The sequence below is a fragment of the Nonomuraea sp. NPDC049480 genome, assembly GCF_044465905.1.
Lineage (GTDB): Bacteria > Actinomycetota > Actinomycetes > Streptosporangiales > Streptosporangiaceae > Nonomuraea.
In genome coordinates, this window is record NZ_JBITMD010000004.1 from 1 (window position 1) to 55987 (window position 55987).

Annotated in this window: 50 protein-coding genes (1 of these 50 cut by a window edge); 26 read left to right on the forward strand and 24 right to left on the reverse strand. The window is 70.3% G+C overall.

The window, feature by feature from the left end:
• Positions 1-210: 210 nt before the first annotated feature.
• The 3 genes from ACIBX3_RS13230 to ddaH (ACIBX3_RS13240) form a co-directional block, all read right to left on the reverse strand.
• Positions 211-1542, reverse strand: a complete 1332-nt coding sequence (locus ACIBX3_RS13230) for a glycosyl hydrolase family 28-related protein (protein WP_397116399.1) — start codon at positions 1540-1542, stop codon at positions 211-213.
• 290 nt (positions 1543-1832) lie between these two features.
• The gene (gene leuA, locus ACIBX3_RS13235) at positions 1833-3539 is read right to left on the reverse strand and encodes a 2-isopropylmalate synthase (protein ID WP_397116401.1); all 1707 of its coding nucleotides are present in this window, start codon (positions 3537-3539) and stop codon (positions 1833-1835) included.
• A 194-nt stretch (positions 3540-3733) separates the two neighbouring features.
• Positions 3734-4480 (reverse strand): dimethylargininase, encoded by a 747-nt coding sequence (ddaH, locus tag ACIBX3_RS13240; RefSeq protein WP_397116403.1) that lies wholly within the window; start codon positions 4478-4480, stop codon positions 3734-3736.
• Between the two features lie 38 nt (positions 4481-4518).
• Here ddaH (ACIBX3_RS13240) and ACIBX3_RS13245 point away from each other — a divergent pair, with 38 nt between their 5' ends.
• The 6 genes from ACIBX3_RS13245 (at position 4519) to ACIBX3_RS13270 (ending at position 12525) form a co-directional block, all read left to right on the forward strand.
• Entirely contained in the window at positions 4519-4764 is a 246-nt protein-coding gene (locus tag ACIBX3_RS13245; protein WP_397116405.1) for a DUF2630 family protein, read from the forward strand.
• Positions 4765-4805: 41 nt separating this feature from the next.
• A complete protein-coding gene (locus ACIBX3_RS13250) occupies positions 4806-5780 on the forward strand; it encodes a GNAT family N-acetyltransferase (RefSeq protein ID WP_397116407.1) in 975 nt (324 codons plus the stop codon).
• A 34-nt stretch (positions 5781-5814) separates the two neighbouring features.
• A complete protein-coding gene (locus ACIBX3_RS13255) occupies positions 5815-8052 on the forward strand; it encodes a glycoside hydrolase family 6 protein (RefSeq protein ID WP_397116409.1) in 2238 nt (745 codons plus the stop codon).
• A 135-nt stretch (positions 8053-8187) separates the two neighbouring features.
• The gene (locus tag ACIBX3_RS13260) at positions 8188-9567 is read left to right on the forward strand and encodes an MFS transporter (protein WP_397116411.1); all 1380 of its coding nucleotides are present in this window, start codon (positions 8188-8190) and stop codon (positions 9565-9567) included.
• The gene (locus tag ACIBX3_RS13265) at positions 9564-11924 is read left to right on the forward strand and encodes a PEP/pyruvate-binding domain-containing protein (RefSeq protein ID WP_397116413.1); all 2361 of its coding nucleotides are present in this window, start codon (positions 9564-9566) and stop codon (positions 11922-11924) included. Before ACIBX3_RS13260 ends, ACIBX3_RS13265 begins: the two co-directional genes overlap by 4 nt.
• 10 nt (positions 11925-11934) lie before the next feature.
• Positions 11935-12525 carry a TetR/AcrR family transcriptional regulator gene (locus ACIBX3_RS13270; RefSeq protein ID WP_397116415.1) on the forward strand — a complete coding sequence of 197 codons (591 nt, stop codon included), beginning with the start codon at positions 11935-11937 and terminating at the stop codon, positions 12523-12525.
• 7 nt (positions 12526-12532) lie between these two features.
• On the opposite strand, the gene ACIBX3_RS13275 is transcribed toward ACIBX3_RS13270, so the two are convergent.
• Genes ACIBX3_RS13275 through ACIBX3_RS13285 form a run of 3 tightly spaced genes read right to left on the reverse strand, consistent with a single transcriptional unit; the run spans position 12533 to position 14445 of the window.
• Positions 12533-13414 carry a hypothetical protein gene (locus ACIBX3_RS13275; protein ID WP_397116417.1) on the reverse strand — a complete coding sequence of 294 codons (882 nt, stop codon included), beginning with the start codon at positions 13412-13414 and terminating at the stop codon, positions 12533-12535.
• Entirely contained in the window at positions 13399-13722 is a 324-nt protein-coding gene (locus ACIBX3_RS13280; protein ID WP_397116419.1) for a PadR family transcriptional regulator, read from the reverse strand. The genes ACIBX3_RS13275 and ACIBX3_RS13280 overlap by 16 nt, the downstream gene beginning before the upstream one ends.
• A 24-nt stretch (positions 13723-13746) precedes the next feature.
• A complete protein-coding gene (locus ACIBX3_RS13285) occupies positions 13747-14445 on the reverse strand; it encodes a TetR/AcrR family transcriptional regulator (RefSeq protein WP_397116421.1) in 699 nt (232 codons plus the stop codon).
• A 117-nt stretch (positions 14446-14562) separates the two neighbouring features.
• Here ACIBX3_RS13285 and ACIBX3_RS13290 point away from each other — a divergent pair, with 117 nt between their 5' ends.
• The 3 genes from ACIBX3_RS13290 to ACIBX3_RS13300 are packed head-to-tail and all read left to right on the forward strand — an operon-like array spanning position 14563 to position 16714.
• The gene (locus tag ACIBX3_RS13290) at positions 14563-14916 is read left to right on the forward strand and encodes a YrdB family protein (protein WP_397116423.1); all 354 of its coding nucleotides are present in this window, start codon (positions 14563-14565) and stop codon (positions 14914-14916) included.
• Positions 14917-14918: 2 nt separating this feature from the next.
• On the forward strand, positions 14919-15830 hold the full coding sequence (locus tag ACIBX3_RS13295; RefSeq protein WP_397116425.1) for an NAD-dependent epimerase/dehydratase family protein: 912 nt from the start codon (positions 14919-14921) through the stop codon (positions 15828-15830).
• Positions 15827-16714: a Gfo/Idh/MocA family protein gene (locus ACIBX3_RS13300; protein WP_397116427.1), complete on the forward strand. Its 888-nt coding sequence runs from the start codon at positions 15827-15829 to the stop codon at positions 16712-16714. Before ACIBX3_RS13295 ends, ACIBX3_RS13300 begins: the two co-directional genes overlap by 4 nt.
• Here ACIBX3_RS13300 and ACIBX3_RS13305 read toward each other — a convergent pair.
• Positions 16698-17522: a trypsin-like serine peptidase gene (locus tag ACIBX3_RS13305; protein ID WP_397116429.1), complete on the reverse strand. Its 825-nt coding sequence runs from the start codon at positions 17520-17522 to the stop codon at positions 16698-16700. The two genes, ACIBX3_RS13300 and ACIBX3_RS13305, sit on opposite strands and share 17 nt — an antisense overlap.
• Before the next feature lie 235 nt (positions 17523-17757).
• Positions 17758-19035 (reverse strand): Glu/Leu/Phe/Val dehydrogenase, encoded by a 1278-nt coding sequence (locus ACIBX3_RS13310; protein WP_397116431.1) that lies wholly within the window; start codon positions 19033-19035, stop codon positions 17758-17760.
• A gap of 215 nt (positions 19036-19250) precedes the next feature.
• Between ACIBX3_RS13310 and ACIBX3_RS13315 the strand changes: the two genes are divergently transcribed.
• The 4 genes from ACIBX3_RS13315 (at position 19251) to ACIBX3_RS13330 (ending at position 23464) form a co-directional block, all read left to right on the forward strand.
• Positions 19251-20807, forward strand: coding sequence for an alkaline phosphatase D family protein (locus ACIBX3_RS13315; protein ID WP_397116433.1), 1557 nt, complete (start codon positions 19251-19253; stop codon positions 20805-20807).
• Between the two features lie 20 nt (positions 20808-20827).
• Positions 20828-21538 (forward strand): class I SAM-dependent methyltransferase, encoded by a 711-nt coding sequence (locus ACIBX3_RS13320; protein WP_397116435.1) that lies wholly within the window; start codon positions 20828-20830, stop codon positions 21536-21538.
• 65 nt (positions 21539-21603) lie between these two features.
• Complete coding sequence (locus ACIBX3_RS13325; protein ID WP_397116437.1) at positions 21604-22200, forward strand: RNA polymerase sigma factor; 597 nt, start codon at positions 21604-21606, stop codon at positions 22198-22200.
• On the forward strand, positions 22193-23464 hold the full coding sequence (locus ACIBX3_RS13330; RefSeq protein ID WP_397116439.1) for a CU044_5270 family protein: 1272 nt from the start codon (positions 22193-22195) through the stop codon (positions 23462-23464). Before ACIBX3_RS13325 ends, ACIBX3_RS13330 begins: the two co-directional genes overlap by 8 nt.
• A gap of 121 nt (positions 23465-23585) precedes the next feature.
• Here the strand turns inward: ACIBX3_RS13330 and rocD are convergent, their stop codons facing one another.
• From rocD to ACIBX3_RS13345, 3 genes are all read right to left on the reverse strand, one after another.
• Positions 23586-24806, reverse strand: a complete 1221-nt coding sequence (rocD, locus tag ACIBX3_RS13335) for an ornithine--oxo-acid transaminase (protein WP_397116441.1) — start codon at positions 24804-24806, stop codon at positions 23586-23588.
• Position 24807: 1 nt separating this feature from the next.
• Complete coding sequence (gene ddaH, locus ACIBX3_RS13340) at positions 24808-25605, reverse strand: dimethylargininase (protein ID WP_397116443.1); 798 nt, start codon at positions 25603-25605, stop codon at positions 24808-24810.
• A gap of 123 nt (positions 25606-25728) precedes the next feature.
• The gene (locus ACIBX3_RS13345; protein ID WP_397116445.1) at positions 25729-26202 is read right to left on the reverse strand and encodes an Lrp/AsnC family transcriptional regulator; all 474 of its coding nucleotides are present in this window, start codon (positions 26200-26202) and stop codon (positions 25729-25731) included.
• A 128-nt stretch (positions 26203-26330) separates the two neighbouring features.
• Here ACIBX3_RS13345 and ACIBX3_RS13350 point away from each other — a divergent pair, with 128 nt between their 5' ends.
• On the forward strand, positions 26331-28679 hold the full coding sequence (locus tag ACIBX3_RS13350; protein ID WP_397116447.1) for a GH1 family beta-glucosidase: 2349 nt from the start codon (positions 26331-26333) through the stop codon (positions 28677-28679).
• A 29-nt stretch (positions 28680-28708) separates the two neighbouring features.
• On the opposite strand, the gene ACIBX3_RS13355 is transcribed toward ACIBX3_RS13350, so the two are convergent.
• A complete protein-coding gene (locus tag ACIBX3_RS13355; protein WP_397116449.1) occupies positions 28709-29881 on the reverse strand; it encodes a hypothetical protein in 1173 nt (390 codons plus the stop codon).
• Between the two features lie 72 nt (positions 29882-29953).
• Between ACIBX3_RS13355 and ACIBX3_RS13360 the strand changes: the two genes are divergently transcribed.
• Complete coding sequence (locus tag ACIBX3_RS13360; protein WP_397116451.1) at positions 29954-30529, forward strand: 2OG-Fe(II) oxygenase family protein; 576 nt, start codon at positions 29954-29956, stop codon at positions 30527-30529.
• A gap of 270 nt (positions 30530-30799) precedes the next feature.
• Here ACIBX3_RS13360 and ACIBX3_RS13365 read toward each other — a convergent pair whose 3' ends face one another.
• The 5 genes from ACIBX3_RS13365 to ACIBX3_RS13385 all read right to left on the reverse strand — a co-directional run bounded on the left by ACIBX3_RS13365 (position 30800) and on the right by ACIBX3_RS13385 (position 36331).
• A complete protein-coding gene (locus ACIBX3_RS13365) occupies positions 30800-32182 on the reverse strand; it encodes a glycoside hydrolase family 16 protein (RefSeq protein ID WP_397116453.1) in 1383 nt (460 codons plus the stop codon).
• A 132-nt stretch (positions 32183-32314) separates the two neighbouring features.
• Entirely contained in the window at positions 32315-33091 is a 777-nt protein-coding gene (locus ACIBX3_RS13370) for a hypothetical protein (protein WP_397116455.1), read from the reverse strand.
• Entirely contained in the window at positions 33091-33897 is an 807-nt protein-coding gene (locus ACIBX3_RS13375; RefSeq protein ID WP_397116457.1) for a hypothetical protein, read from the reverse strand. Before ACIBX3_RS13375 ends, ACIBX3_RS13370 begins: the two co-directional genes overlap by 1 nt.
• A 197-nt stretch (positions 33898-34094) precedes the next feature.
• Positions 34095-34814 (reverse strand): DUF5941 domain-containing protein, encoded by a 720-nt coding sequence (locus tag ACIBX3_RS13380; protein WP_397116459.1) that lies wholly within the window; start codon positions 34812-34814, stop codon positions 34095-34097.
• Complete coding sequence (locus ACIBX3_RS13385) at positions 34811-36331, reverse strand: CDP-alcohol phosphatidyltransferase family protein (RefSeq protein ID WP_397116461.1); 1521 nt, start codon at positions 36329-36331, stop codon at positions 34811-34813. Before ACIBX3_RS13385 ends, ACIBX3_RS13380 begins: the two co-directional genes overlap by 4 nt.
• A gap of 151 nt (positions 36332-36482) precedes the next feature.
• Here ACIBX3_RS13385 and recO point away from each other — a divergent pair, with 151 nt between their 5' ends.
• The gene (gene recO, locus ACIBX3_RS13390; protein ID WP_397116463.1) at positions 36483-37217 is read left to right on the forward strand and encodes a DNA repair protein RecO; all 735 of its coding nucleotides are present in this window, start codon (positions 36483-36485) and stop codon (positions 37215-37217) included.
• Positions 37214-37987 (forward strand): isoprenyl transferase, encoded by a 774-nt coding sequence (locus tag ACIBX3_RS13395; protein ID WP_397116465.1) that lies wholly within the window; start codon positions 37214-37216, stop codon positions 37985-37987. The genes recO and ACIBX3_RS13395 overlap by 4 nt, the downstream gene beginning before the upstream one ends.
• 86 nt (positions 37988-38073) lie before the next feature.
• Here ACIBX3_RS13395 and ACIBX3_RS13400 read toward each other — a convergent pair whose 3' ends face one another.
• The gene (locus ACIBX3_RS13400; RefSeq protein ID WP_397116467.1) at positions 38074-40617 is read right to left on the reverse strand and encodes an ATP-binding protein; all 2544 of its coding nucleotides are present in this window, start codon (positions 40615-40617) and stop codon (positions 38074-38076) included.
• Between the two features lie 394 nt (positions 40618-41011).
• On the opposite strand from ACIBX3_RS13400, the gene ACIBX3_RS13405 reads away from it, so the two are divergent.
• Both ACIBX3_RS13405 and ACIBX3_RS13410 read left to right on the forward strand, forming a co-directional pair.
• Entirely contained in the window at positions 41012-41272 is a 261-nt protein-coding gene (locus ACIBX3_RS13405) for a dihydrofolate reductase family protein (RefSeq protein ID WP_397117386.1), read from the forward strand.
• A 132-nt stretch (positions 41273-41404) separates the two neighbouring features.
• Positions 41405-42214 (forward strand): alpha/beta fold hydrolase, encoded by an 810-nt coding sequence (locus tag ACIBX3_RS13410; RefSeq protein WP_397116469.1) that lies wholly within the window; start codon positions 41405-41407, stop codon positions 42212-42214.
• Between the two features lie 137 nt (positions 42215-42351).
• Here the strand turns inward: ACIBX3_RS13410 and ACIBX3_RS13415 are convergent, their stop codons facing one another.
• The gene (locus ACIBX3_RS13415) at positions 42352-42879 is read right to left on the reverse strand and encodes a CGNR zinc finger domain-containing protein (RefSeq protein WP_397117388.1); all 528 of its coding nucleotides are present in this window, start codon (positions 42877-42879) and stop codon (positions 42352-42354) included.
• Positions 42880-42992: 113 nt separating this feature from the next.
• On the opposite strand from ACIBX3_RS13415, the gene ACIBX3_RS13420 reads away from it, so the two are divergent.
• Complete coding sequence (locus ACIBX3_RS13420) at positions 42993-43892, forward strand: DMT family transporter (protein ID WP_397116471.1); 900 nt, start codon at positions 42993-42995, stop codon at positions 43890-43892.
• On the opposite strand, the gene ACIBX3_RS13425 is transcribed toward ACIBX3_RS13420, so the two are convergent.
• The 5 genes from ACIBX3_RS13425 to ACIBX3_RS13445 all read right to left on the reverse strand — a co-directional run bounded on the left by ACIBX3_RS13425 (position 43829) and on the right by ACIBX3_RS13445 (position 47991).
• Positions 43829-44221 (reverse strand): Fur family transcriptional regulator, encoded by a 393-nt coding sequence (locus ACIBX3_RS13425; RefSeq protein WP_397116472.1) that lies wholly within the window; start codon positions 44219-44221, stop codon positions 43829-43831. The two genes, ACIBX3_RS13420 and ACIBX3_RS13425, sit on opposite strands and share 64 nt — an antisense overlap.
• On the reverse strand, positions 44218-45084 hold the full coding sequence (locus ACIBX3_RS13430; RefSeq protein ID WP_397117390.1) for a metal ABC transporter permease: 867 nt from the start codon (positions 45082-45084) through the stop codon (positions 44218-44220). Before ACIBX3_RS13430 ends, ACIBX3_RS13425 begins: the two co-directional genes overlap by 4 nt.
• A complete protein-coding gene (locus tag ACIBX3_RS13435; RefSeq protein ID WP_397116473.1) occupies positions 45084-45863 on the reverse strand; it encodes a metal ABC transporter ATP-binding protein in 780 nt (259 codons plus the stop codon). Before ACIBX3_RS13435 ends, ACIBX3_RS13430 begins: the two co-directional genes overlap by 1 nt.
• Positions 45860-46810, reverse strand: a complete 951-nt coding sequence (locus tag ACIBX3_RS13440; protein WP_397116475.1) for a metal ABC transporter substrate-binding protein — start codon at positions 46808-46810, stop codon at positions 45860-45862. Before ACIBX3_RS13440 ends, ACIBX3_RS13435 begins: the two co-directional genes overlap by 4 nt.
• Before the next feature lie 203 nt (positions 46811-47013).
• On the reverse strand, positions 47014-47991 hold the full coding sequence (locus tag ACIBX3_RS13445; RefSeq protein ID WP_397116477.1) for a 2-dehydropantoate 2-reductase: 978 nt from the start codon (positions 47989-47991) through the stop codon (positions 47014-47016).
• A gap of 293 nt (positions 47992-48284) precedes the next feature.
• Between ACIBX3_RS13445 and ACIBX3_RS13450 the strand changes: the two genes are divergently transcribed.
• The 6 genes from ACIBX3_RS13450 to ACIBX3_RS13475 form a co-directional block, all read left to right on the forward strand.
• Entirely contained in the window at positions 48285-49955 is a 1671-nt protein-coding gene (locus ACIBX3_RS13450) for a thiamine pyrophosphate-binding protein (RefSeq protein ID WP_397116479.1), read from the forward strand.
• Between the two features lie 8 nt (positions 49956-49963).
• Positions 49964-51190: a formyl-CoA transferase gene (gene frc / locus ACIBX3_RS13455; protein ID WP_397117392.1), complete on the forward strand. Its 1227-nt coding sequence runs from the start codon at positions 49964-49966 to the stop codon at positions 51188-51190.
• A 69-nt stretch (positions 51191-51259) separates the two neighbouring features.
• A complete protein-coding gene (locus ACIBX3_RS13460) occupies positions 51260-53377 on the forward strand; it encodes an acetate--CoA ligase family protein (RefSeq protein ID WP_397117394.1) in 2118 nt (705 codons plus the stop codon).
• 168 nt (positions 53378-53545) lie between these two features.
• Positions 53546-54952: an Nramp family divalent metal transporter gene (locus ACIBX3_RS13465; protein WP_397116481.1), complete on the forward strand. Its 1407-nt coding sequence runs from the start codon at positions 53546-53548 to the stop codon at positions 54950-54952.
• Positions 54952-55440: a hypothetical protein gene (locus tag ACIBX3_RS13470; RefSeq protein ID WP_397116483.1), complete on the forward strand. Its 489-nt coding sequence runs from the start codon at positions 54952-54954 to the stop codon at positions 55438-55440. The genes ACIBX3_RS13465 and ACIBX3_RS13470 overlap by 1 nt, the downstream gene beginning before the upstream one ends.
• On the forward strand, positions 55437-55987 hold the 5' portion of the coding sequence (locus ACIBX3_RS13475) for a TerC family protein (protein ID WP_397116485.1). 424 nt of this gene lie beyond the right edge of the window; the window shows 551 of its 975 coding nt (coding positions 1-551); the start codon lies at positions 55437-55439; its stop codon lies beyond the right edge, outside the window. Before ACIBX3_RS13470 ends, ACIBX3_RS13475 begins: the two co-directional genes overlap by 4 nt.

Below are 55987 nucleotides of genomic sequence, written 5' to 3' on the forward strand. Positions count from 1 at the left end.
TGCGAGTAAGGGCCCTTACGTCGTGCCAACTACTGCTTCCTTCCGGTCACCCCAACCCTAGTTGGGGAGCTGTCCGGAAGATCTAGGGCACCTCACCCACGCCCCACAGCACTTGCCCGTTGATCTCGCACTCCAGGTAGGAGGCCGCCTTGGCGTCGCTGCCGCGATGCTCCACGTAGTCGAGCACCCACGCCCCTGGATGCGTGCCGATTAGCTCAGCGCCGTCGATCGCCATCTGCCGCCTACCCGTACATAGAGGCGGTTGTTGGTCGAGTCGACCGCGAGTGTCCCGTCGACCGGTGTGTGCGTGAACGAGGAGTCGCTGACCGGGCCCGCGACCAGGCGCAGCGGCGGGTTCGGATGGTACGTGGCCGGAATGGTGCCGCCGAACTGGCCTCCGATGTTCCCGTAGCAGTTCTCGACCCAGAAGTCGCCGGCGCTCGAGGCCTCGTAGTAGACGTGGACGCCGGTCGGCCTCGTCGTGTAGAGCCCCACGACGTTGCGCAGGACGGCGGTCGAGTCGGGACCTGAGTACAGGTCGACACCGGAATTGACCGTCGCGGTGGAGCTGTTGGCGATCAGGACGTTCTCCAGGGCGCTGGCGTTCCCCGCCCAGGTGATGATGTTCTGCGCGGTGGAATACCCGGAGGCGAATCCGCCCGCGTATGCGTAGATGTTGGTCGCGTAGACGTGCTTGCAGGAGGCGTCGACCTTCAGATGTGGGCCGCCCTGCATCCTGGAGGTCTCGAACTTGCAGTCCGTTATGTAGATCCCGTTGGGATTGTTGGTCTTCGCGGTGCCCTGTGTAATCCACAGCGCACCGGTGCCGAAGGCCTCCATGCGGCAGCCGATGAAATGGATCTGGTTGACGTTGTCGGCGCTGTATCCCCAGCCGCTCGCGGCGGAGGAGTTGCGGAGCCAGACGTTGGGCTGGGTGGTGCTGCCGGCCGTGCCGGTGCTCGATTCGATCACCAGGTTGTAGAAACGAGAGTCCCAGAACTCGACGGCGTCGATGCACGTGTCGTTATTGCTCGACATGAACACATCGCGGAAGTAGGAGTTGTCGTTGTAGTACAGCTCGAGCAGCAGGCCGGTCTTGCTGTTGCCGTTGAAGCCGAGGTTCTCGATCGAGCAGTAGCGGCGGTGCGTCGCCCCGGTGGGGTCCCCGGTGGGGTCGGCGGAGGCGCCGGACATGCTCAGCAGGATACCGTTCGCTCCCTTGACGAGCATGGACGCCTTGCTGCTCGCTCCAACCAGACGGATCCCGTTGCCGCCGACGGACAGGGCCGGGCTGTCGCTCGTCGGGATGACTTTGTACTTCCCCCCGGGGAAATATACGGTTCCGCCGCCCGCCGCGACCGCTGCGTTGATGGCAGCCTGGACTGCCGCAGTGTCGTCGGCGGATCCATCGCCCACCGCGCCGTGCGCCTTCACGTCGAACCAGTCCAATGAACCCGCGGCGGCCGCCGCGGGTTGTGCTCCGGCGAGCATGGCGACACCCGCCAGCCCCGCGGCGGTCCCCCACAACGCCCGACGGCTCACACCTGGGTCCTTCGGATCAATCACAGCAGTTCCTCTCAGTAGATTGATCTTTGGATCCAACCAGTTCGGCAGGGATTCGGGGGATATTTCGCCATTTGTGAGCGAGCTCTCGCCGTGGGGCAGTCGGGCCCGTGCCTACGTACGACCGCACTCCCGGCACGCAGAAACGACTCGACCGCGCCTCCCGTTGATCACGGGGCGCGGTCGAGTTGATCCGGCGTGGCCTTGTGGGCGCGTGCCGAGCGCCGGCCCCGCAGGTCATTGCGAGGCCCGGGCGTGGAATTTACGGGTCAGCGGGAAGCGCGATTGACGGCGGAGATGATGGCCTTCAGGGAGGCCGTGGTGGTGTTGGCGTCGATGCCCACGCCCCACAGCACCTGCCCGTTGATCTCGCACTCCAGGTAGGAGGCCGCCTTGGCGTCGGTTCCCGCGCTCATCGCGTGCTCCACGTAGTCGAGCACGCGCACCTGGATGCCGACCCCTGCTATGGCGTCGATGAACGCCGAGATCGGGCCGTTGCCCGAGCCCGCGATCTCGCGGATCTCCCCGTCGAGGCGGATGTCGGCGCCGATGCGGTCCTTCTCGTCCACCGTCGACTCGTGGCGGTGAGCCATGAGGCTCAGGCGGCCCCACCGGTTGGCCGGGTTGGGCAGGTATTCGTCACGGAAGATCTCGAACATGGCGGCCGGGCCGATCTCGCCGCCCTCGCTGTCCGTGCGGGCCTGTACGACCTTGGAGAACTCGATCTGCAGCCGGCGCGGCAGGTCGAGCTGATGGTCGGCCTTCATGATGTAGGCCACGCCGCCCTTGCCGGACTGGCTGTTGACCCGGATGACGGCCTCGTACGTGCGCCCGATGTCCTTCGGGTCGATGGGCAGGTAGGGCACCGCCCAGGTGAAGTCGTCCACGGGCACGCCCGCCGCGGCGGCGTCGCCCTCCATGTGCTCGAAGCCCTTCTTGATGGCGTCCTGGTGGGAGCCGGAGAAGGCGGTGTAGACCAGCTCGCCGCCCCACGGGTGGCGCGGGTGCACGGGCAGCTGGTTGCAGTATTCGGTGACCCGGCGGATCTCGTCGATGTCGCTGAAGTCGATCTCGGGGTCGACGCCCTGGGAGAACAGGTTCATGCCCAGCGTGACCAGGCAGACGTTGCCGGTGCGCTCGCCGTTGCCGAACAGGCAGCCCTCGATGCGGTCGGCGCCGGCCATGTAGCCCAGCTCGGCGGCGGCCACGGCGCTGCCGCGGTCGTTGTGCGGGTGCAGCGACAGCACGATCGAGTCGCGGTGCCTGAGGTTGCGGTGCATCCACTCGATCTGGTCGGCGTAGATGTTGGGGGTGGCCATCTCGACCGTGGCGGGCAGGTTGACGATGACCTTGCGGTCCGGGGTCGGCTGCCACACGTCGTTGACCGCGTCGCACACCTCGACGGCGTATTCGAGCTCGGTGCCGGTGAACGACTCCGGAGAGTACTGGAAGTAGACGTCCACGTCGGTGGCGTCGGCGAGCTTCTTGACCAGCTTGGCGCCCTCGACCGCGATGGCCGTGATGCCGTCCTTGTCCTGGCCGAACACGACGCGGCGCTGCAGGGTCGAGGTCGAGTTGTAGAGGTGGACGATGGCCTGCTTGGCGCCCTCGATCGACTCGAAGGTACGCTCGATCAGCTCCGGCCTGGCCTGGGTCAGCACCTGGATGACGACGTCGTCCGGGATGCGGTCCTCTTCGATGATCTGCCGGATGAAGTCGAAGTCGGTCTGCGAGGCGGCGGGGAAGCCTACTTCGATCTCCTTGTAGCCCATGCGTACCAGCAGCTCGAACATCTTGAGCTTGCGGTGGGCGTCCATCGGGTCGATCAGGGCCTGGTTGCCGTCGCGCAGGTCCACCGCGCACCAGCGGGGCGCCTTGGTGATGACCTTGTCGGGCCAGGTGCGATCGGTCAGCCGGACGGGCTGATAAGGCTCATAACGATGGATCGGCATAGAGCTGGGCTGCTGAGCGGGCATGTCAGATGCTCCTCGTCGGGCGTTCGAAAGGAAACGGCCGACGCGCACGACTGGCTCCGCGGCGAGGGAGCCGGCCTAGAGGCCCCCGCCGCGGCAGCTAAGAAGCAGTCCGCGCAGCATGCCAAGCACGCTACCAGACGTCTTGGGATGTGCCGTCCCGGATCTCATATCGTGAGAACGCCTGGAAGCCCGGATTACCCGTCGATCAGGACGCTGAGGCAGGTCACGCATCCTTCGATCTTCTCAAATTCTGAAATATCGACCTTCGTTACCTTAAGTCCGCGCCTCTCCAGCATCGTGGCGGTCTGCGGCGCCGAGGCGGCCATCAGGACCCGGTCGCCGCCCAGCGGGACCACGTGCGCGCCCGCCTCCTCCTGCGGCACCAGCAGATCGGGCAGGTCCACGTGGCGCGGGTCGCCTATGAGCGTCCCGTCAGGGAGGGCCGTGACCGCTGACTTCAGGTGCAGCACGCCGGTCATGGTCACGGGGACGACGCGGCGTTCCGGCAGCAGGGCGGCGAACTGGGCGATGCCGTCGTCGTTGGTGCGCGCCGAGCGGCCGACGTACACGATGGGGCCGGCCTGCAGCACGTCGCCCCCGTCGAGCGTGCCGGGCGGCGCGATCCTGACCGCCTTCAACCCGAGATCCCGTACGACCTGCGCCACGGACTCCACCTCCGGGCGCCGCTCGGCCGCGCCCGGCCTGGTCAGCACGGCCAGCCGCCCCGACACCACCACCGCGTCCTCCACGAACGGCGCGTCGGGCAGGTCGTCGGCGGGCTCGGCGTACGCGGGCCGCCACCCGTTGCCCGCCAGCGCGGCCACGTACGCGTCGTGCTGGACGAGAGCCCGCTCGTAGTCCACCGGCTCGCGCTCGATATGGGTGACGATGCCCTCGGCGATCCGGGGGCCAGGCTTTCTTACCAGCGCGATACCAGACATAGGGCGTGTTCTATCACGTGGTGACTAGAGTCTTGGGCATGCGTGACGACGAGATACTCATCAGGATCAGCGCTCTGGTCGACGAAGAGCACGAGCTGCGCGACAGGCTGGCGGACGGCGACGTGACGACGGACGAGGAGCACGCGCGGATCAAGCAACTGGAAACGGCCCTCGACCAGTGCTGGGACCTGCTCAGGCAGCGCCGCGCCAGGCGCAGCGCGGGCGAGAATCCCGACAACGCGAGCGTGCGCCCGGCCAACGAGGTGGAGAACTACCGGCAGTAAATCGTTCGCCCGGGCCGCTCGTCGTGCGCTTTGCTGGCCGTATGACGATCCAGCCCATCGACCTTGACCGGCCAGGAGATCTGATCGCGGGCCTGCACGACGTCTACGTGGCGGGCAACTCCCATGACCCCGGCCCCATGCCCTCCCTCCCTCACTTCCGCACCCAAGTGGGCATCGACAAACCCGGCTGGCGGCACGAGGTGTGGGTGGAGCTGGAGGACGGCAAGGTCGTCGGAGGCTACGGGCTGGGTCTGCCGCAGCTGGACAACATTCACGTGGGCAATTTGTATCCGCTCGTGGTCCGGCCCGAGCGGCGCGGTCGCGGACTCGGCACGGCGTTGTTCGAGCACGCCGTGGGGCGGTTGCGGGCGCACGGCAGGCGGCTGCTGATCACCGAAACCCCGGCCGCCGGCATCGGCGCCCACTTCGCGCGGGTTCGCGGCATGACCCCCGGCCTCGCGGAGGCCCGCCGCACCCTAGACCTGCGCATGGCCGACTGGGGCGCGCTCGAGCGCATGGTCCCCGAGGTCGACGGCTACTCCTTGGAGCGGTGGATCGGCCCGGCGCGGCCCGAGCTGCTGCCCGACGTCGCCACTTTGATGAACGGCATGAACGACGCCCCGCGCGCCCCCGGCGTCGAGGACCAGGACTTCAGCCTCGAACGCGTACGGGGCGACGAGGAGAGCATGCCCGCCGGCGCCATGACCGGCTACAGCACCATCGCCCGCCGCGACGCCGACGGCGCCCCCGCCGGCTTGACGCGCATCTACCTCAATGACGACCGCTCCGGCGGCTGGGGCGAGCAGGGGGACACGCTCGTACTGCGTGAACACCGGGGCCACCGCCTGGGCTTGCTGATCAAGCTCGCCAATCTGCTCTGGCTGCGAGAGCGGGAGCCCCGCATTGAGCGGGTCATCACGTGGAACGCCACCTCCAACACTCACATGCTGGCCATCAACGAGGCCATGGGCTTCGAGCTCCTCGACGAGTGGAACGAGTGGCAACTGACGGTGTAGTACGTCCGCGGCTTGACGGCTAACCTGACACGCTATGACCTTGGAGGCGTTGCGAGACGGGGATCCACGCCAGGTTGGGCCGTACGCCCTGCTCGGCCGGCTCGGCGAAGGCGGCATGGGCGTCGTCTACCTGGGGCAGGGGCCGGACGGCACGCGGGTGGCCGTCAAGCTGATCCACGCCAGGATGGATGCGGACGCCGGCTTCCGGCGGCGCTTCGCCCGGGAGGTGGCGGCCGCCAAGCGGGTCGCCAGGTTCTGCACCGCCCCCGTCCTGGACGCCGACGTCGAGGGCGACGTCGCCTATCTGGTCACCGAATACGTGGAGGGGCCGAGCCTGGGGGACGCCGTGCGCGCGACCGGGCCGTTGAAGGGCTCGGCGCTGGACGGGCTCGCCGCGTCCATGGCGATGGCCCTGCGCGCCATCCACGGGGCCGGGGTGGTGCATCGCGATCTCAAGCCGTCCAACGTGCTGCTCTCCCAGGTGGGGCCCAAGGTCATCGATTTCGGCATCGCGCAGCTCGCGGACGCCGAGATGAGCAGCGCGATGGTGGGGACGCCTTCGTACATGTCGCCGGAGCAGGTGTCGGGATCCTCCATCGGCCCCGCCTCGGACATCTTCTCGTGGGGCTGCACGGTCGCCTTCGCCGCGAGCGGCCAGCCGCCGTTCGGCTCCGGACCGGTCCCCACGATCTTGCTCCGCATCCTCAACAACCCCCCTGACTTACGGGGGCTCTCCGGTCCTCTGCGGGATCTGGTGGCGGCGTCCCTGGCCAAGAACCCGGCCGAACGCCCCACGGCCCAGGACCTGATGGACCGCCTCAGCACCTCCGGGCCGTTCTTGCCGGGCTCGGTGGCCGGTGCGCCGGGCTCGGTGGTCAGTGCGGGTCCTTCCACGGGAAGCACTCCGGCCGCGGCGGGCGGGCCTTTCGCGGAAGGTGGCGCCACGCATCCCGGTGGCGAGTCCGCCGATGCCACCGCGCCGGGCGCCGATGCGGTGACGCCCGCCCCGCCTCAGGTCGCCGCGGGGCATGGTGAGCCGGGGGCCATGGCGGCTGGAGGGCGACGTCAGCGGTTCACGGCGGCGGCCGCCGCCGTGGTCGTAGCCGTCGCCGGTGTGTCGGCGGCACTCATCTGGGGCAGACAGAGCGGGCCCGGCGGCGTCGAGGATCCGGCGGCGAAGGGGACATCGCGAACGACCGAGGCTGGAGCCGCCGACCAGTCCTCCGGCCGGCCGGCCAGCCGGGCCGTCTCCCCCCAGAACCCCCTGCGAGCCCGGGAGAACGTCGCCTTCTACGCCCCGCCCGAGCCGGCCGCCAGCCGCCAGGCCGCGCTCTGGGCCGAGGACCGCCCCAAGGACGCCGAGCTCATGCGCAATCTGGCCGATGTCCCCTACGCCGTCCGCCTGGGCGAGCCCGAGGTCAGATCGAAGGTCGAGAACACGATCGCGGAGGCCGAGCAGAAAGGCGGCGTCCCCGTGTTCCTGATCAACTACATGCCCGGCAGCGACTGCCGCCCCGTCGGCGACGTCGGCATGGCCGAGTACCACAAGTGGATCGAGGGCATAGCCGGCCAGATCGGCAGTGCCGAAGCCGTGGTCATCCTGGAGCCGTCCAGCTTGGTCAAGATCCCCGGCGCCGAGAACTGCGACCAGCCGGGCTCCCCCGAGCAGCGTTACAAAGACGTGCGCCAGGCGCTGCAGACCCTCAAGACCAATCCCAGCACCGCCGTCTACATCGACGGCAGCCAGGACCTCTGGCCGGGCGCCGAGATCATGGCCGAGCGGCTGGTCGAGGCGGGGATCGACAAGGCGGACGGGTTCTTCGTCAACGTCAACTCCTTCCACACCACGGCCAGGAGCGTCGCGTACGGCGAGAAGTTGTCGGCCTGCATCAGCATCCAGCTCGACACGGGCAGGAAGGGCTGTCCCGCGGACGTGAAGGTGGACCCGGCCAAGATGCCGCACTTCGTCATCGACACCAGCAGGAACGGCCGGGGGCCGTGGACCCCGCCCAAGAAGCGCTACACGGACCCGCAGGTCTGGTGCAATCCGCCGGGCAGGGGCCTCGGCGAGCAGCCGACCACCGATACGGACGAGGAACTGGTCGACGCCTACCTGTGGATCACCCGGGCGGGCACCTCCAGCGGCAGGTGCCGGCGTGGCACAGGCGGTGAGAAGGATCCGGAGCGCGGCGTCGTGTCGCCGGAGGCGGGCGAGTGGTGGGGGGACCTGGCGCTCGAACGGGTGAAATTGGCCAACCCGCCGTTGCGGTGAGGTTATGACCGTAATGCCCCGACGATGAGCGGACGTTGGATCTGCGCGTAACCGGCCTGTTAGTGAACGTTGCGTTTCTATGTGGTGAATCGTATGCTCCTTAGAGAACGTAACGTTCTCTAAGGAGTGGGTGGCATGGGTCTCGTGCTGTCGGGGCTGATACTGGCGATGCTGCTGGGCGCGCTCGACCAGACGATCATGGCCCCCGCCCTCCCGGCCGTGGCGGGCAGCCTCGGCGGGCTCGACCAGATGCCCGCCGTGGTCACCGCCTACCTCGTCGCCGCCACCGTCGTCATGCCCGTCTACGGCAAGCTCGGCGACCGTTACGGCCGCAAGCCCACCATGCAGGTCGCCATCGTCGTGTTCGTGACCGGCGCCGTGCTGTGCGGGCTGGCCACGTCGATGCCGCAGTTCATCGCCTTCCGCGCGATCCAGGGGCTGGGCGGCGGCGGGCTGATGATCGGCGCGCAGGCGATCATCGGGGAGATCGTGAGTCCGCGGGAGCGTGGGCGCTACCTGGGGTTCATCGGCGCCGCGTACGTCGTGGCCGCCGTGGGCGGCCCGCTGATCGGCGGGTTGTTCATCGACCGGCTCGGCTGGCGGTGGATCTTCGCCATCTATCCGCCGCTCGGTCTGCTGGCCTTTGTCGTGCTGAGCGCGACCCTGCGGCTGCCCACACCACGGGGACGGGCGCCGCTCGATGTGGCAGGGGCGCTCACGCTGGCCGTCGCCGTCGTGGGCGTGGTCATGGTGGGTCAGACCAGGAACCCGTTCTTCCTGCTGCTGGTGGCCGCCGGGGTGGTGGCGTGGCTGGTCAGCGCCCGTTTCGCCCAGGACCCCATCCTCCCGTTGCGGCTGTTCCGCGACAGGGCCTTCGCCGTGCCGGTGACGATCAGCCTGCTCATCGGGTTCACGCTGTTCGGGACGATCACGTACCTGCCGGCGTACCTGCAGATCGCGTTGCGCACCAGCGCGACGCAGGCGGGGCTGCTGGTGACCGCGCTCATGGGCGGCGTGCTCTTCACCACGGTCGTGTCCGGGCGGCTGATCACCCGGACCGGGGTCTACAAGCCGTACCCCATCGCCGGGACCGCCGCGGCCACCGCCGGGCTCGCGCTCATCGGCGTCGCGGGCGGCTCGCCGCTCGCGCTGGGCGGCGCGGTGCTGCTGACCGGGCTCGGGGTCGGGCTGGTCATGCAGGTCATGGTGCTGGCCGCGCAGAACGCCGTCGAGTACGCCGACCTCGGCACCGCCACCTCGTCGGTCACGTTCCTGCGCCAGATCGGGGCGTCGGCCGGGGTCGCGCTCGTCGGGGCACTGATCACCGCCAGGTCCGGAATCTCGGCCACCACCGCGCCGTCCGATCTGCCGGACAGCGTCCGCGACGCGTTCGCCGCCGCCGTGCCGCCGGTGTTCGCGGCCATGGCGCCGCTGCTCGCGGTGGCGTTCTTCCTCGCGCTGCTCCTGCCGGCGCGCCCGCTCCGCACCACCGCCTATGCCGAGGAGGCATCGTGAAACTCGTCGGACCCCTGAGCTCGTTCGGCCGCGGCGACCTGGCCATGGCCGGTGGCAAGGGCGCCAACCTGGGCGAGCTCGTCAGGAACGGCTTCCCCGTCCCCGGCGGCTTCGTCGTCACCACGCACGCCTACGACCTCGTCGCCCAGGGCCATGCCACGCGGGCGTACTTCGAGCAGGTCGAAATGCCCGACGAGTTGCGGCACGCGATCGTGGAGGCCTACGCCGCGCTCGGCGCGGGGCCGGTGGCCGTGCGGTCCAGCGCCACCGCCGAGGACCTGCCGGGCGCCGCGTTCGCCGGGCAGCAGGACACCTACCTCAACGTCGTCGGCGAGGAGGCCCTGCTCGACGCGGTACGCCGCTGCTGGGGCTCGCTCTTCACCGACCGCGCCGTCGCCTACCGCGCCAAGCTCTCCATCGACGACTCCGAGGTGAGCATCGCTGTGGTCGTGCAGCGCATGGTCGAGGCCGACACGGCGGGCGTCATGTTCACCGCGAACCCGGTCAGCGGCGACCGCGCCCAGCTCGTGATCGACGCCAGCAGCGGCCTCGGCGAGGCCGTCGTGTCCGGTCTGGTCACCCCCGACCACTATGTGGTGGATGCCGAGGGCGGGGTGGAGTTCACGCCGGGGCGCCGGGAGGTCGTCATCCGGGGCGCGGCCGGCGGCGGGGTCACCCGGGAGACCGGCACCTTCGAGGCGGAGCGGCTGCCCGACGCGGTGGTGCGGGAGCTGGCCGCGCTGGGCAGGCGGGTCGCCACGCATTTCGGGCGCCCGCAGGACATCGAGTGGGCCTGCGCGGACGACCGTGTTCGCCTGCTGCAGGCGCGGCCGATGACCGCGCTGCCGCCGCCTCCGGTCGGGAAGCTCAATCCGCTCCAGCGCCGCCTGGCCACCGTGTTCCTCGAATACATGCCCACGCGGCCGTACCCGATCGACGTGTCGACCTGGCTCCCGTACGGGCCGGCCGGGCTGATGGGCAAGGTGACCGGCGCTTTCGGGCTGCGCCGTGCGTTCGGGGACTTCCTGCGGGAGGAGGACGGCGTCGTCTACGCCTTCATCCCGCCCAAGCCGCAGCCCACCGCCGGGGTGCTCGCCGCGCCGTTCCGCGTCGTGGCCAAGGCCAGGCGGTACGACCCGGCACGCTGGACCGAGGACCGGCGCTTCCTCGACTACTGCGCGGCGGTCCGGCGGCTGGCCGCCCGCGACCTGGCGGCGATGTCGTGGCAGGAGCTCATCCGCGTGCCCAGGCAGGCGTTCGCCCTGGTGGCGCCGGTGGCCGGCCTGCGCATCGACTACCTGCCGGGCACCGGGCTCGCGCTGCTGCGGCTGCTGGTGGCGGTCAAGCTGCTGAGGCGCGGCAGGTTGTTCGGCGGCCTGCTGTCCGGCGCGGTCACGCGTACCACCGAGGCCAACCGGGCGCTGGAGCGGCTGGCGGAGCTGGCCAGGCGTACCGGCGCGCTCGACGCCGACCCGCCGCCCGCCGAGTTCCGGGCCGCGTTCGAGGAGTTCATGGCCGAGTACGGCCACCGTGAGACCGTCAGCCCCATCCTCGTCACCCCGCCCACGTGGGCGGACGACCCGGAGACCGTACTCGGCCTGGTCAGGGTGCTGGCCGCGGAGCCGCCTCCGCGCAAGGAAGGCGACGACGCGCTGGAACGCCTGCTCGCCCACCCGCTCCTGCGCTCCCCGCGCCGCCGCGCCAGGATACGCCGCTGGGTGGCCGCCGCCCGCGCGGGCACGGCCTTCCGCGAGGACAGTCACTTCTATTTCACGATGCCGCAGCCCATCCTGCGCAGGTCGCTGATCGAGCTGGGGCGGCGGCTGCGGGACGCGGGCGTGCTCGACCACCCCGAGGACGTCTTCCACCTGCGGCTGGAGGAGCTGGAGGCCGTCGGAGACGTGACCGCGCTGCCGGCCGCGGAACGCGACCGGCTGCGCGACGTCGCCCGGGCACGCGCGGTCAAGCGCGAGGAATTGGGCGGCGTGCGGCTCATCGACCACACCGCGGTGTTCCCCTCCCTGGCGACCGGTGACGCGCTCGTCGCCGGGTCGCCCGCGAGCGGCGGCATCGCGACCGGGCCCGTGAAGGTGATCAAAGAGCCGGCCGAGTTCGGCAAGCTGGAGGCCGGCGACGTGCTCGTCTGCCCCTACACGAACCCGTCGTGGACGCCGCTGTTCCAGCAGGCCGCGGCCGTGGTCGTGGACAGCGGCGGCGCCGCTTCGCACGCGGCGATCGTGGCCAGGGAGTACGGCATTCCGGCCGTCATGGGCACCGGCACGGGCACGTCCGTGCTCGAGGACGGCCGGCTGGTCACCGTCAACGGCGACACGGGCACGGTCACCGAGGGTGCCTAGGATTCATGCCATGGTGACCGATCATCGCAAGCTGCCGCGCCGCCGGGGCGAAGCGCTCAACGCCGCCATCTACCAGGCGACGCTCGATGAACTGGCCGAGAGCGGCTACGCCGGGCTGACCATGGAGCGGGTGGCCGAGCGCGCCAAGGCCAGCAAGGCCTCGCTCTACCGGCGCTGGCCGACCCGCATCGAGCTGGTCACGGAGGCGGTCCGCAACACGCTGCCCACCGTCGAGTCCGTGCCCGACACCGGCAGCCTGCGCGACGATCTGATCACCGCGCTGAGCCTCGCAGCGCACGCCATGTCGGGACCCGCAGGGGAGGCGCTGCGCGGACTGCTGGGCGAGGCGCTCAGCAGCGGTGCTCCGCTGAGCGCCATGCGCAGGACCTCGGGGGGCATGGGCAGGAAGATCATGGAGGAGATCGTCCGGCGTGCGATCGAGCGCGGCGAGGTCGAACCGGACACGGTCACCCCGCGCCGCCTCGACGCCGGTCACGCGCTGCTGCGTCACCACTTCCTCTTCATCGGCGCGCCCATCCCGGACGAGCTGGTCGTCCAGATCGTGGACGAGGTCCTCATCCCGCTGCTCACGAGCGACTGACAGGCGCTCACACCAGGGTGAGCAAGCCCGTGGCGGCGCGCCTCTGCTGGAGCGCCCTCCGCGCGACCACCGTCGCCATCGCGACGCTGAGCAGTGCGCTGGCCGCGACCGCCGTCACGAAGCCCTCCGACGCCTTCGGCAGTCCCAGGACCACGAGGGCCGCGACGAACAGCCAGCCCAATCCGGTGCAGATGGCGGCGACGGCGAGTGTGCTCGCGCTGGCGCGCACGCCGGCCGCCAGCCCGGGCGCGCTCGCCGCGAGCGTCAGCAGGGGCAGCACGAGCGCCATGGCGACCGGCACGAAGAAACCGCCCGTCATCGCGTCCCCCAACGGACCCACGGGATAGCCGGCCTGGGCGAAGGCGAGGGCGTAGAAGAACCAGACGAGGAGTCCCATGGGCACGGCGAGGACAAGGCCCGTCACGATCATCAACGATGCGAGGCCCCGCGCGATCGGCTCCCGGCTCCGCAGCGCGGCACACGAGGTGATCAGCATCATCGCCGCCGCGAGCACCGCTGACGCGGCCGCCGTCACGAACAACAATGTCGCGGAGTGTCGCAGTGACTCGGCCAGCGCCCCCGTGCCTGCGGCCTCGGCCCAGGCGCCGTGCAGGCTGGGCATGTCGCGCACGCCGGGGTTCCACAGGACGAACAGGGCATAGCTGCTGACGAGCAGCACCAGCCAGAGCGGGATCCGAAATCGCCACGGCCCTCTCCGGAAGTGCAGCCAGGCGTCGCCCGCCCCGCGGATCAGGTCGAGCACGGTGCGCGGTCGCACCGGCCGCGACGCGATCAGGTCGCCGACCTCCTCGCCGTAGCGCTCGCGCCACGCCTTCGGATACAGCTTGAGCACCGCCTTCGCCGCCGCCCGCATCATGCCTGCCCCCACGCCACTCGCCTGGCCCCCGCCTGCTCGACCCGGCGCAGTGTGGCGAGCTGCTCGCGCAGCGCGTCACGCCCGCGCTCGGTGATCCGGTACGGCTTGCGCCGCTCCGCCGACTCGACCGCCTCGATCCAGCCGCGCTCCTCCAGCCGCATCAGCGCCCCGTAGAGGGTGCCCGGCTCCAGCGCCGTGCCCGAGAACTCCTCGATGTCGGTGATCATCCGGTAGCCGTGTTTCTGCCCTTCGGCCAGGCTGATCAGCACCAGCAGCGCCACGTCCGTGAAGCGGCCGAGCTCCTGTGTTCTCCGTGCCATGTATTCAGTAAAACTTAGTAAGTTCTACTGAGCAAGTCCCATCGTCGCGGCCATGAGCCGCATCGAGTGCTCGAAGGCGGTGCGGCGGTTCTCGATGGTGTTGTTGAACTGGCCGAACAGTTCGAAGCTGACCCACCCGTACAGGGCGGTCCACGCCGTCACGCCGCGGAAGATCACATCGTCCGGGACGTCGGGGATGATGGCGCGGACGGTGGCCGCGTCCTCGCGGAGCGAGGCCGGGGGAGGGGGAAGCGGCTGTGCCGGGGTGATGGCCGCCGCGTGGTGAGCGTCCGACAGGATGCGGCCGAGCACGATCGTGTCGCGCACGGCCGCGGGGATCGTGTCCTGCGGGGCCTGGTAGCCCGGGACGGGGGAGCCGTACAGCAGGGCGTATTCGTGCGGGTGGGCCACCGCCCAGTCGCGCACGGCATGGCAGACGGCCAGCCAGCGGCCCGGGAAGTCCTCCTGCGGGCAGCCGGCGTCGGCCTGCTCCACGGCCTCGCCGAGCGCGTTGTAGCCGTCGATGATCAGTGTGGTGAGCAGGTCATCGCGGCTTGGGAAATATCGGTAGATCGCCGACGAGACCATGCCCATCTCGCGGGCAACGGCACGCAGCGACAGGCCCCCTGCGCCCTCGGTGGCGAGCTGCCGGCGCGCGATGTCGGTGATCTCCTTGGTGAGCTCGGCCCTGACGCGTTCGCGGGCGGTTCGGCTGGCTGTCATGTAGACGAGGCTACCAGAGCACTGCGAGAAAACGAGAGCACCGCTCTTGACGAACGCCGCTCCAATAAGAGAGCATTGCTCTCGTAAGCGAATGGCAGTCACACCACGGAGACGCAGATGCTCGACCTCGCCAAGCACTCCAACGCGGCCCTCATGTTCTTCCTTGAGCTCGGCGTGCTGATCTCCGTGGCCTACTGGGGGTTCAATCTGAGCTCCGGCTGGGGCGTCAAGCTGCTGGCCGGACTCGGCGGCCCGGCGTTGTTCATCGCGGCGTGGGCGTTGTTCGGGGCGGGCGGCGGCACGAACGCCGTCTTCCCGCTCACCGGCCTGGCCCGCGCCGCGCTGGAGATCCTCTGGTTCGGCGGCGGCGCCCTGGCGCTCTACGCCTCCGGCCTGGTCACCTCCGCCGCCGTCTTCTACGCGCTCTTCATCCTCAACGCGGTACTCCGCCTCATCTGGAAGCAGGTCTGATCATGGGCAAGCACGTCGTCGTGGGTTCCGGCCAGGTCGGCACGCATCTGGCCACCAAGCTCCTCGCCCAGGGACACGAGGTCACCGTCGTGACCCGCTCGGGCAGCGGGCCCGCCGGCGCGGCCAAGGTCGCCGCCGACGTGGCCGACAAGGCCAAGCTCATCGAGGTCACCAAGGGGGCCGACGTCCTCTACAACTGCGTCAACCCGCAGTACCACCGCTGGCTCACCGACTGGCCGCCGATGGCCGAGTCGTTCCTGGCCGCAGCCGAGGTCAGCGGCGCCGTGTACGTGATGCTCGGCAACCTCTACCCGTACGGACCCGTCACGGTCCCCATGACCGAGGACCTGCCGCTCGCCTCCACCAACCCCAAGGCGCGGGTGCGGGCGAAGATGTGGGCCGACGCGCTGGCCGCCCACGAGGCCGGCCGGATCAGGGTGACCGAGGTGCGCGGCGCGGACTACTTCGGCCCCGGCGCCACCGACCAGTCCTACCTGGGCGACAGGTTCCTCGCACCGCTCAGGGCGGGCAAGACCATCCAGCTCGTCTGGCCGGCCGACATGCCGCACAGCTGGACGTACCTGCCCGACGTGGCCGATGCGCTGATCGTGGCCGGCCGTGACGAGCGGGCGTGGGGCCGGCCGTGGCACGTGCCGACCGCCGAGCCGCTGACGTTCCGGCAGATCGGCGAGCGCATGGCCGCGGTGCTCGGACGCCCCGCGCCCCGCATGGTGCAGCTGCCCTGGCCGGTGCTGCGCGCGGTGGGCCTGTTCGTCCCGTTCATGGGTGAGCTCCGGCACACCCGCTACCAGTTCATCGCGCCCTACGTGCTCGACTCCTCGGCCTTCCAGCACACCTTCGGCGTGGCGCCTACCCCGATCGACCAGGCGCTCAAAGCTACGCTCGACGGGTGAAGACAGCCATGATCGGCCTGGGGGACATCGCGGAGAAGGCGTACCTGCCCGTGCTCGCCGCCCAGCCCGCCCTCGACCTGCACCTGTGCACCCGCAACAGCGCCCGTCTCGACCGGCTCGGCGACGCCTACCGGATCGCCCGCCGGTCGACGAGCGTGGACGAGGTGATCAAGGCGGGCGTCGAGGCGGCGTTCGTGCACGCCGCGACGGACGCCCACCCGGGAATCGTCGAGCCGCTGCTCGCCGCCGGGATCCACGTCTATGTGGACAAGCCGATCGCGTACACGCTCCAGGAGTCGGAGCGGCTCGTACGGCTCGCGAAGGCCGAGAACAGGTCGCTGATGGTCGGCTTCAACCGGCGGTACGCACCCGGATACGCCGGGCTCGCCGACCGGCCCCGGCATCTCATCATCATGGAGAAGAACCGCGACAACCATCCCGACGACCTCCGCCGGGTGATCTTCGACGACTTCATCCACGTCGCGGACACCCTTCGGTTCCTCGTCCCCGGCGCGGTGACCGGCACCACGATCAGGACCCGCGTCAAGGACGGCCTGGTCGAGCACATCGTGCTGGAGCTGTCCGGCGACGGCTTCACCGCCGTCGGCGTCATGAACCGGGTGAGCGGCGCGAGCGAGGAGTCCTGCGAGGTCATGGGCGACGGCGTCAAGCGCCGTGTGGAGAACCTCGGCGACGTGATCGACTATCGCGGCGGCGAGGTCCTCACCCGGCGGCCCGACTGGGTGCCGGTGGCCAGGCAGCGCGGCATCGAGCAGATCTGCCTGGAGTTCCTCGCCGCCGTCCGTGAGGGCCGCCGGATCGACGCCGACGACGCCCTGATCACGCACGCTCTCTGCGAGGAGATCGTCAGCCAGGCCGGTTGACCCGCATCGCCCGGTCGGCCCTGGCGAACATCCGCTCGAAGGTCGGGCCGCCCAGTCTGGTCAGCACGGTGTAGCCCTGCTCGTCGCGCAGCGGGCTGGAGGACGACACGATGCCCGCGATCGCGCCGCCGTACAGCGCGGGCCCGCCGCTGCCGCCGGCGGCGGCGTGGCAGTTGCGCGTGACCATCAGCCCCGGCCCGGTCGCGATGCCCTCGACGACGTCGGCCAGGCATCGGTGCAGCCGCAATCCCGGGTACCCCTTGCCCGCCGGGTAGCCCAGCAGCTCCAGGCCGCGCAGTTCGGTGCCCCTCGCGGTCGGCATCGGGCGCAGCCCCCGCCCGGTCACCGCCTCCAGCGGGCGCCCCCGCCGCATCACCCCGACCAGGCCGATGTCGTACGGCAGCAGCTCGGGCGAGAACGCCTGGCTCCGCCACCTCGCCGGCACCCACGTCCGCACGGCCGGCCAGATTCCCAGCGGCGGCCGTCCCCGCTCGTAGCCCGGCAGGAAGGCCAGGCGGTCGAGCAGCCTGCCCTCGTGGTAGAGGCAGTGCGCCGCCGTCAGCACCAGGCTGCGGCTGCGCGAGCCGATCACCGTGCCCCCGCACATCACGTCCTTCTTCGTGACGGGGTCCCGGCCGACGAGCACCCCGGTGAGCCGGCGCGCCCCCGTGTAGGGGCGCGGGACCGGGGCGTAGCCCAGGCGGTCGCCTTTGGGGGTCAGGATGCGGGGAACGGGGATGTTGCGTTGCGACACCTCGGCGACGGCGGCTGGATCGAGCAGGACCAGGGACAGCACCAACCTGAGCACCCTCCCACTGTTAGCAGAAGATGATCAGTGCCATGACCTGCGACATTCGTGTTTACTGAACTTGTGTACTGGGAACCGCGACGCCGGTGGCTCAGTCCTGGCCGTCTTCCTGGCGGCCTCCGACCAGGTGATGACGCAGAGGAACCCGATGGGACCTCTCACGTCCCCCATGGTTTCAGCGTGGGGCCCGCCCGGCGTCGGACTTCGGGCGGGCCCCGTGCTACTTAAGCAGCGGTCACGGGTAGAGCCCGCGCAGCTGGTGCGCCTCGGCGACGCGGCCCACGCCGATCACGTGGGCGGCCTGCCTCAGCGTCAGGCCGCGGGCCGCGGCCAGCGACTTGACCTCGCAGAACGCGCTGTCCATGAGGTCGCGCATCTTGACCTCGACCTCACCGGAGTTCCAGGAGTAGGCCTGCATGTTCTGCACCCACTCCAGGTACGACACGATGACCCCGCCCGCGTTGGCGAGGATGTCGGGCACGACCGTGGTGCCGTTCGCGCGGAGGATCTCGTCGGCCTCGGGCGTGGTGGGCCCGTTGGCGCCCTCCACGACCAGACGGGCGCGGATCCGCGGCGCGTTGGCCTCGGTGATCGCCCCTTCGAGCGCCGCCGGGATCAGGACGTCCACGTCCAGCTCCAGCAGGTCGTCGAGGGGCAGCGCGTCGGCGTGGCGGTAGCCGTGCACGCCGCCCGTCTCGGCCGCCCACGTACGCAGGCCGGCGATGTCGAGACCGCTGCCGGCGTACACGGCCCCCGTGATGTCGGAGACGGCCACCACCTTGCAGCCGGCGTCGGCGAGGTATTGGGCGGTCAGGGCCCCCACCTTGCCGAAGCCCTGCACGGCCACGGTCACGCCCTCGGGCGAGCGGCCGAGCGCGGCCAGCGTGGTGATCTGCACCCCGCGCGAGGTCGCGCCGGAGCGGCCGAGCGAGCCGCCCAGCGCCGTCGGCTTGCCGGTGACCACGCCGGGCACCGAGTAGCCGGCGCTGACGCTGTAGGTGTCCATGATCCAGGCCATGGTCTGCTCGTCGGTGCCGACGTCGGGAGCCGGGATGTCCTTCTCCGGGCCGATCATCGGCAGGATCTCGTTGACGTAGCGGCGGGTCAGCCGCTCCAGCTCACGGGTGGTGAGCACGGCCGGGTCCACGGCCACGCCGCCCTTGGCGCCGCCGTACGGGATGCCGACCAGCGCGCATTTCCACGTCATCCACATCGCGAGCGCGGTGACCTCGTGGATGTCGGTGCCGGGATGAAAGCGGATGCCGCCCTTGGCGGGGCCGCGTGAGACGTTGTGCTGGACGCGGAAGCCCTGGACGACGTCGAGACGTCCGTCCTCGCGCCGCACCGGGACCGAGACGGTCAGCGAGCGGCGGGGCGTGGCCAGCACCGTGCGGAGCCCGTCTTCGAGCCCGAGGTGCTCGGCCGCCTGGTCGAGCTGGTGGAGAGCGGAGTCGAGGGCCTGGCGGCCCGGGCTGATCAGGGCCGGCGTCTTTGACGGCACCATGATGCTCATGGAAGAGATTCCTCCTGGATATACGCCCTATTCGCGGGGAAAGCGCCATTGCTTTCCACTTGTGGGCAATGTTGTCGCGATCATCCTAGGGTGGGGGGTTTGACCTTGCCTAGCTGTTCGCCGAAACCCCGGCCGCTGATCGAGATGCTGTAGACCGTGCCACTCTGGCAGGCTTACGGCGAGAGTTTGCCGAATCATCGAAATCAGGGAGTGGGATGCCCGCACTCGTGGTGGGGCCGATGCTGCGACACGTCGATACCGACAGCGCCTCGATCTGGGTGGAGACCGCCGAACCCTGCACGGTCACCGTCGAGGCGGGCGGCAGGGCTTACCGGTCGCCTACCTTCACCGTGCACGGACACCACTACGCGATCGTGGATCTCGTCGAGCTGTCCCAGGATATCGCGTCCTATTCCGTGAGCCTCGAGGGGGAGGAGGTATGGCCCCTGGCGGGTCGCCCGCCGAGCGGGATCCGCCTGCTGCCCGCCGCCGGCGCCCGCCGGCTGGCGTTCGGCTCGTGCCGCAGCAGCGTGCCGCACGACGCGGCGCACGTCCGCACCTACGGCGAGGACGTCCTGCGGTCCTACGGCCGCCATCTCGCGAACGCGGGCGACGCGGAGTGGCCCGACCTGCTGCTGCTCCTCGGCGACCAGGTCTACGCCGACAACCCCTCGCCCGACATGCTGGCCTACATCCGCTCCCGGAGGAGCACGCCGCCTCACGACGAGATCGCCGACTTCGAGGAATACGCCGAGCTCTACCGCCAGGCGTGGACCGAGCCCGACATCCGCTGGCTGCTGTCCACCGTGCCGACCGCGATGATCTTCGACGATCATGACCTGCGCGATGACTGGAACACCTCGCAGCCCTGGCGCGAGCGGATGGCCGGGACGAGCTGGTGGCGGCGCCGGGTGGTGGCGGGGCTCGGGGCGTACTGGGTCTACCAGCACCTCGGCAACCTCTCGCCGGCCGAGCGCGCGGCCGACCCGCTGCTGCGCACCCTCCTGGATCGCGGCGGACGCGACGGGGGCGACGCGCTCGACGCGTTCGCCGAGAAGGCCGACGCCGAGCCCTCCAGCAACCGCTGGAGTTACGCCCGCGACCTCGGGCCCGCGCGCCTGATCATGGTCGACACGAGGTGCGCGAGGCAGCTCACCCCCGGCGACCGCCGCATGCTCGACCCGGCGGAGTGGGCCTGGCTCGAGGAGCAGGTCTCCGCTCCGGCCGAGCGCGTGATCATCGGCTCGTCGATACCGTTCCTGCTGCCCGAGGGCGTGCACGGCGTCCAGAACTGGAACGAGGCCCTGTGCGACGGCAAGTGGGGCCCGCTGGTGCGGCGCTGGTCGGAGGCGTTCCGGCAGGCCATCGACCTGGAGCACTGGGCCGCGTTCCGGCGCTCCTTCGAAGACCTGGCCGGGCTGCTCATCCGGCTCGGCAAGCCGGTGCTGATCCTCTCCGGCGATGTCCACTACTCCTATCTGGCCAAGGCCGATACCGGGCCGGTCTACCAGGTGGTCTGCTCGCCGATCCGCAACCCGCTCAGCCGGATGCTGCGCTGGGCCAACGTGTTCACCCAGTTCTCGATCGCCACGCTGGTGGGCGGCCTGCTGGCGCGGCTGGCGGGCATCCCGCGCCCGCCGTTCAGGTGGCGGATCACCAAGGGCCCGTGGTTCCAGAACGCCCTCGCCACCCTCACCCTCCCCGACCAGGTGACCTGGTACGACTCCGGCGGCGACGTGCTCAGGCCGATCGAGTCTGTACGGCTGGAGTGAAAATGGTTATCGTTGGCGTCATGACTGAAGATCATTACTCCCTCGCCGTCCCGTTCTACGACCTGTGGCACGAGGACGGGCACGTGCCCCTGGTCCGCGAGCTGCTGCCGCCCCTGCTCAAGGGCGTGCGGCGGAGCGTCGTCGAGATCGGCGCCGGCACCGGCCTGATCACCAGGCTGATCGCCCGCGAGACGCCCGCGGAGATCTACGCCGTCGAGCCGTCGCTGGGCATGCGCTCCGTCCTGGTCAACCGGCTGGCGGAGGACCCCGAGCTGCTGAGCCGGGTGACCGTCCTGCCGTGCGGGGCGCTGGACGTGCAGGTGGACGAGCCGGTCGAGGCCATCGTGATGATCTCGGTGCTGCAGAGCTTCGACGCCGGGCAGCGGGCCGAGCTGTGGCGGGTGCTGGCCAGGCAGCTGGAGCCCGGCGGGCTGCTGATCTTCAACTGGCGGGAGCGGTCCGTGCGGGGTCCCGGCGAGCTGGAGACCGTGGGCTCCTATCAGGTCGGCAGGCATGTCTACGAGGTCGCGGGACAGGTCCTGGAGGTCGCCGGCGAGAGCGTCACCGCGCGCCACGTCTACCGGGTCCGGCACCGCGGCGTGGTGATCAGCGAGGACGAGGTGGTCTCCACCGGCCACTGGCCGTCCGGGGGGCGTCTGGCCGCCGAGCTGGAAGCGGCCGGGTTCGCCAGGGACGAGGCCCCTGAGGGCATGGAGGCGTGGCGGAAATAGTGGGAACCGGGCTCCGGTGTGCGGCCAACAACAGGGTGACCGCATGAGAGAGGACCGGCACAGTGGTGGGTGTTCAGGATGTGCCCGAGACGCTGGACGACTCGACGCTGATCGGGTATTCGCTCAGCGACCCCGAGAGTTTCGCGGCGCTGTTCGACCGGCATGCCGACGAGATCCACAGGTACGCCGCCCGGCGTCTCGGATCGGAGCTGGCCGAGGACGTGACGGGAGAGGTGTTCCTCGTCGCGTTCCGCGGGCGGGCCCGGTACGACCGCTCCTGGCCCGACGCCAGGCCCTGGTTGTACGGCATCGCGACCAAGGTCGTCGCCCAGCACCGCAGGGCGGAGCGGCGGCGGACCGCGGCCATGGCCAAGGTCAGCGTGGAGCGCCCGGGCACGTTCGACGACCGCAGCGCCGACCGGGTCACCGCCGAGCAGCTCCAGCCCCGGCTGGCCGGCGCGCTGACCCGGCTCAGCGCGGGCGAGCGCGACCTGCTGCTGCTGGTGGCCTGGGCGGACCTGACGTACGAGGACGCGGCGATCGCGCTCGGCGTGCCCGTCGGCACCGTCCGGTCCAGGCTGCACAGGCTCCGCGTCAAGGTGCGCAGGGCGCTCGGCGGCATCGATCCCTTCGGAGCATCAGAGGAGCGCCAGCATGGATGAGGACGACATCCGCGTGTTCGCCGAGGGCAGGCCTCCTGCCCCGCCCTATCGCCCAGAGGCTCGCGAGCGGGCGCGGGAGCGGCTGCTGGCGGAGGCGCGTCGCGGGGGCCGCTTTCGCCTGCCGCGCTTCGGGTGGCACGCCGCGGCCGCGTTCGGGGTGACGGTCGCGCTGGTCGGGGGCGTGGGCGTGACCCTGTCCGGCCAGGGCGCCGGCACCACGTCACCGGTCCAGTCAGCCGTCCTGTCGGACCAGCTGAACCCCAGACCCGGCCAGTTCATCCTGATCGAGTCCGACACGATGTACGCCTCGTTCTCCTTCAGCAAGGACGGCGCGGACGAGAGGCACCTCTACCGGACGCACAGGAAGATCTGGCAGTCGGTCGACGGCGGCGAGAACGGGCTGCTGCTGATCGAGGGCCGTGAGCCCAAGCCATGGCCCGGCCGGGAACTGCCGAAGAGGGCCGTGCAGGACGAGCGGGGCTCCTCCTGGCACACGCTGGCGTCCTGCCCCGACCGGCTGGGCGACCATCGCAAGGACTACGCCTACCTGAGCACGCTGCCGGCGGACGCCGCCGCGATGCGTGACCGCGTCTACCGGGCCGCAGGGGAAGGGTCGGAGGGCAAGGCCGCCGACAAGGACCTGAAGGCGTTCACCTACGTGGGGGACCTGGTCAGGGAGACGTATCTGCCCAAGGCCCAGCGCACGGCACTGTTCGAGGCCGCCAAGGGCATCCCCGGCGTCGAGGTGGCCGAGGGGGTGGCCGACTCGGCGGATCGCAAGGGAGTGGCGCTCGGGCGCGTGGACCGGCAGGGGACGCTCACACAGCTCATCTTCGACCCGGCCACGCACATGTTCCTGGGGGAGCGGCACACGGTCGTCGAAGACAAGGGGGCCGGCGCCCCCGTCGGCAGCGTCCTGGCGCTGACGGCTCAGCTCAAGGTGTCGGTGGTGGACGAACTGCCCGAGGCGCCGTCGGTGGGCCACGACGCGAGCTGCGACCCCGTCCAGCAGGACCGGGCCACGGCCCCGGCCGAGGAGCCGCCCTCGGACGGCCCGGCCGACGAGCCGCCCTCGGACGGCCCGGCCGACGAGTCCGTGCCGATCCCCGATCCGGAATTCTCCACGGAGCCCGCACCGGACGACGTGCCGAGCGATGAGCCCGCGCCGGACGAAGGTCCCGTGCCGAGCCGGACGCCGGTGCCGGCCGAGGAACCCCAGCGGTCCGAAGAACCGACCGAGGCACCTCCGCGGCCAGGCAAGTGACCACTTAGCCGGTGACCGTGCGCCGTGACGGCGCCCGGCCCCGTGAACCGCAGGAGCGTCTCCCTGGACAGGGCCCAGCCACGTACGGTGGCTGGGCCCGCTCGGCGGCGCCGTAAAAGATCTAGGGCTTCTTGCCTATGAGCTCGTAAAGGGCGTCGGAGAGCTGGTCGATCGCCCAGATCAGGTCGTCCTCGGAGACGACGATGGGCGGGGCGAGGCGGATCGTGGAGCCGTGCGTGTCCTTGGCCAGCACGCCGCGCTTCATCAGCGCCTTCGAGACCTCCCGCCCCGTGGCCAGGGACGGATCGACGTCCGCGCCCGCCCACAGCCCGCGCCCGCGCACCTCGACCAGGCCCTTGCCGATCAGCTCGCGCAGCCGGGTGTGCAGCACCTCGCCCAGCTTGGCGGCCCTCGCCTGGAACTCGCCGGTGTTGAGGAGGTCGATGACGGCGATGCCGACGGCGCAGGCCAGCGGGTTCCCGCCGAAAGTGGATCCGTGCTGCCCCGGGTGGATGACCCCGAGCACGTCCCGGTTCGCCGCGATGGCCGACACCGGCACGACTCCGCCGCCCAGCGCCTTGCCCAGGACGTAGATGTCGGGCACGACCCCTTCGTGGTCGCACGCGAACGTCTGCCCGGTCCGCCCCAGCCCCGACTGGATCTCATCGGCGATCATCAGGATGCCCTCGGCCGTGCACAGCTCCCGGATGTCGGTCAGGTAGCCGTCCGGCGGCACCAGCACCCCGGCCTCGCCCTGGATCGGCTCGACCAGCACCGCGACGGTGTTGGCGTCCACGGCCCGCCTGATCGCGTCGATGGACCCGTACGGCACGATCCGGAAGCCCGGCGTGTACGGGCCGAAGCCGTCGTGCGCCTCCGGGTCGGTGGAGAAGCTGACGATCGTGGTGGTGCGGCCGTGGAAGTTGTTCTCCATCACGATGATGTTGGCCAGGTCCGGCTCCAGGCCCTTGACCTCGTAGCCCCACTTGCGCGCCACCTTGATGGCGGTCTCGACGGCCTCGGCGCCGGTGTTCATGGGCAGGATCATGTCCTTGCCCGTGAGGTCGCCGAGCCCGGCGCAGAAGCGCGCGAACTGGTCGTGGTAGAAGGCCCGGCTGGTCAGGGTCAGCCGCTGCAGTTGCTCCTGGGCGGCCTCAATGATCTTCGGGTTGCCGTGGCCGAAGTTGAGCGACGAGTAGCCGGACAGGCAGTCCAGGTATCGCCTGCCGTCCACGTCGGTGACCCAGGCGCCGTCCGCCTCGTGGATCACGACGGGCAGCGGATGGTAGTTGTGCGCGCTGCGGCGCTCGCTCAGCTCGATCAGCTCTGCGCTGCTGGTCATGTCAGTTTTCCCCCCTGATCTCCAGTGTGCAGCACTTGGGTCCCCCGCCCGCCTTGCGCAGCTCCGAGAGCTCGACCGGGATCACCTCGTACCCCCGGCGCTTGAGCTCCAACTGCAGGTTCGAGGCCTCGGCGTTGATGACCACGTTCGTGCCGTCGCTGACCGCGTTCAGCCCGAGCACCTCCGCGTCCTCGGCCAGGGCGAGCACCGCGTCCGGGAACATCCGGCGCAGCACCTCCCGGCTGCCCGCCGAGAACGCCTCCGGGTAGTAGGCGATGTTGCGGCCGTCCAGCGGGAACAGCGCCGTGTCCAGGTGGTAGAAGCGCGGGTCCGCCAGGGTGAGCGAGATCACCGGGCGCCCCAGGTATTCCTGCGCCTCCTGGTGGGCGACCATCTCGGTGCGGAAGCCCGTGCCGGCCAGGATGACGTCGTCGAGCGTGAGGAAATCGCCCTCGCCCTCGTTCACGTGCTCCGGCTCCAGGACCGGGTAGCCGCGCTCGGCGAACCACCGCAGGTAGGCCGGGCCCTCGGGGCCGCGCTGCGGGTAGGCGAACCTGGCGCCGTAGACGCGGCCGCCCACGACCAGCGCGCCGTTGGCGGCGAAGACCATGTCGGGCAGCCCCTCGATCGGGTCGATCAGGCTGACCTGGTGCCCGAGCTCCTCGTACGCCGCTTTCAGTCCCTCCCACTGCCGGACCGCCACGTCGCGGTCCGCGCCGGTCTCGGGGTGCATCCACGGGTTGATGGTGTACTCGACCGTGAAGTAGTCCGGACGGCACATGAGGAAGTGTTTGGGCATGCAGCTCTCCGTCGAGATTTATGGATGGATTTCCTGCTCGGGGGGACGGAGACAGCCTAAGAATGCATGTTTATGCAGGCCAAGCGGTCGGCATTGCGTGTTGGCGCGGGTTCGTTGCGTGTGTCAGCCGGCGGCGGGCGATCCGTTGCGCACCACTCCGGCGGGGGCGTCCACCAGCCGCGAAAGCACGATGGAGCTCTTGGTCCGCACCACGAACGACTCGGCCGCGATGCGCTCTATCACCCGCTCCACATGGCGTACGTCCGTGGCTCTGATGTGCAATAACGCGTCCGCCTCGCCCGTGATCGTGGCCGCCGCCACCACCTCTGGGAACTTGGCCACGGCCAGCGCGATGTCCGACGGCTTGGTCTTGCCCTGGCAGAACAATTCGACGTACGCCTCGGTCGTCCAGCCGAGCGCCTGCGGCGCCACCCTGGCGCTGAACCCGGTGATCGCCCCGCTCTCGCGCAGCCGGTCCACCCGCCGCTTGACCGCCGACGCGCTCAGCCCCACCTGATGGCCGATCTCCGCGTAGGTCGCACGGGCGTCGTCGACGAGCGCCGCGATGATGTCACGATCGAGCCGGTCCAGTTCCACGCGCTCTGTATACCGCCTGGCCAGGCTGGCGCGCGACGAGCGGCGCGCGGGAGACTGGACGTTCGACGCTGCACCGGGGGATTTTCGCCAGTATGAGCACGGAAATGAGCAAGGAAATGAGCCCAGAAGTGAACACCGCAACGTTCCCCGAGGGATTCGTCTGGGGAGTGTCGACGTCGGCCTTCCAGATCGAGGGAGCGACCGCCGTCGACGGCCGCGGCCCCTCCATTTGGGACACCTTTTCCGCCGACCGTGCCGAGTCGTGCGACCATTACCACCGATATCAAGAAGACGTACGGCTGATGAAAGACCTGGGAATGGCCGCCTACCGGTTCTCGGTGAGCTGGCCCCGGGCTTTCCCCGACGGATCGGGAAAGGTGAATCCGGCCGGGCTCGACTTTTACGACCGGCTGGTCGACGAGCTGCTCGGCTCGGGCATCACGCCTTATGCGACGCTCTACCACTGGGACCTGCCGCAGGCGTTGGAGGACGCCGGCGGCTGGCCGAACAGGGACACCGCCCGGCATTTCGCCGAATACGCCGGCGCCGTGCACGACCGGCTGGGGGATCGGGTCGACACCTGGTTCACGATCAACGAGCCGTGGGTGTCGGCGTTTCTCGGCTACGGCTCGGGCATTCACGCGCCGGGGCGGAAATCGGCCGCGGACGCGTTCAGGAGCGCCCATCATTTGTTGCTCGCCCACGGGCTCGGCGCCCAGGCGTTGCGCGCGGCCGGGGCGGCGAAGGTCGGCGCCGTGCTCAACCTCTCGCCCGTGCTGACGCCCGCCCAGGTGAGCGACGTCGGCCGGCCGCTGTCGGCCGAGGACGCCGAGGCCGTGGCCAGGATCGACACTCTGGTCAACCGGCAGTTCCTCGACCCGATGCTGCGCGGCGCGTACCCGGGCGGCCTGCTGCCGATCGTCGAGCGCACGGCCGGGCTCGGCCACGTGCGCGACGGCGACCTGGAGCTCATCGCCCAGCCCGTCGACCTGCTCGGCGTCAACTACTACACGCCGCTCGTCGTGCAGGCGCAGCCCAGCGAGCCTGCCGACCCCGCCTTCCCGGGCAGCGAGGGCGTGCTCTTCTGCACCGTTCCCACGGCGGTCACGGCCATGGGCTGGCCCATCGTCCCGAGCTGCCTGTCCCTGCTGCTGCGCCGCCTGGCCACGGAGTTCCCCGGCACCGAGCTGATGATCACCGAGAACGGCGCCGACTTCGTCGACGTGGTCACCGGCGACGGCATCCATGACGTGGAGCGCATCAGCTTCGTCGAGGAGCACCTGCGCGCCGTGCGGGCGGCCGTCCAGGAGGGCGTCAAGGTCCGCGGATACCTCGTCTGGACGCTGCTCGACAACCTCGAATGGGCCGACGGCTACCAGCGCAAGTTCGGTCTCGTCCACGTCGACTTCGTCACCCAGCGGCGGCGGCTCAAGGACAGCGCGCTGTGGTACCGCGACGTCATCAAGCGCAACGGCCTCACCGAGAGCCGCCCCAAACGCCCCACTCTGGAGACCGTGGCCGCCCGCGCCCGCGTCTCCAGGGCCACCGTCTCGCGCGTGGTCAACGGGGAGGTGTCGGTGAGCCCCGAGGCCCGCGAGGCCGTGCTGCGGGCGGTCAGGGAGCTCGGGTACGTGCCCAACGCGGCCGCACGGAGCCTGGTCACCCGGCGCACCAACACGGTCGTCCTCGTCCTGTCCGCGCCCCGGCAGGGCGGCGACCAGCTCACCGCGGCCGTCGTCCAGTACGTCACGAGCATGCTGGAGGGCGCGGGCAAACAGATCACGCTCATGCTGGCCGACACCGCCGAGAGCCATCGGCGCATCGTCCAGCATGTCGAGGCCGGGTTCGCGGACGGCGTCGTGTTGCTGCCGCCCGACAGGGGCGACACGCTGACCGAGCGGCTCGCGCGCACCGGCGTGCCGATCGTGTTGCTCGGCAAGCCGGCGATCGCCTCGCTGGTGCCGTACGTGGACGTGGACAACACCGGTGGCGCGCAGGCCGCGACCCAGCACCTCCTCAGCGGCGGCCGCCGCCGCATCGGCATGGTCTGCGGCCCCATGGACCTGGTCGCCACTCAGGACCGCCTGGCCGGCCACCGGAGCGCGCTGGCGGGCGCCGGCCTGCGTCCGCTGGTGGCGCCCGCCGAGCTCAGCCGCGCGTCGGGCGCGGCGGCAGCCCGGCAGCTCCTCGGCGACGATCCGGCCCTCGACGCGATCTTCGCGGCCAGTGACCAGCTGGCCATCGGGGCGCTGCAGGCGGTGCGGGAGAGCGGGCGGCGGGTGCCGGAGCACCTGGCGATCGTGGGCTTCGACGACATCGACGCCGCCTCGGTCACCACGCCCGCGCTCACCACCGTCCGCGTCCCGGTCGCCGACCAGGCGCTGGCGGTCGCCCGGCTGCTGCTGTCCAGGCTGGAGCGCCGGCACACCGAGTCCGTGGTGCTGCCCACCCGCCTCGTGATCAGGGACTCCGCCTGACCACTGTCGTCACTCGGCGCGGGCCGCGGTCAGGAGCGGGCGCGGCGGCGGAGCACGATGCGCTCGGCCCAGCTGGCCGCCTCCGGGTCCTTGAGCCCTTCGACGACGCCACCGAGGTACGCCGTCGCCAAGCTGTCGAAGCCGCTGTCCAGCTGCCGCAGCCGGCTGGCCCTGCGCCGCTCCACCGCCTGCAGGTATTGGGCGATGCTCTCGGCGTACCCGGCGTCGTGCTGGTACGCGGCCTGGGCGGCGGCGCAGGCGGCGGCCTCGGCGTCGCGTTTGGCCCGCAGCTCCCGCAGCCGGCGATCGTTCGGATTGTGCATCCGCCGCCCCAGGTCGGCGGCGATCAGCGCCGTGGCGATCAGCAGCGCCAGCAGCAGGATCATGGTGGGGAGCTGGCCGACGCCGTCCGACGTGGGCCCGATCTCCTGACCGTCCACGACCAGCGGCTTGACCAGGGCATCCCGGCGCAGCACGGCCACGGCGACGATGAGGCCGAGCCATACGACCGCGACGCCGATCAGCAGCCAGCGGCCCTTGGCCGAGCTGCCGTGCTCCTGCCAGGACCGGAACGCCCTGCCGTACATGTGCGGGGCCACCAGCATGATCAGCGCCGCGCCCGCGGCCAGCAGCGCGGTCATCGCCACGCTGTCGCCCCAGCTCAGGATCACCTGGTAGAGGATCGGCACCTCGACGATCAGCAGGAGCAACAGGAGGAGGGCGGCGGGCAGCCAGCGGCGGATGACCGGCCAGTGGCTGCCGGAGATCGCGATCGAGCTGGGCCGTCCGTCACCGGGCCGCCTGCTCGGCTGCTCCAGCTCCGTTACCCGGCGCTGGCTGTCCTCCAGCGCCTTGCGGGCCTCGCCGAACGTGCGCTGCGACTCGGTGAGCCTGATCTTCTGGGACTCGAACTCCGCCCGCGCCCGCTGGACCTCCTGCTCGGTGCGCTCGTCGAGTTCGGCCAGCTCGGCCAGCCGCTCGTCCTCCAGCTCGTGGAAGCGCGGCACGCTGCCGGTCTGGAGCGTGAGCGTGTCGATCTGGCCCCCGGCGGCGTGCGCGCGGCCCAGGTCCCGCTCCTCGCGGCGGCGGCGCGGCCAGTCGGGCAGGCGGTAGAGATCGCCGTCGTACGCGACGGCAGGCGTGATGCGGGTGACCTGGCCAGGCTCAAGAGGTTCGTCCTGCTTGCGGCGTAAGAAGCGCATCGGGCCTCCAACGAGGGTCCTGCCATCGATGCTAGCCGCGTGGACGGGGGATCGCGGGGGAAGAATGGCGTGGTGAGCGAATTGCCGGTTATCGATGTCGCGCCACTCCTCACCGAAGCCCCGCACTCCGGCAAGCGTGCCGTCGCGGACGCCATCGGCGCCGCCTGCCGGGACAGCGGCTTCTTCCCCGTCGGCGGGGAGCTCACCTCAGGACGCCCCGACCTGAAGGAGGGCATCTACTTCGGGGCCGAGAAACCTCCGGGACCGCTCCCGCTGCACGGCCCCAACCTGTTCCCCGCCCAGGTGCCCGAGTTGCGTGACGCGGTGCTCGAATACCTCGACAGGATGACCGCGCTCGCCCAGTCCGTCATGTCGGGCGTCGCCCTGAGCCTCGGCCTGGACGAGGACTACTTCCGCACCGGCTACACCGCCGACCCGACCATCCTGTTCCGGATCTTCCACTACCCGCCCGCGCCACCGGACGACGCCGGCACCTGGGGCGTGGGCGAGCACACCGACTATGGCCTGCTCACCCTCCTCCTCCAGGACGACAACGGCGGCCTCCAGGTCCGCACCCCGCGCGGCTGGATCGAGGCGCCGCCGGTGCGGGGCACGTTCGTCTGCAACTTGAAGTGCTCCCACGGATGAATGAATCCGAGGGATTCCAGCCGTCCCAACCGTGCGGCTATGCGCACGGTCGCGACGCTGTTGCTTGGCGGTTCACCTTCCGGCCCCGCTTGCGCGGGTTTCCACGCCCCAACACGCGCTCCCGGTCTGAGCAGCACGTGCTCCGCCCTCCCGGCGGTGAGTAACGGCCGAGCAGGTGGCTTGGCTATCGCTCACCTGTTCGGCCACCGATAACGTTATCGGCACACAACGTAACGCCGCAAGTCGTTTCCGTTACTCCATGCTCGAGCCTCAGGAGGTCGAGAACGTGAACCAGTTGACGTTGACGAAGTCGGCCGGCTGCCCGCTGCTGAAGGTCAGGTAGACGGTGTGCGTCCCGGTGACGCCCGAGATGTTCGCCGGCACCGTACGCCAGCTCTGCCACCCGCCCGTGTTGGCCAGGGCGAAGTCGCCGATGGGCGCGGAAGTGGGGCTGTCCAGCCGCACCTGCACCAGCCCGCTCACACCGGCCGCCGCCCCTGAGGCCACCCGTGCCCTGAACTGCCTGGCCGCCTCGGTGCCGAAGTTCACCCCGTCGAAGCGCAGCCAGTCGCCGTTGGAGATCGCGCCGACGTTCTGCCCGCCGCCCGTGTCGGTGGTCGTCTCGACGATGGTGCCCGACTGGCCCTGGTAGCGCTCGGCCTGGATGGTGGAGCGGGCGTCGACGCCGCCCGGCGGGTCGGTCGGGCCGGTGGTGCCGCTCTGCCACACCGCCACGTAGTCCACCACCATGGGACGCCCGGGCACGGTCGCCGCCGTCGGCGTCTGGCCGCCCAGCGCGTTGGGGAACGCCCCGCCCATCGCCACGTTGAGCAGCAGGAAGTATCCGGCGTGGCCGGTCATGTCGTTCCAGGTCGTGGCGTCGAACTGGGATTGGCTCACGCTGTGGAACTGCTGCCCGTCCACGTACCACCGCAGCTGGTTGGGGCTCACGCTGCGGTCCCACTCGAAGCGGTAGGTGTGGAAGGCCGACTGGCAGGTGGCGCCGGGGCAGGCGCGGCTGGCGCCGAGCCCGGTGGTCTCGTTGCACGGCCCGCCCGGGTTGACGCCGCAGTGCAGCACGCCCCAGACGGAGTTGATGCCGTTGACGTTCTCCATGATGTCGAACTCGCCGATGGCCGGCCAGTTCCAGTAGTTCCCCCGGTACGGGGACCCGAGCGCCCAGAACGCCGGCCAGTAGCCGAGCGCGGCGTCGCCGGTCACGTTCGGCATCTGGACGCGGCCCTCGATGCGCAGGATGCGCCCGTCGGCGGGCTTGAAATCGGCCCGCCGGGTCTCGATCCTGGCCGAGGTCCACTCGCCCGAGCCGCTGCGCAGGGGCGTGATGCGCAGGTTGCCCGCACCGTCGAGGCTGAGGTTGGAGGTGCTGGAGGTGTAGTTCTGGATCTCGCCGGTGCCCCAGTTGGCCGGTCCGCCGGGGTACGAGTGTCCCGTGTCGATGATCCAGTTCGCCGAGGAGGGCAGGGTGCCCGCGGAGCCGTTGAAGTCGTCGGACCAGACCAGTGACCAGCCGGACGGGGTGGGAGGGACGGCGGCCGAGGCGCTGATGGCCGCCTTGACGAGCAGGCCGGCCACGGCCGCGAGCACCACGGCGACGGCCGCGAGGCGGCGCCGGTGCCTGTTTGTTGTTGTCATCGTCGCTCCAGTGGGGGTGCGGGGGCGTCAACGGGGGCGAGAGAGCGCTCTCTCAAGCGATGTGAACACGAGCTTTACTCTCTGTCAAGATCCCGATCTGCCGGGTGTGAGAGCGCTCTCGACCTGGGTTGCCTAGAGCAGGTCCACCGTGGTGGCGCCGGCCGACTCGAACGCCTCTCGCCAGAAGCTCTCCAGCAGGGGGAACCGGTCGGGGCTGGACGTCTTCTTCCGCAGGAAGCCGTGAACGGCCACCGTGTACCCGGTCATGTCGGGCATCAGCCGCGTGTCGCGTAGCTCTTTGATCTTCTGCTTGCGGCCGTTCTCGCTCAGGTCCAGTTGGTTGATGTTCAGGTCGCCCCGGTTGTTGATCAAATCGCTGAACACGATGATCTGGTGCGCCTTGTCCGGCTGGCGCTGGGCGCTGAGCTGCTTGACCAGGTAGCGCAGGGCGCCCAGCACGTCCGAGCCCTCGCCCTCGGCCGGGCAGTCGAACAGCTGCGTCGCCCGCGGGAGGACCTGCGTGATGCGGTGCGCCCTGACGCGGTCCTCGACGACCGGGTTCTCGTTGGGGTTCTCGGCCCGGGTGGCGGCGATGGCCACCGGGTCCTGGCGGCACGTGCTGCTCTCGGAGCTTCCCGTGACGGCCGCGAAGGCGATCCAGTCGCAGGTCTGGGCGAAGGCGGGCAGCTTGGAGGTGACGTCGTTCCTGGAGGTGCCGGGGTCGGCGTAGCTGGTCGAGTCGACGATCACGCCGCAGATGCCCCTGGCCTCCGTGCCGCATGCCGCCACGCCGCCGGCGATCAGCGCGACCACCGCCGACGCCGCTGACAGCCGGCGTGCCGGCCGGGGCCGCGTGCCCGAGGGCACGCGCCGCCCGGGAGCCCCCTCGCCGCGACCGTCCTCCGCCATCACGCGTCCTCCCTGTCGTCCGGCGCGGTCGCCGCCGGGCCGGGGGAGAGCTGGCGGCGGTGCTCGGACGGCAGCTCGCGGGGCAAGACCTCCGCCCGCCACACCTCGATGCGATCCTCCACCTCGCGCAGGATCCGCCCGATCTCCTCACGCCCCGACAAGGCCGTGGCCGTGTCGCCCGTGGGTTCCGTCGCGATGACCTCGCCCTTCCACAGCGACGGGACCTCCTCCTTGCGCGGGTGGGCCCGCAGCACACCGCCCTTGTACGCGGCGATGAGCTGCTCGGCCCTGGCGTGCACGGCCTCCACCTCGTGGTCGCGGTCGATCAGCGCGCTCTCCCACTCCTGGGTGAGATGCTCGATGAGGGCCCTGGCCCGCTGCACCTTGGCGTCGGCCTCCTCGACCACGCCCCGCCGCCGCGACTCCGCCCGCCGCGCCCTCGCCTCCGCGATCGAGATGAACGCGTCCACCGGCCGCTCGTCCAGACCGGCCGCGGGTTCATGCCCGTTCGCGGGGGGCGGCGGCTCGGGCCGCGTGTCGCTCCTGCCCAGCTCCCGCAGGATCTCCTCCCGCGCCCCCGCCGCGCGCTCGAGCAGCGCCGTACGGGTGGCCGCCAGCCGCCGGTCGACCTCGGTGATCTGCTCCCGGGCCCGGGCCCGGATCTCCGTCACGTACGCGGGCTGGAACTCCGGATCCGTGAACTCGCCCAAGGGGTGCTGCCGAGCGTCCCGCATCCCCTGCCGCCGCGCCTCCTCACGATCGGCCAGCGGGTCGCCCCGCTTGAACAGTCGCGACAAGAACGCCATCCGCGTCTCCTGGCTCCGGCCGGACCGGAACCCGGCCCGAGTGTGCCTGGATCCCAGACTAATCGGCCATTCGCGATATGGGGTCAGGAAGCCCTGGACCGCCAGACGGTGCCCGTCCGGCCACGGAGGAGGCCGCACAGGATGGAAAAGCGAACGGCGCCGCACAGTGGTGCGGCGCCGTACGAGATCACAAACAGTCAGCCTTTTTCCGCCTCGCCGGTGGCTTGTTCCATGGCGTCCTCGGGGGAGGCCTCCAGGTCCTGCTCGGCGTCCGCACCCGCCTGGGCCGAGGCCTTGTCGAGACGGACCCAGCTCGTCACGCTCTCCACCGCGAACAACACGAACAGGTACGCCGTCAGCACCGCCAGCACGGGCGTCACGATGTCGAGCGCCGCGCCCACGCCGATGATCAGCAGCCGCAGCTCCCAGCCGAGCCCCGCCCGGAACACCCAGGCGGGCGGCCAGATGCTCTGCCGCGTCCGGTAGACGGTGTCGTAGGTGTGGTAACCCACGACGTACACCAGCACGAACAGCAGCCACTTCGGCGCGTCGGCGGCCAGGCCGATCGCGATCACGGTGAGGAACTCGGTGCCGCGCAGCAGCGGCGGCGTCAGCCAGTCGAAGCGGCCCAGGTGGTTGCGCGGCGTCGTGGGCAGCACGAGCAGCAGGGCGATCGCCACGGGCACGAGCAGGATCGGGCCGGGCCGGAGGACGCCGGCGGCCGTGATGGCCGTGATGGCGACGAGGGCGGCGAGCGTGGCCGGCACGGGCGGCAGCCCCGGGCCCATCCGTCCGGCCAGCACGCCCGCGAGGGGACCGTCGTCGCGGTAGGCGAGCAGGCGGGCGGTCTGGATGCGGCGGCGTTCCTCGTCGGGATCCGGCGTGGGGGTGGCCATGGCCTGCGGTTGGGTGATCATACGAGGGACCTCATCAGGCGTCCGGTAAGGGTGTAGGCGGCGGCGACGGAGCCCCAGATCACCAGCGTGAGGAAGGTGATCCGGGCGTCGAAGAGGGCGGCGGTGATCGCGATGGCCGCGAACCGCTCGCCGATGGGGAACACGATCATCTTGCGCGCCCAGTGGACGGCGCGGAACTTGCCGGCCTTGGTCCACATCTTGAGCACGCCACGCAGGCCCTGGCTGCGCTCCACCTTACGGCGGGTCAGCGCCGCGCGCAGCTCGCGGTCGTCAGGGGCGTCCAGCGGCAGGGTGGGCAGCTGGCCGGGCGGCTTGCGGCGGTTGGAGATGCCGAAGGAGAAGTCGAGCAGGTGGCGCACCGACTGCAGGCCGAGCGCGGCCAGCGCCAGGATCCAGATGTCGTCGCCGTTGCCGGAGACCACCCAGCCGACGGCCAGGCCGGCGAAGACCACGTATTCCTTGAACCGGTCGAACGTGGCGTCCAGCCACGCCCCGAGCACGCCGAACTTGCGGGCGTAGCGGGCGACCTGCCCGTCGACGCAGTCGAAGACGAACGCGAAATAGATCAGCACTCCGCCCAGCACCATGAAGGGGCGGTCGCCGGTGGCGAAGCAGGCGGCCGCGGCGATGCCCAGCGCGATCGAGATCAGCGTCACCTGGTTGGGCGTCAGCCCGCGCCGGGCCGCCCAGCGGGCGATGAAGCGGGAGTAGGTGGAGACGAAGTACGTGGTGAAGAAGCCGTCGGCGCCCTTGACCGCGTTGTTGAGCCGGGCGCGGTCCTCGTCCATGCCGGCCATCTCGGCGCCGGCCTCGTTGACCTCCTCCTGGGTGGCGACCCGGCGGTAGAAGAGGTCGCGGCGGCCGCGGATGCCGACCGACACGCCGCCCCGCACCAGGCCGAACACGATCAGCTGGACGAGGTCGTCGTCCGGGCCGAACGTGTGGGCCAGGCCGGCCAGCTCGCGGCAGGTCTGCGCCAGCACGGGGGCGTTGCGCGCGCTGAGGTGCAACGGGCCGAGCATCACCGCGTTGGGCCTGGTCACGGCATGGGTCGCGGTGCCTGCCGACACCACGCGCGACTTGCCGACGCGGGCGCGCACGGGCAGTCCCTCGACGAGGTTGAGGCCGATCTCCGGCTCGGCCTCGTCGATCGGGACGCTGTCCTCCTGAGCCTCCTGTGCCTCTTCCTCGGTGATCTCGGGACGCGGCTCCTTCGCCACGAGCGCCAGCGCACCGCGTTTGGTCTTGGTGATCTGGTAGATCAGCTCGTCATGGACGACCGAGTTCTCCGGGATGATGAGCAGGCTCTCCGTCGCCGATTCTGCGATGTCGGCCAGTGACCTCAGCGCGGTGGCCACGTCGTCTGACGCGATCGTGGCAAGCCGCGGGTCGAGGGAAGTGAGCTGGCTGCGCAACCGCTCGCCGACGGTGGGATTGCCGGGCAGCGCGGCCAGTCTCAGGCCGGTCGGAGAGGTGTCGGGGCCGGGCGAGGCGCCTAGCAGGACCACGCGGGTCATGACTCCCTTTCGAGGCGGTATCGGGGGGTTGAACAACGGGTGATGCGGGGACAGACGTCAAAGTCTAGTGAGGATCACGCAAAGTCGCGTCAACAGAGCATGCCCGTAACGCCGAACCCCCCGGTATACGACGTGGCCGTAAGATGTCCGAGTGAGTCTCTACCGTGACGAAGGCGTAGTTCTGCGTACGCAGAAGCTCGGCGAGGCCGACCGCATCGTCACCGTCCTGGCCAAACGCACCGGCAAGATCCGGGCCGTCGCGAAGGGCGTGCGCAGGACCACGTCGCGCTTCGGGGCCAGGCTGGAGCCGTTCACGCATGTCGACGTGCAGTTCCACACCGGCCGCACGCTCGACGTCGTCACGCAGGCGGAGACGATCAGGCCCTACGGCGAGGCGCTGGCCGCCGACTATCCCCGCTACACCGCCGGCACCGCGATGCTGGAGACGGCCGACCGGCTGACGCACGGGGAGAAGGAGCCGGCGCTGCGGCAGTTCCTGCTGCTGGTGGGCGGGCTGCGCACGCTCGCCGACCGCGAGCACGAGCCCAGGCTGGTGCTGGACGCCTATTTCCTGCGCTCGCTGGCCGTGGCCGGCTACGCGCCCGCGCTGGAGGCGTGCGCCAAGTGCCAGGCGCCGGCGGTCAGGGCGTTCGCCATCGTGGCCGGGGGCGTGGTGTGCGGGGCGTGCAAGCCGGCCGGCGCGGCGGTGCCGGCGGGGGAGACGATCGGGCTCATGACGGCGTTGCTGCGCGGTAATTGGGCCGTCGCCGACGCCTCCGAGGCGCGGCATCGCAACGAGTGCAGCGGGCTGGTCGCCGCATATCTGCAATGGCATCTCGAACACGGCATACGCTCTCTGCGACACGTCGAAAGGGAGCCCGTGTGAACGTACGACCTCCGTCCCCGCATCCGTCCGGCGCGACGCCGCCGCCGATCCCGCGTGACCTGGTTCCCCGGCACGTGGCCATCGTCATGGACGGCAACGGCCGCTGGGCCAAGGCGCGCGGCCTGCCGCGGACCGAGGGTCACAAGGCAGGCGAGGCGTCGCTGTTCGACGTCATCGAGGGAGCCTTGGAGCTGGGCATCCCCTACCTGAGCGCGTACGCCTTCTCGACGGAGAACTGGAAGCGCTCGCCCGACGAGGTGCGCTTCCTCATGGGCTTCAACCGCGACGTGATCAGGCGGCGGCGCGACGAGCTCAACGCCATGGGCGTCCGCGTGCGCTGGGCCGGCCGTCCCGGGCGGCTGTGGAAGAGCGTGATCTCGGAGCTGCAGACGGCCGAGGAGATGACGGTCTCCAACCGCAAGCTGACGTTGCAGTTCTGCGTCAACTACGGCGGCCAGGCCGAGATCGTCGATGCGGCGGTCAAGCTGGCCCAGGACATCGCGGTCGGCCGGGTCAAGCCGGGCAAGGTCAACGAGAAGGTGTTCGCCCGCTACCTGGACGAGCCGGAGATCCCCGAGGTGGACCTGTTCGTGCGGTCGTCGGGCGAGCAGCGCTTCTCCAACTTCCTGCTGTGGCAGTCGGCCTACGCCGAGATGGTGTTCCTGGACCGGCTGTGGCCGGACTTCGACCGCAGGGACCTGTGGGAGGCGTGCGAGATCTACGCCAAGCGCGACAGGCGCTACGGCGGGGCGATCCCCAACCAGGTCTAGCCGGAAATTCCGCCACGTCCCCGGCGAACCGCGCGTCGCCGAACGTCCCGAGGCGCCCCGTGCCCGGGTAGATGACCGGCGTCGCCTCAGCCGCGATTGCCGAGCGCGGCCTCGAGGTCGAGACGGGCCCGGATGACGGCGACGCTGGTCTCCTTCTCCTCGGTGGTGTCGATGCCGAGGCCGATGAGGATGCTCAGGGCCTGGTGCCAGTGCCGGTGGGCCTGCTCGATCTGGCCGAGCGCGTCGTGGGCGTGGGCGAGTCCGTCGTGGGCTCGGGCCTCGTCGGCCGGCTGGTCGAGGACCACCGCCAGGGCGAGCGCCTCACGATGGCTGCCGAGCGCCCGGTGCGGGCGGCCGGTGGCGTGGTACAGCCGGCCCATGCCCTGGAGCGCCTCGTACTGCCAGTTGCGGTGGCCGATCTCCCTGGCGATGTCGAGGACCTGCCGATAGATGGCGACGGCCTGGTCGTGGCGGCCCTGCAACCGCTGGACATCCGCCAGGCCGTTCAGCGACGGGAGCTCGCCGACGCGGCCGCCGAGGGTACGGGCGATCTCCAGGGTCCGCGCGAAATGGCCGGCGGCCTGCTCGGTCTGACCGAGCACCAGGTGCACCTGGGCCAGCCCGTTCAGCGACCTGAGCTCGCCCGTGCGATGGCCGAGGGCTCTGGCGATGGCCAGCGCCTGGCCGGAGTGTTCGGCGGAGCGCCGGTAGTGTCCTCGCATCCGCTCGACCATGCTGAGCCCGGTCAGCGCGTCCAGTTCGCCCATGCGGTGCCCGGCGGCGCGGGCGATCTCCAACGCCTGCCCGAGGTGGTCGCCGGCCTGGTCGAAGCGCCCCTGCATGGCGTGCACCATGCCGAGCCCCACCAGGGCGCGCAGTTCGGCCACCCGCTCGCCGAGGGCGCGGGCGATCGCCAGCGCCTGCGTGATGTCGTCGACGGCCGGCTCGTAGCGACCCTGCAGGCGGCGGATCTCACCCCTGCCCAGCAGGGCGTTCATCTCGCCGGTACGGCTCCCGGCGGTGCGGGCGATGCCGAGCGCCCGCGAGCGGAGCGCTTCCGCGTCGGAGTATCGGCCCTGCATGCGCAGATGGAAGTGCAAGGTGGCCGGCAGCCCGAGGGCGTGGTCGACGAGGGCGTGATCGGCGGCGTACCGGGCGGCGGTGAGCAGGTTGTCCAGCTCGGCCTCCAGCCAGGCGGCGGCCTGATCGCTCCTCGTGGGAGGCTCCTGGATGCCGAACTCGTACGGGTAGAGCGCGCCCATGGCCGCGGTCGCCGCCTTGCCGTAGTGGTCCAGGAGCCGGGACGGCGCGCCGCGGTCTCCGGCAGAGTCGGCCGCCAGGCCTGCGGCGTGATCGCGGACCAGGTCGTGGAAACGGTAGCGGCCCGGGGCGGACTCCTGCAGCAGGTGCACCTCGACCAGCCGCTCCAGCAGCCGCCCGGCCCGCGCCGCGGTCGTGTCGAGGAGGGCGGCCGCCGTGTCGGCGGCGAAGTCGGTCCCGACGTGCAGGCTCAGCAGCCGGTACGCGTGCTTCAGCCCGCCGTCGAGCTCACGGTAGGACAGGTCGAGGGCCGCGGTGACGCTGCGCTGCCCGGCCTCCAGCTCGGCCAGCCGCCTGTTGTGCTCGCGCAGCCTGCCGAGCAGATGCGCCACGCTCCAGCTGGGATGGGAGCGCAACCGGGCGGCGGCGATGCGGATGGCCAGGGGCAGCAGCCCGCACCGCAGGACGGCGTCGGCCAGCAGGCTCGCCGGCGTGCCCGCCACGCGATCCGTTCCCGCGGTTTGGGTCAGCAGGGCGACCGCGTTCTCCACGGGCAGGACGTCCAGCGATATCGTGGTGGCGCCGTCCAGTCCCGCCAGGCGACGCCGGCTGGTGATCAGCACCTGGCATCCCCGGCTGCCGGGCAGCAGCGGCCGTACCTGCGCCTCGTCGGCCGCGTCGTCCAGCACGATCAGGACCCTCCGGCCGGCCAGCAGCGTGCGGTAGAACGCGGCGCGGTCGTCCAGGGTGCGGGGGATCTGGTCGCCGGGAACGCCCAGGGCGCGCAGCATGCGGTCGAGCGCGGCGTCCGGCTCCACCGGAGCCGTGCCCTGGGTGTGGCCGTGCAGGTCGACGAAGAGCTGCCCGTCCGGGAAGCGTGCGGCCAGGCGGTGGGCCGCGTGCACGGCCAGCGCCGTCTTCCCGACCCCGGCCATCCCGTCGATGGCACGCACCCGTGACACCGTCTCGGCATGCGCATGTGGATCCGCGCTGTCGTCGTCGAGCGCGGCCAGCTCGTACACCCGGCCGGTGAACTCGGCCACGTCTGCGGGCAGCTGCCGCGGAACGATCCCAGGCGCAGCCGGGCTCCGCGCCGGATCGGCCGGTGCGCTGCCGCGGGCGACGGCGGCCAGCGTCGCTTGGTCCTCGTCGTCCAGCCCCAGTGCCTCGCCCAGGAGACGTACCGATGCGCTGCGCGGCCGCCGCAGGGCGTCCCCCTCCAGCCGGCGAATGGTCCGCACGTTGAGTCCGGCGCGGTGGGCCAGCTGCTCCTGCGTGAGTAACGCCCGCTCCCGCCAGCCCCGTAGCAGCCTGCCCAGCGTAGGCTCGTCGCCCCCCGTCGGCCGGCCGTCTCCGTTCCCCCGTCTCATGTCTCCTCCGGCGTCTGTTCGATCATGTCCCCTTACTGGCCTGGCTCGGTCCCGCGGTGGCCGCGAATCTGATGCGTGCCTCGACCAGGACCCTGTGCGCCTGCGGACCACTCTCGCGGGTCCGGTCTTCGCCCGCATCCACCGCTCGGCGAACGCCGGCATACGTCACCCAACGTATGCAGAAATATTCTGCGCTTCCGTGTCGAATCCATTCCAGTCCGATCGACGCGTGGGCAGAAGCGGAGATACGCATCGAGAGGAACGGAATCATGAGGAAGATCATCGAGCAGGGTGTGGTGACGCTGGACGGCCAGATCAGCACCCCGCAGAAAACACCATCCCGAAGCACGTCTCCTCCACCACGCTGAAGGAGACCACCTGGAACGCCACCCTCATCGAGGGCGACGTCGTGGAGGAGGTCACCAAGCTGAAGGAGCGGCCCGGCGGGAACATCCTGAAGGTCGGCACCGGCGGCACGCTCAGCCGCACCCTGCTCAAGCACCGGCTGGTGGACGAATACCTGTTCTGGCTGGTCCCGGTGATCGCGGGCAGCGGCGGCCGCCTCTATGACGGCATCGACAGCACGTTCCTGAAGCTCGTCGACGTCGACCGACTGGAGAACGGCGTCCTCGGCCTCACGTACGCCCCTCGCTGACCCTGCGGCCATCAACCGCCCCCACACCGGCGCGGGGTCTCGCCGGCCCGGACGTCGCATTACCCGTGACCGCGAGAACAGGCGGCCCCGGGCCGACGAATTCCGCGTCCCGCCGGAGTCTCTTCTTCGACGATGCCCATGCCTCGCGTCGAGGAGAAGATCATGCAGGAAGCCCGGAGAACAGTCCGATCCGCCGACGGCACGGAGATCGCCTTCGAACGATCCGGCAGCGGACCGGCCCTGGTCATGATCGACCCCGCGGGCGGCTACTCCGGATTCGACAACATCCGGGGCCTCGGGGCCGAATTGGCTGAGCGGTTCACCGTCCACACCTACGACCGCCGCGGTCGCGGCAAGAGCGGCGACACCCCGCCGTACGCGGTGCGGCGCGAGGTCGAGGACCTGGCCGCCGTGATCTCCGCGGCAGGCGGATCAGCCCTGGTGTACGGCTACTCTTCCGGCGCCCTCCTCGCCCTCCACGCCGCGGCCGCCGGACTCCCCATCGAGAGACTCGCCCTCTTCGAGCCGCCGGTACGCGCCGAGGACGAGCCGCCGGACACCGCCTTCACCGCCGAGATCGCCGCCCTCGTGTCCTCGGGTGCCCGTGCCGCCACGGTCAAGCGTTTCCTGACCGCCATCGGCATGCCACCCGAGATGCTCACCGAGCCGATGCCGGGACTCGAAGCCGTCGCCCACACTCTCGTCTACGACTGCGAGATCTCCAACGCGACGACGTACGAACTGCTCAGATCGGTACGCACACCCACCTTGGTCCTCGACAGCCAGGGCAGCTCCGACGACCTGACAGAGGGTACGGCGGCGCTGGTCGCGGCCCTCCCCAACGGAACCGGCCGCAGCCTGCCGGGCGGATGGCACGGCGTTCCGGACAAGGAGCTCGCCCCGGTCCTGACCGAGTTCTTCCAGGACCGGGGCACCCCCTGACACCACGGCGCCCGCCGGAAGCCGGCCTCGCGTGATGCCGACATGGTTCGTCTGGACAGGCGAGGAACTGGTCATGGCCACGTTCGTCCACTGCACGCCGATGGGCGTCCAGCGCCCGGGGGAGGCGGGGGCGCCCGCTAGGCGCGACGGCGGGCGCGGTAGGCGGCCACGTGCATGCGGTTCCCGCACGTGCGGCTGTCGCAGTACACCCGCGACCGGTTGCGGGACTCGTCCACGAAGACGCGCTCGCAGTCCGGCGCCGAGCACGTACGCAACCGCTCGGCCTCGCCCTCCACCAGCAGATGCGCCAGCGCCACCCCGCAGTCGGCGGCCACGTGCTCGGCCAGCGACGCGTCCGCCGCGAAGTAGTGCACGTGCAGGGGATGCCCGTCGTGTTCCGTCAGGCGCGGGGTGATGCGGGTCTCGGCCAGCAGGGCGTTGAGGGTGCGTACGGCGGTCGGCTGGTCGGATGCCGTGAATACGCGGTGGAACGCCTCCCGCACCATCCGGACCTGGCCCAGGTCGCGGGCGGTGAGCCTGCCCACGCCGCTGACCTGGCGGGACTCCACGAACGCCTGCAGTTCGGCCAGGCCGGCCAGGCCCTCGTCCCCGCCGGTGGAGGGCGAGGTGTTGACCAGCTCGACAACAGTGGCCAAAGAATGCACCATGTCATGGCCAAACGGCATGTTGACTCCTGTCCGCGCCGGGTTCTAGCGTGGTCGAACTGTATCTCCTACTTGGGCATGCGGGGGTTTCTGTGAGTGCACATCGCCGTATTGTGCTGATCGCGATCGTTGGTGCGCTCGTCATCTCCACCTCCGCGCCCCTTGTTCGGCTCTCCGGTGTATCGCCTGCCACGTCCGCTTTGTTCCGCTGTGCGTACGCCGTGCCGCCCATGCTGGTCATGGCGTGGCTGGAGCGGCGCAGGCTCGGGCCCTTGCCGCCCAGGGCACTTCTGTTCGCCTGGCCGGCGGGGGTGGTGTTCGCGCTCGACCTGCTGTTCTGGCATCACGCCATCGACTACGTGGGCGCGGGGCTGGCCACGGTGCTGGGGAACCTGCAGGTGTTCATCGTGGCGTTCGCCGCCTGGGCGCTGTTCAGGGAGCGGCCGTCCACGCCGCTGATGGTGGCGGCGCCGGTGGTGTTCGGCGGCGTGGTGCTGATCTCCGGGGTGTTCGACAGCGCGGCGTACGGGCGCGATCCCGCGATGGGGGTGCTCGCCGGGATCGCCACATCCGTCTCCTACGCCGCTTTCCTGCTGCTGATGAAGGGCGGGTCCGGCCGCGCCGCCGGGCCGCTCGCGCACGCGACCGTCGTCGCCACCGTGACGATCGCGCTGCTCAGCCCGCTGTTCGGCGGCGCCGACCTCCTGCCGAGCTGGCCGGCGCACGGGTGGCTGCTCCTGCTCGCCCTGGGGCCGCAGGTGCTGGGGTGGTCGCTGATCACATTCTCACTGCCCAGGCAACCGGCCGCGCTCACCGCGCTGCTGCTGCTCATCCAGCCCATGACCACCGTGGCGCTGTCCGCGCTGGCGCTCGGCGAGCGGCCGTCACCGCTGCAGCTCGCCGGATGCGTGGTGATCGTGGTCGGCGTGCTCTACGGCTCGCGCCGCTCTCAGCCCGCCTTGGCCGGCGCCGACGAGCACGACGAGCAGGTGCCGAAGACCTCGACCGTGTGAGTGATCTCGGTGAACCCGTGCTCGCTGCCGACCGCCTCGGCCCAGCGCTCGACCGCGGGCCCGGCCACCTCGACGGTGCGCCCGCAGCGGCGGCACACCAGGTGGTGGTGATGGGCTTCGGTGGCGCACGCCCGGTAGACGGACTCGCCCTCGTCGGTGCGGAGCACGTCGACCTCGCCCTTGTCGGCCAGCGCCTGCAGGGCGCGGTAGACCGTGGTCAGGCCGATCTTGGCGCCGTGCAGGCGCAACTCGGCATAGACGTCCTGCGCGCTGCGGAATCCCTCGCTCTTGCGGAGGGTGTCGTGCACGGCATTGCGTCTCGTCGTCATGCGACCTCCTCGACGCGCATTCTTGGATTCACTCTCGACTCCTCGGTACGGCCTCGCCGTACGAATTTACCGACACCGAGGGCCAGGACGAAGCCGGCGAGGGCAAGGAGCACGATCGCGGCGCCCGGAGGAACCTTGGCCGACACGGTGGAGGCCAGCAGCCCGCCCACCGAGGCGAGCACGCCGAACAGCATGGCCAGCAGCATCGTCGTACGGAACCCGCGGGTCAGCTGCTGACTGGTGGCCACGGGGATCACCATCAGCGCGCTGACGAGCAGCAGCCCGACCACGCGCATGGCGATGACGACGGTGAGCGCGGCGGTGACGGCGATCAGCAGGCTGAGGAAGCGCACCGGCAGCCCGCTGGCCCTGGCCATCTCCTCGTCCTGGCAGAGCACGAACAGCTCCCTGCCGAAGATCACGACCACCCCGATCACGGCGACGGCCAGTGCGGCGATGACCCAGATGTCCTCGGGTGTGACGCTGGCGATGGCGCCGAAAAGGTACGAGTTGAGCTTGGCGTTGCTGCCGCCCGGCGCGATGGCCATGAGCATGACACCGCCCGCGATGCCCCCGTAGAACAGCAGCGCCAGCGCCACGTCGCCGCTGGTCCGCCCGCGCGCCCTGACCAGTTCGATGGCCACGGCCCCGGCGACGGCCACGAGCACGGCGGTCAGTACCGGCGCCGAGCCGGTCAGGAAGCCCAGCGCCACGCCGGTCAGCGCCACGTGGCCGATGCCGTCGCCGAGCAGCGCCAGCCGGCGCTGGACGATGAACGTCCCCACGGCGGGCGCGCACAACCCCACCAGCAGCGCCGCGACGAGCGCGAGCTGGAAGAGCTGTTCCTGCAGAAGCTCGAAGATCACCTTGGTTCCCCCTGCCACCCGGTGAGCGGACCCGCCACCGGCTCCACGGCGTGCCGGTGCTGGTGATCGTGCCCGGGCAACGCGCAGTCCCCCTCCGGCCGCGGCGGCCGGCCGTCGTGCGCGACGCGGCCCTCGCGGATCACGACGCCGCGCGTGATGATCGGCTCCAGCGGGCCCAGCTCGTGCGCGACCAGCACCACCGTCTTGCCGCCGAGCACCAGCCCGGCCAGCGTGTCCGCGAGCAGCCGCTGGGTCTCGGCGTCAACGCCGGCGGTCGGCTCGTCCATCACGTACGTGTCCGGCTCCCCGGCCAGCGCGCGGGCGATGAGCACGCGCTGTTGCTGGCCGCCGGACAGCGACTGGACGGGGTCGTTCGCGCGTCCGGTCAGCCCGACGGCCTCCAGCGCCTCGGCCACGGCCGTCTTGTCGGCCGCGTCGGTCCGGCGGAGCCGGCGCTGCCTGGCGATGCGGCCCGAGGCCACGACCTCCCGTACGGTGGCGGGCACGCCGCCGCCGACCTGGAGCCGCTGCGGGACGTACCCGATGCGCCACCAGTCGCGGAACCTGCCGGGTGGTGAGCCGTAGATCAGAGTCCTGCCGCCGCTCAGCGGCGTGAGGCCGAGCAGCGCGCGTACGAGCGTCGACTTGCCCGAGCCGTTGGCGCCCAGAAGGGCCACGACCTCCCCGGGACAGATGGTCAGGTCGATCCCGTTGAGGACGGGCTTGCCGTCATAGGAGACCTGGCCGTCTGCCATCGCGAAGGCCGTTTCGCTCATGCCGTACACCCCAGTGCTGTTTGTAGGGTTTTGAGGTTATCGCGCATGGCGGACAGGTAATCGCCCGAGGGCTTGCCCTCCAGCGGGTCGAGCACGGCGGTCTTGGCGCCGACCTGGCTCGCGAGCACCTCAGCCACCTTCGGGCTGACCAGGGCCTCGGTGAAGATCGTGGTCACGCCCTCGGCCTTGGCCAGCTTGGCCACCTCGGACAGGCGCGCGGGCGACGGCTCGGTCTCGGGGTCGAGCGTGATGCCGACCTGCTTGAGCTTGTAGCGGTCGGCCAGGTAGCCGAACGCCTCGTGCGCGGTGACGATCGACTTGGACTTGCACGTGGTCAGGCCCTTGGCGAACTCCTGGTCGAGCGTGCCGAGCTCGGCCGCCGTCTTGGCGGCGCGGTCCTTGTACGCCTGCGCGTGGGCGGCGTCCACCGTGGCCAGGCGCTCGCCCAGCTTGGTGGCGACGGTGGCCAGGCGGGAGGGGTCGAGCCAGATGTGCGGGTCGTACGAGATCTCCTCGTGCCCGTGCTCCTCCTCGTGCCCCTCTTCCTCCTCGGCGTGCTCGCCGGCGGGCAGGGTGGTGACGGCGGTGGCGGCGTCGAAGCCCTTGTCCTGGGCCACCGCGTCGTCCACGGCCGGCTGGACGCCCTTGATGTAGACGGTGAGCGCGGCGCTCTGGATGTCGCTCACCTGCTTGATGCCCAGCTCCAGGTCATGCGGCTCGACGCCGGGCGCGGTCAGCGTGGTGATCTGGGCGTCGGACCCCCCGACCTGCTCGGTCAGCCACTGGAGCGGATAGAAGGCGGCGACCACCTCAGGCTTGGCGCTGGACGTCGTCGTGGTGGAGGAGGTGGTGGTCTGAGCCGCGCCGGACCCGCAGGCGGCGGTGGCGAGCAGGGCCGCCGCAGCCAGCAAACCAGCAGCGGACGGCCGGGAAAATCCTGACATCATGTGAGTCAGTATGCGCCAAAATGAAAATGGTTGTCAAAATCCGGGAAGATGAGCATGGGGATGCCGGACGGCGCCGGGGGCTAGGCGACGCCGCACGGCATCCCGCTCATCACCCCGGTGGACGTGCGCCGGCGGAGCCATTGCCGACGCTCGAGGTGACGTTTTCGACTAGACTCCATTCTGTATACAATCTACGGTATTCGCTAGACCGCGCGGACAACGTTCTCATTGAGCAGGTCGCTCACCGCGTGGATCGCACGCAGCGTCGGGACCTCGGCGCCGGTGAGGTCGGCCAGCTCGACCACCGCCGCCAGCAGCACGTCCAGTTCCAGCGGCTTGCCCTTCTCCAGGTCCTGGAGTGTGGACGTCTTGTGCTCGCCCGCCTTCTCCGCGCCCCGCAGCCGGCGCTCGATGGAGATCCCCGGATCGCAGCCCACCCGCCTGGCCACGTCCACCGTCTCCCGCATCATCGCCACGACCAGCTCGCGCGCGCCGTCATGGCGGCAGATCCCGGCCATCGTCGCCCTGGCCAGCGCGCTGATCGGGTTGAAGGCGATGTTTCCCATGAGTTTGATCCACACGTCGCGGCGCAGGTCGCGCTCGACGGGGCACTTCAGTCCGCCCTCTACGGCGGCCCGGCTGAAGGACAGGCACCGCTCGGACGGCTCGCCGCTCGGCTCGCCTATGGAGAAGCGGGTGCCCTCCAGATGGCGGATCACGCCTGGACTCTCGATCTCGGTGGCCGCGTACACGACGCAGCCGATGGCCCGGTGCAGCGGCAACGCGGCGGTCACCGCGCCGCCCGGGTCGACGCTCTCGATGCGGTAGCCCTCGTAGGGGCCCTTGAGCCCGTGGAAGTACCACCACGGGATGCCGTTCTGCGCGGCGATGATGCTCGTGGACTCGTGCAGGAGCGGCCTGATCATGGAGCCCGCCGAGGCGTAGCTGTTCGCCTTGAGGCCCAGGAAGACGTGGTCCACCGGCCCGACCTGGGTGGGGTCGTCGGTGGCATGGGGATGGGCGGTGAAGTCGCCCCGGGGGGAGAGGACGCGCACACCGGTGCGGTTCATCGCCTGCAGGTGCTCGCCTCTCGCGATGAGGTGCACCTCGACTCCCGCCCGGTGGAGGGCGGCCCCCACGTATGCGCCGATGGCGCCGGCGCCAAGAACAGCGACTTTCATGCTGCGCTCCGTTCTCGCGTCGGGTTGTAGGTGCGGGATCCGCAACCTGCGATGGCCCGGTGCACGCGGGCCATCGTGTATTCGGTATACAGTATGGAAAAACAGTGGTCAAGGAGTGTGCTGGGCCGTTGTGCGGCATGGACCAGTGGTGGAAGCAATGTCATGGGGTACCGCGCGGGTCGAGCTGATCGAGTTGCCCCTGGGGGGCTAGACAGGCCGTTCGCTACGGAGTAACCATTGCCTTCATACGGTATGCAGTATGCGGAAGACCGTCGCCGGGAAAGGGTGGCACAATGTCGGAAACGATCTCTGGTGGTCATCTCGTAGCCAAGGCACTCAAGGCCGAGGGCGTCGATGTGATCTACACGCTTTGTGGCGGCCACATCATCGATATCTACGACGGCTGCGTCGATGAGGGCATCGAGGTCATCGACGTACGCCATGAACAGGTGGCCGCGCACGCCGCCGACGGGTACGCCCGCATCACCGGCAAGCCCGGTTGCGCGGTCGTCACCGCCGGACCCGGCACGACGGACGCGGTGACCGGCGTGGCGAACGCGTTCCGCGCGGAGAGCCCGATGCTGCTCATCGGCGGCCAGGGCGCGCTGAGCCAGCACAAGATGGGCTCACTCCAGGACCTGCCGCACGTGGACATGATGACCCCGATCACGAAGTTCGCCGCCACGGTGCCCAGCACCGAGCGGATTGCGGACATCGTGTCGATGGCCTTCCGCGAGTGCTACCACGGCGCCCCGGGCCCGTCGTTCCTGGAGATCCCGCGTGACGTGCTCGACGCGAAGGTCCCCCTGGAGAAGGCGCGCATCCCCAAGGCCGGGCACTACCGGGCCTCCACCCGCCAGCAGGGCGACCCCGAGGCGATCGAGCGGCTGGCCGATCTGCTGGCCCACGCCGAGAAGCCGTGCATCCTGCTCGGCAGCCAGGTCTGGACCTGCCGGGCCACCGACGCGGCCCTCGACTTCGTGCGGGCGCTCAACGTCCCCGCGTACATGAACGGCTCGGGACGCGGCACGCTCCCGCCCGGCGACCCGCACCACTTCCAGCTCAGCCGCAGGTACGCCTTCACCGAGGCCGACCTGATCATCATCGTCGGCACCCCGTTCGACTTCCGGATGGGGTACGGCAAGCGGCTCTCGCCGACGGCGACCGTGGTGCAGATCGACCTCGACTACCGCACCGTCGGCAAGAACCGCGACATCGACCTGGGGATCGTCGGCGACGCCGGCCTCATCCTCTCCGCCGCCGCCCAGGCCGCCGGCGGCCGCATCGGGGACGCCGCCGCCAAGCGCAAGGCGTGGATGGACGAGTTGCGCGCCGTCGAGACCCAGGCGTACGAGAAGCGGCTGCCCCGCCAGCTGTCCGGCGCCCAGCCCATCGACCCGTACCGCCTCGTCCACGAGATCAACGAGTTCCTCACCGAGGACACGATCTACATCGGCGACGGCGGCGACATCGTCACCTTCTCCGGCCAGGTCGTCCAGCCCAAGTCGCCCGGCCACTGGATGGACCCGGGACCGCTCGGCACGCTCGGCGTCGGCATGGCCTTCGCGATGGCCGCCAAGCAGGCGCGGCGCGACAAGGAGGTGCTGTGCCTGTTCGGCGACGGCGCCTTCAGCCTGACCGGCTGGGACTTCGAGACCATGGTCCGCTTCGACCTGCCGTTCATCGGCGTCATCGGCAACAACTCGTCCATGAACCAGATCAGGTACGGCCAGGCGGCCAAGTACGGCGAGGACCGCGCCCGCGTCGGCAACACGCTGGGCGACATCCGCTACGGCGAGTTCGCCAAGCTCCTCGGCGGCTACGGCGAGGAGGTGCGCGACCCGGCCGAGATCCGGCCCGCCCTGGAGCGGGCACGGGAGTCGGGCAAGCCCGCGCTGATCAACGTCTGGGTCGACCCAGAGGTCTACGCCCCCGGAACCATGAACCAGACCATGTACAAGTAAGGGCGGATCTGATGAAGGCTCTCGAAGGCGTCCGCGTCCTCGACATGACCCACGTCCAGTCCGGCCCGTCCGCCACCCAGTTGCTCGCCTGGCTCGGCGCGGACGTGGTCAAGCTCGAGGCCCCGACCGGCGACATCACCCGGCAGCAGCTGCGCGACGTGCCCGGCGTCGACAGCCTCTACTTCACGATGCTCAACTGCAACAAGCGCAGCATCACCCTCAACATGAAGAGCGAGCGCGGCAAGCAGATCTTCACCGAGCTGGTGCAGACCGCCGACATCCTGGTGGAGAACTTCGGACCGGGCGCGGTCGATCGCATGGGTTTCCCCTGGGAGCGCCTGCAGGAGCTCAACCCCCGCCTCATCTACGCCTCGATCAAGGGCTTCGGGCCCGGCCGGTACGCCAAGTTCAAGGCGTACGAGGTGATCGCCCAGGCGATGGGCGGCTCGATGAGCACCACCGGCTTCGAGGAGGGCCCGCCGCTGGCGACCGGCGCGCAGATCGGTGACTCCGGCACCGGCATCCACGCGGTCGCCGGCATCCTGGCCGCCCTCTACCAGCGCGAGCAGACCGGCCGCGGCCAGCGCGTGCAGGTGGCCATGCAGCACGCCGTGCTCAACCTGTGCCGGGTCAAGCTCCGCGACCAGCAGCGGCTGGCGCACGGCCCGCTGCGCGAGTACCCGAACAAGACGTTCGGCGACGAGGTGCCCCGCTCCGGCAACGCCAGCGGCGGCGGTCAGCCGGGCTGGGCGGTGCGCTGCGCACCCGGCGGCCCGAACGACTACATCTACGTCATCGTCCAGCCGGTCGGCTGGAAGCCGATCTCGAACATCATCGGCCGCCCCGAACTGGCGGAGGACCCCGAGTGGGCGACGCCGGAGGCGCGGCTGCCGAAGCTGGACAAGATGTTCCAGCTCATCGAGGAGTGGACGATCCGCCACGACAAGTGGACGGTCCTGGACCGCCTCAACGCCGAGAACATCCCGTGCGGGCCGATCCTGTCCACCAGGGAGCTGGTCGAGGACGAGTCGCTGCAGGACGAGGGCATCGTCGTCAAGGTCGGCCACCCCGAGCGCGGCGAGTTCGTGACAGTGGGCAGCCCGCTGCAGCTGTCGGACTCGCCGGTGGACGTCCGCACCCCGCCGCTGCTCGGCGAGCACAACCACGAGATCTACACCGAGCTCGGCGTGAGCGCGGACGAGCTGGAAGACCTCAAGTCGAACGGAGTCATCTAAGTGGAGCGGCGAGCAGGGCACGACAGCGGCAGCTTGCGTAACCAGGGAGTGCCCGTCGGGAGCGCGACCATGGGCGCGGCGCGCGAAGTCATCGAGAAGGCGCTCGCCGAAGGGCGCACCGCCCTGACGGCTCCCGAGGGGCGCAACCTGTGTGAGGCCTACGGCATCGCCACCCCCGGCGAAGGGCTCGCCACTTCGGCGGATGAGGCGGTCTCCATCGCCGAGCGCATCGGGCTCCCGGTCGTCCTGAAGATCGTCTCGCCCGACATCCTGCACAAGACGGACGCCGGCGGCGTGCTGGTCGGGCTGAAGACCGCCGAGGAGGTACGGGCGGGCTACGACACGATCCTGGCCAACGCCCGCGCCTACAACCCCGGCGCCGCCATCGACGGCATCCAGGTGCAGCAGCTGGTCGGCGGCGGTCACGAGGTCATCGTCGGCGCCGTCACCGACCCGACCTTCGGCAAGGTCGTCGCCTTCGGCCTGGGCGGTGTCCTGGTCGAAGTACTCAAGGACGTGACCTTCCGGCTTGCCCCGCTTTCGGGTGATGATGCGCTGGGGATGCTCGACGACATCAGAGCGGCAGAGGTGCTCCGCGGTGTCCGCGGCGCCGCACCGGCCGACCGGGCGGCGCTCGCGGGGCTGATCGAGCGCGTCGGCAGGCTGGTGACCGACTTCCCCGAGATCGTCGAGGTGGACCTCAACCCGGTCTTCGCCGACGCGAACGGCGCGGTCGCCGCCGACGTGCGCATCCTCATCGGCGACAAGCCCGCGGAGGTCCAGCGGCTGTCGAGGGAGGAGATCCTGCGGCAGATGACGCGGATCTTCAAGCCGCGCTCGGTCGCCGTGATCGGCGCGTCCGCCGAGAACGGCAAGATCGGCAACTCGGTCATGAAGAACCTCATCAACGGCGGCTACAAGGGTCAGATCCTCCCGATCAATCCCAAGGCCGACGAGATCATGGGGCTGCCCGCGTACAAGAGCATCTCGGACGTGCCCGGCGACGTGGACGTGGCCGTGTTCGCCATCCCCGCCAAGTTCGTCGCGGCGGCGCTGGAGGAGGTGGGGGAGAAGGGCGTGGCCGGCGCGGTCATGATCCCATCTGGGTTCGCCGAGACGGGCAACGTCGAGGGCCAGAAGGAGATCGTCGAGATCGCCCGCAGGCACGGCGTGCGCATGCTCGGCCCGAACATCTACGGCTACTACTACACGCCGGAGAACCTCTGCGCGACGTTCTGCACCCCGTACGACGTCAAGGGCAGTGTGGCGCTGACCTCGCAGAGCGGCGGCATCGGCATGGCCATCCTGGGCTTCAGCCGGACGACCAAGATGGGCGTCTCGGCCATCGTGGGCGTCGGCAACAAGGCCGACGTGGACGAGGACGACCTGCTGACGTTCTTCGAGCAGGACGACAACACCAAGGCCGTGGCCATGCACCTGGAGGACCTCAAGGACGGGCGCGGCTTCGTCGACGCGGTCCGCCGGGTCGTCAAGGAGAAGCCGGTCATCGTGCTCAAGGCCGGGCGGACCGCGATGGGCGCGCGGGCGGCCGGGTCGCACACGGGCGCGCTGGCCGGCGACGACAAGGTCTACGACGACATCCTCCGCCAGGCCGGCGTGGTCCGGGCCCCCGGGCTCAACGACATGCTCGAGTACGCCCGGGCGCTGCCGATCCTGCCCGCGCCGAAGGGCGAGAACGTCGTCATCATCACCGGAGCGGGCGGTTCCGGCGTGCTGCTGTCGGACGCCATCGTGGACGCCGGGCTGACGCTCATGGACATCCCGGCCGACCTGGACACGGCCTTCCGCGCCTACATCCCGCCGTTCGGCGCGGCGGGCAACCCCATCGACATCACCGGCGGCGAGCCGCCCTCGACCTACGAGAACACGGTCCGCCTGGGCCTGGCCGACGAACGCATCCACGCGCTCGTCCTGGGCTACTGGCACACGATCGTGACACCGCCGATGGTCTTCGCCGAGCTGATCGCCCGCGTGGTGGCGGAAGAGCGGGCGAAGGGCAACATCAAGCCGGTCGTGGCGTCGCTCGCCGGCGACACCGAGGTAGAGGAGGCCAGCGAGTACCTGTTCGAGCACGGCGTGGTCGCGTACCCGTACACGACAGAGAAGCCCGTGGCGGTCCTCGGTGCGAAGTACCGCTGGGCCAGGGCTGCCGGACTGCTGCGCTAGAGCCAGGCGCACAAGCAGACACTGGCGAGGGGGCTATTCGGGGCAGCGCACGAGGAAGGCAACAACCCCCCAGGAGGTCCGCAGGTGGACACATCGAACACACCTCCGGCGACGGCAACGCCGCCGGTAGAGGATCAACGAGTATGGAAAGCGGGCCGGCTCGAGCCGATGCCCATCAGGAAGCTGCCGGACGCACCTCCCTCGGTGCACATTCTCGGGCCGACGGTCTTCCTCGTCGCGCTGGGTGTGGGCATGGGCGAGTCGTACATGTGGCCCAGGCTGGTGCTGTTGTTCGGGCCGGAGATCAGGTGGCTGTTCCTGATCGGCGTCACGCTGCAGGCCGTGGTCATGCTGGAGATGGCGAGGTACGCCATGGCCACGGGGGAGAGCATCTTCTCCGGCGCGGCCCGGGTGTTCAAGCCGTTGATGTGGTTCTTCTTCATCGTCGCGATCGCCGTCTACATCTGGCCGGGACACCTGTCGGCGGGCGCGGCGGCGTTCGAGGAGATAACCGGGATCCCGTGGGTGGTGACCGCGGTCGCCGGCCTGATCCTGGTCGGCGTGGTCTTCAGCCTGGCCAAGGTGATCTACAACGTCCTGGAGAACGTGCTGTCGCTGCTCATCGGCGCGCTCGTGCTCGGCACCTCGGTGGTGGCGGCCATGGTCGGCTCCTGGAGCGACGTGAGCACCACGATCAGCGGGATGTTCGCCGTCGGCTATCTGCCGGCGGAGGCCATGTCGGCGGCCTGGTTCCCGGTGATCGTGGGGGCGTGCGCGTTCGCCGGTCCCTCGGGCATGCAGCAGATGTGGTACACGCTGCACCTGCGTGACTCCGGGGCCGGCATGGGCGCGCACATGCCCAAGGTGCGCGGGCTGAGGCACGCGGGCGAGCAGGAGGCCATGCCCTCGCGCGGCTTCATGTTCGACACCGAGGACCCGGCCGAGATGGCCAAGTGGAAGGGCTGGCGGCGCTGGGTCACGTTCGACGCGCTCCTGCTGTTCTGGGGCATCACCATGCTGGTCACGATCTCCTTCACGGTGATCGCCCAGTCGGCGGTGCGGATCGACCCGGGCGTGCGCGACGTCATCCGGGGCGACGACCGGGAGGTGGCGCTCTCCGCCATGTCCAACGCCGTCTCCTCGGCCGGCAGCTCCGTGCTCGGCACGATCTTCCTCGGGTTCATCGCGCTGATCGGCCTGAACGCGACACTGGGGCTCTTCGACTCCTTCTCCCGTGGCCAGGCCGACATGACCTACAACTTCGTGCCGGGGGCGAAGAAGCTGCGCATGTCGCATCTGTACGCCGGCTTCCTCTGGGGCGTGATCATATTCGGCATCCTGATCCTGCTGTTCGGCCCCGCTGACGGGCCGAGCGGGATCCTGGACACGCTGGCGTTCCTGTCGACGTTCGCGATGGGCGCGTACTGCGTGACGCTCCTGCTGGTGAACAACCGCATGTTGCCGAAACCGATCCGGCCCAAGTGGTGGACCAACGTGATCATCGGGTTCGGTGCGGTGTTCTACCTCGGGATGCTGTTCTACAGCCTCTTCGCCTTCGGCGTGGTCGTGGGCTGATGGACGGACGGCACAGCATCGAGCTCGCCCTGCCCGGGGCGTCGATCGGAGCCGTCGCCGGTGCCATGGCCGGTGGGCTCACCCTCTTCGCGGGGGTGCCCACCGGTATGGCGGCGCTGTCCGCGCTGGCACTCGCCGTGCCGCTCGCCCTGTTCGGCGGGCTGTTCGGCGTGCTGCTCGGCCACGGCGTGCTCCTGCCGGGGACGTTCGGGCCGGCGGGCCTGTACTGGATGGCGGCCTTCCCCCTGTCCCGGCTGCTCCAGGAGAGCCTGACCGGGATCGGCATGACCGACGGCGTGCTCGGCTTCCTCGTCTACCAGGCGATGGTTGCCCTCGGGTTCGCGATCGGCTTCGTCTGGCTGCACGAACGCCTCATGCCGTACTGGCTGCTGCGCCGTGCGGGCGCCAACCCGCGCGCCAAGCTGCTGCTCGGCTCCTACGTACGGCACGCCGAGGCGCTGCGCGGAAGGAAGGGGGCCAAGCGTTGAACCTGCCCGTCTGGGTCTGGCTGGCTACGATAGGCGGCTTCGGCATCGTCCTCGCGTTCGACTTCTGGCTGGTCGCGCGCAACCCGCGCGAGCCCTCCTTCAAGGAGTGCGTGGGCTGGGTGTCGTTCTACGTCAGCCTGGCCGTGGCCTTCGGCATCGGCCTGCTGGCGTTGTCCGGCCCCTCGCACGGCGGGGAGTTCTTCGCCGGATGGATCACCGAGTACTCGCTCAGCGTGGACAACCTCTTCGTCTTCCTGCTGATCATGAGCCGGTTCCGCGTGCCCCGGCAGTATCGCCAGAAGGTGCTGCTCATCGGCATCGTGCTGGCGCTGTTCATGAGGGGCGGCTTCATCGCGGCCGGGGCGGAGGCGGTCTCCAGGTTCGACTGGCTGTTCTACCTGTTCGGCGCCTTCCTCGTCTACACCGCGTGGAAGCTGATCGGTCACGAGGACGAGGAGGCGGAGTTCTCCGAGAACATCGCGCTGCGTACCGTGCGCCGGGTGCTCCCGACCACGGACACCTACCACGGCGCCCGCCTCACCGTGCA

What these genes read in the sequence shown, in the direction of transcription:
- ACIBX3_RS13255 (WP_397116409.1), top strand. Translation starts at nt 5,815, where the DNA reads ATGACCTTGGAGGCGTTGCGAGACGGGGATCCACGCCAGGTTGGGCCG.
- ddaH (WP_397116443.1), bottom strand. Translation starts at nt 25,605, where the DNA reads ATGCCCAAACACTTCCTCATGTGCCGTCCGGACTACTTCACGGTCGAG.
- ACIBX3_RS13380 (WP_397116459.1), bottom strand. Translation starts at nt 34,814, where the DNA reads ATGATCACCCAACCGCAGGCCATGGCCACCCCCACGCCGGATCCCGAC.
- ACIBX3_RS13370 (WP_397116455.1), bottom strand. Translation starts at nt 33,091, where the DNA reads ATGGCGGAGGACGGTCGCGGCGAGGGGGCTCCCGGGCGGCGCGTGCCC.
- ACIBX3_RS13440 (WP_397116475.1), bottom strand. Translation starts at nt 46,810, where the DNA reads ATGATGTCAGGATTTTCCCGGCCGTCCGCTGCTGGTTTGCTGGCTGCG.
- ACIBX3_RS13445 (WP_397116477.1), bottom strand. Translation starts at nt 47,991, where the DNA reads ATGAAAGTCGCTGTTCTTGGCGCCGGCGCCATCGGCGCATACGTGGGG.
- ACIBX3_RS13260 (WP_397116411.1), top strand. Translation starts at nt 8,188, where the DNA reads ATGGGTCTCGTGCTGTCGGGGCTGATACTGGCGATGCTGCTGGGCGCG.
- ACIBX3_RS13435 (WP_397116473.1), bottom strand. Translation starts at nt 45,863, where the DNA reads ATGAGCGAAACGGCCTTCGCGATGGCAGACGGCCAGGTCTCCTATGAC.
- ddaH (WP_397116403.1), bottom strand. Translation starts at nt 4,480, where the DNA reads ATGTCTGGTATCGCGCTGGTAAGAAAGCCTGGCCCCCGGATCGCCGAG.
- ACIBX3_RS13320 (WP_397116435.1), top strand. Translation starts at nt 20,828, where the DNA reads ATGACTGAAGATCATTACTCCCTCGCCGTCCCGTTCTACGACCTGTGG.
- ACIBX3_RS13450 (WP_397116479.1), top strand. Translation starts at nt 48,285, where the DNA reads ATGTCGGAAACGATCTCTGGTGGTCATCTCGTAGCCAAGGCACTCAAG.
- ACIBX3_RS13285 (WP_397116421.1), bottom strand. Translation starts at nt 14,445, where the DNA reads ATGACAGCCAGCCGAACCGCCCGCGAACGCGTCAGGGCCGAGCTCACC.
- ACIBX3_RS13280 (WP_397116419.1), bottom strand. Translation starts at nt 13,722, where the DNA reads ATGGCACGGAGAACACAGGAGCTCGGCCGCTTCACGGACGTGGCGCTG.
- ACIBX3_RS13295 (WP_397116425.1), top strand. Translation starts at nt 14,919, where the DNA reads ATGGGCAAGCACGTCGTCGTGGGTTCCGGCCAGGTCGGCACGCATCTG.
- ACIBX3_RS13245 (WP_397116405.1), top strand. Translation starts at nt 4,519, where the DNA reads ATGCGTGACGACGAGATACTCATCAGGATCAGCGCTCTGGTCGACGAA.
- ACIBX3_RS13365 (WP_397116453.1), bottom strand. Translation starts at nt 32,182, where the DNA reads ATGACAACAACAAACAGGCACCGGCGCCGCCTCGCGGCCGTCGCCGTG.
- ACIBX3_RS13385 (WP_397116461.1), bottom strand. Translation starts at nt 36,331, where the DNA reads ATGACCCGCGTGGTCCTGCTAGGCGCCTCGCCCGGCCCCGACACCTCT.
- ACIBX3_RS13330 (WP_397116439.1), top strand. Translation starts at nt 22,193, where the DNA reads ATGGATGAGGACGACATCCGCGTGTTCGCCGAGGGCAGGCCTCCTGCC.
- ACIBX3_RS13290 (WP_397116423.1), top strand. Translation starts at nt 14,563, where the DNA reads ATGCTCGACCTCGCCAAGCACTCCAACGCGGCCCTCATGTTCTTCCTT.
- ACIBX3_RS13310 (WP_397116431.1), bottom strand. Translation starts at nt 19,035, where the DNA reads ATGAGCATCATGGTGCCGTCAAAGACGCCGGCCCTGATCAGCCCGGGC.
- ACIBX3_RS13270 (WP_397116415.1), top strand. Translation starts at nt 11,935, where the DNA reads ATGGTGACCGATCATCGCAAGCTGCCGCGCCGCCGGGGCGAAGCGCTC.
- ACIBX3_RS13355 (WP_397116449.1), bottom strand. Translation starts at nt 29,881, where the DNA reads ATGCGCTTCTTACGCCGCAAGCAGGACGAACCTCTTGAGCCTGGCCAG.
- ACIBX3_RS13410 (WP_397116469.1), top strand. Translation starts at nt 41,405, where the DNA reads ATGCCCATGCCTCGCGTCGAGGAGAAGATCATGCAGGAAGCCCGGAGA.
- ACIBX3_RS13465 (WP_397116481.1), top strand. Translation starts at nt 53,546, where the DNA reads ATGCCCATCAGGAAGCTGCCGGACGCACCTCCCTCGGTGCACATTCTC.
- ACIBX3_RS13250 (WP_397116407.1), top strand. Translation starts at nt 4,806, where the DNA reads ATGACGATCCAGCCCATCGACCTTGACCGGCCAGGAGATCTGATCGCG.
- ACIBX3_RS13470 (WP_397116483.1), top strand. Translation starts at nt 54,952, where the DNA reads ATGGACGGACGGCACAGCATCGAGCTCGCCCTGCCCGGGGCGTCGATC.
- ACIBX3_RS13315 (WP_397116433.1), top strand. Translation starts at nt 19,251, where the DNA reads ATGCCCGCACTCGTGGTGGGGCCGATGCTGCGACACGTCGATACCGAC.
- ACIBX3_RS13400 (WP_397116467.1), bottom strand. Translation starts at nt 40,617, where the DNA reads ATGAGACGGGGGAACGGAGACGGCCGGCCGACGGGGGGCGACGAGCCT.
- ACIBX3_RS13460 (WP_397117394.1), top strand. Translation starts at nt 51,260, where the DNA reads ATGGGCGCGGCGCGCGAAGTCATCGAGAAGGCGCTCGCCGAAGGGCGC.
- leuA (WP_397116401.1), bottom strand. Translation starts at nt 3,539, where the DNA reads ATGCCCGCTCAGCAGCCCAGCTCTATGCCGATCCATCGTTATGAGCCT.
- ACIBX3_RS13425 (WP_397116472.1), bottom strand. Translation starts at nt 44,221, where the DNA reads ATGACGACGAGACGCAATGCCGTGCACGACACCCTCCGCAAGAGCGAG.
- ACIBX3_RS13375 (WP_397116457.1), bottom strand. Translation starts at nt 33,897, where the DNA reads ATGGCGTTCTTGTCGCGACTGTTCAAGCGGGGCGACCCGCTGGCCGAT.
- rocD (WP_397116441.1), bottom strand. Translation starts at nt 24,806, where the DNA reads ATGACCAGCAGCGCAGAGCTGATCGAGCTGAGCGAGCGCCGCAGCGCG.